Origin of the sequence: Pseudoalteromonas rubra (assembly GCF_005887095.1) — a bacterium.
In the GTDB taxonomy this organism is placed as follows: Bacteria; Pseudomonadota; Gammaproteobacteria; order Enterobacterales; family Alteromonadaceae; genus Pseudoalteromonas; species Pseudoalteromonas rubra_E.
Window position 1 is genome coordinate 1 of the sequence record NZ_PNCI01000031.1, and the last position, 57,671, is coordinate 57,671.

Sequence of the window (57,671 nt, forward strand, 5' to 3'; positions counted from 1 at the left end):
GATTTGATCAACAAGGCCGTGTGAATGGCCTAAAAGGCTTCACTGAAAACGAGCTACTCATGCCCGTTTTCAGCTTAGGCTTCAATACGGCCACACATCACATTGAAGATCTAAACAGCGCACGCAGCTCAGACTAAAACTCGATGGCAACCAACTTACACCAATTTCTAATTTTGGCCATATTGGAGTCAATAGTCAGGGTGATTGGCTTGGCCTGAGCTTTACTGGCTAGCAAAGCAGAAAAAATCGCAGGGTCTTTTGCTGGGTGTAAATAAGCCATGTTCTTAACACACCCCTCTGCCGAATCCGAGACATTCTTATTAAATTTCACTAATGCCATATCTGCATATGTTGCATCGGAATATTCGACAGTCCTCATCGAAATGCTGAGAATTTCTGCATTACTCACAGCAAAGTGCTGAGCGTTGGTATTAAATGCAAATGCCAGAGTAAATATAAATAGAAGTCGCTTCATTATTGTTCCTTATAGAGGGTTGAAGTATGCACATAATTAATCGCGATGTCCTTACTGTCAATACTTAGGCAAAATGAAAATCCAACATGCAAAGTCAATCATTAGAAAAAAGCCGAGCTTTTCAGCCCGGCTTTCTCCAAAGTCCGTCAAAACCATACATACGCGAACCAAAGCACAGGTAGACCCAACTTTAAACTAGCTCCACTCCTAAACTATCGAGCAAGCTTAGCGCTTGATATCGGGAAACTTTCGCTTTTTTAAGGTTATTTTCAATTGCATCTATGGCATATTCTTAGGAATCGCAGAAGTTAACTCCTTGCAAGTTAGTTCTTATAAATTAACTATATAAAGCTATATTTTTAATATTGTTCACGAGAACGCATCAACTTCTCAAACTCAACGTCGAAATAATCGTGGCCACTACTAAACACTTGGAGAGCTCCTCACTTAGAAACTGTATATATAAAAAGCATAATAAATACGTGTTATTCGCAACAGGAACCGAATTGGTTACAAAAAGCTTTTTCAGAAAACTCCTCTTGTAGAGATAGAGTCAAAAAAACCGAGCAATACATTGCTCGGTTTTTTCGGTATGCCTCACATCCATGAAGCAAATCACTTTTCTTAATGTCGCTTAGTTCTTCACAATCGCGTTGTGATACACGTTTTGTACGTCGTCGCAATCTTCCAGCATGTTAATAAACTTCTCAAAGTTTGCCAGATCGTCTTCACCCGTGATTTCAACGTGTGTTTGCGGTACCCAAGTGATTTCGTCTACGTCGAAGTTGATGCCTTCAAACGCTTCAATCAGCGCTGTTTTCGCTTTGAAGTACTCAGTGTGCGGTGCAAACACAGAGACCTGACCATCTTCTACTTCTACGTCTGTGACATCAACATCTGCCATCATCAGCGCTTCCAGTACTGCTTCATCGTCATCACCGGCAAAGCCAAGAATAGCAAAGTGATCAAACATGTGTGCAACACAGCCCGGGCTACCAATTTTAGAGTCTGTCTTGGTGAATGGCAGACGTACATCCTTGATAGTACGGTTTGGATTGTCAGTTAAACAGTCCACAATCACCATACAGTTACCAGGACCGTACCCTTCATAACGCGCCGGAGAGTAATCTTCACCTGCACCACCAGCTGCTTTTTCAATCGCCTTTTCAATAACGTGCGCCGGAACCTGGTCTTTCTTAGCTTTATCGATCAAACGACGAAGGGAGAGGTTGGTATCCGGATCTGCACCACCGTTTTTCGCAACTACATAGATCTCTTTACCATATTTTGAGTTTACTTTGGTCTTTGCCGCTGCCGTTTTTGCCATGGCGTTTTTGCGGACTTCAAATGCTCTACCCATCTTAATTCTCGTTTGTGCAAATTAAATTGGACAAGATTCTAACAAGACATTGCATTTTGGGCTATACCCAGACGAGAATTGCTCTGTATCGTGCGCATTCCAATAGAATTAATCAGGCCAGCTGACCAGAACGAGCCTGATAGTGCAAGCCCAGTGCACCAGGCAGGTCGCAAAAGCGTTCAATGATGATATCGGCCTGATCAGCATAATCAGGCATACCCAGTGGTGCGAACAAACATGCATGCATACTGGCGCGTTGCGCAGCCTCGATGTCGTACTTGTAATCGCCTACATATACACACTGCTGATAAGGCAGCGACCAGGTATCTGCAACCATATGAAGTGCCTGCGGGTCAGGTTTTGGTAGCGCATCTTCCCGTGTCAGTAAAAAATCCAGGCCCAGCTGGCAGCGCGACAGCTTTAATTTGGCCGCTTTTGAATAGTTACGTGTAACAATGGCCATCGGCATGCCCATCGCTTTTAATACAGACAGCGTTTCTATCACACCGGGGATGGGCTCGGCATGCTGTGCATCCTGCATTTCATGTTGATGGATCAGTGCCATGGCTTCCTCGCGCATGTAAGGCGAGGGCAAAGACTCGACATAATCAAGTAAATCCGCGTCACGGTCGCAGCCAACTTGCGCCTTAATTAAAGCAAAATCGAGGGTAGAGGTTACTAAGGTGCCGTCTAAATCAAAAATCACACCTTTTACCGTTAAATCAGCCATTCATATTTCCTTATCATCAAGGCCTCACCAGCCCTAAACATAGGGTAAGCTGTGATACCTTGCAAAGATATTGAGACAAAATTATTCAGGCCCAACCTGCTGGTCATATCACAGCAAAGGGACGCTACAAAGGTACGTGTAAGCAAGCAGAGTGGATCAATTGAAACCATCGCTAAAACATGACATCTTTGGGCACAAAACTCTGTTGCAGCCATAGCAAATGTAAAGCCCCTTGCCAGTTCAGTGATTAAGAAAAAGGGTCAGCCGCTTGAGCACAAATGACATCTGTCATGTCATTGTCATGACAGATCACACACGCAATGCCCCACTCCATTTTGTAAAGTTATCCCATCAACAAAATGATTCAGCAAAGGATAACTAACATGACTAAACATCTGACTCGTACTACCGCCATCGCCTGTATGCTTGGTGCACTTTCGGCCAGTGCAATGGCACAAGATTTGACTATTACATTCAGCGGCCTGGCGCACCAGTCAGGCACCCTAAAGCTGGTAGCCTATGACTCGGCAGCGGGATTTTTACAACAACGAGCCTGGCGGGTTGCACAGCAACAGGTGTCAGACACTCAGCCTGAGCTCACGCTGCATAATGTAGAACCCGGACAATACAGCTTTATGGTCTATCAGGATCTCAATGGCGACGGCCGGCTAAACCGCAATCGTTTTGGCTTGCCAACAGAGCCTTATGGTTTTAGCAATAATGAGCTGCTTGCCGGCATCCCACAGTTTCCGCAGCTGGCAGTACAGATCACGCAGCATAATCAAAACTTAGAAATAAGGTTACGTTGACAGAAAAAGTGTCACAGTCGTTCTTTATTCTGTGGCACTTTTCTCATCCACCATCAAAACAGCTTAATTTTTTAATGCACTCGGCTACGGCATTCATCGTCCCCACAAAAGACACATAGTATTTTTTTCTTATTAAATGTTAGCAAGTTACTAGCTTTAGAGCATTAATTTGTGCAATAGTGTGGCTGCAAAGTGATCCAATTTTGGCTCTTCGCACTATAAATTTGAACAGCTATTACTGCCTTAATCCCCAGAAGTGAGTCGTGCATGCTGAGAACAATAGCTAAAACCATTTCCAGCCATTTAACCCTTGTCGTATTACTTCCCTGTTTGTTGCTTGGTGGCGTCATTTTCTATGATGTATCGACCGCAGCCAAACGGATGAACGACGCTTATGACGCCGAATACAATGCCTTTTTGAGCCATGCCGTGCTTGCGCTGGTTCATGAAACACAAAAAGAACGTGGTGCCTCTGCCGGATTTATCGGCTCAGCAGGCAGCAAGTTTCAAAGCAACTTAACGCAGCAAAGGCGGCTGACCGACAATCAACTGTCTAGTCTGAGAAAAAAGGCTAAAGGGTGGGCGCTGTCACAACCCATGCAGCGGGAGCTTGAAACATTTTTAAGTAAATTTAACCAACTGGATAGTGTTCGCCAACGCGTAAGCTCGCTCTCCATGAGCCTGTCTGACGCACTGAAATATTACACCGACATCAATAACCAGGGCTTACATATAGTTATAACCGCAGCAAGGCTGAGCAAAGATCATGTTATCTCGACCGAGTTGATGGCCATTTACAATTTTTCCAGCGCCAAAGAGTCAGCCGGTATTGAGCGTGCAGTGTTGTCGAACACCTTTGCAAAAGACCAATTTACACCTGCACTGCGGACTCGATACACCCAATTACTGACCAAGCAAGAGGTGTATCTGGCGGAAGCAGTGGAAGCCTCGCCTCCGATTATGAAAGCCATGTTTGAAAGTGCCCTGAATTCAAGTGCCATGCGCGACGTTGCGCGCTTCAGAGCCATTGTCGCCGACAGCGATTCCGGGTTTGGGCAAGATCCAGAAGCCTGGTTTGAAGCGGCCACGCGGCGCATTAACGCTCTGAAAGAGGCCGAGGAAAAAGCCTTAACACTTGTTGATAAAACAGCCATAGACATTCAGGAAACGGCGGTGACCATCCTGGTGGTTGAGTTGATTATTCTGATGATAGGTTTGCTGATCACAGCGGCCCTGTTTATATCAATTCGTCTTCGCCATCAGCAGTCAGTGAAAATTGCTGAGGGAATTGCCATTGCGATTAACAACCGAAATCTGGCACATGAAATCGATATTTTAAGTTCTGACGATTTGGGGAATTCAGCAAAAGACATTAACCGACTGACCCAACAATTTGAAGAAGATTTGATTGAGTTCGGACGTGCATCGCGCAAAATTGCAACCTCTACACATGAAACTGCCTGCGCCATCAGCCAGAGTCAAACCAACTTGGTTGAGCAACAATCCGGCGTACAAACCATCGCCTCTGCCGCGGAGCAAATGAGCGCTAATATCCAGGTAATAGCGAATTCAATGCTGGAAAATGCAGCGGCTGCGAAGTCAGTCTCCCAGGAGTCGGTTAATGGCCAAAAAGTCGTCACCGATGCGGTCTCGGTGATCCAGCAAGCCTCATACGACATGGAAAAATCAGCGTCTTCCGTAGATGCACTGAACGAGCGTGTTGGTAGTATTTCAAGTATGGTCGATATGATCCAGAGCATCGCAGAGCAGACCAATTTGCTTGCGTTGAATGCTGCTATTGAAGCGGCCCGGGCAGGTGAACAAGGGCGTGGTTTTGCCGTGGTTGCCGATGAAGTACGTAGTCTGGCCAGCAGAACTCAGCAATCCACCGAAGAAATCTCGGCTTTGGTCAACGAACTGCAAAGCAGCGCACAATCAGCATCGGACGTGATCACACAGGGTAAGGATAACGCCATGCAGGCTGCCCATCGTGCAGAGCAGATTAAAGAAGCTCTGGGTAAAATTGTTGAACAAGCCAAGCAAGTTGAGTCCGTCACTGACTCCGTATCGGTAAATACGCAGCAGCAGAGCAATGCCATAGATGAAGTAAGCAGGCATATTGTCGAAATTTTTGCCAAGGCGACTGAAAATGTGACCGGCGCCGAACAAATTGCCGTAGCGGCCTCAAATATCGCAGAAGCCGCAATGGATATGGATGAATTAATTGACCGCTATAAAGTACAGGAGCAGACCAGGTAAATGACTTTACATCCTTTTGATACGCTGCGACCAAAAGCCTTAACCCACCCGGCTCAGCTCGCTTTTTTCAACCAATTCTCTCGTGTCGAGTAGCAATCAGGTGCCGCTGTCATTTCACAGCGGCAAACCCACTAAGCAAACCCATGATGCTGGCGAAAGGCCTCCAGAACTCGGATCAATTCGGCTACTTTTTGCTCGTCATATGCTTCATCATGAGCCCGCGCAAAGCAACCTAAGTCATTGTCAAAATACTGGCCAGATGCCTGAGCAAACTCCTCAGACAAAGCGGCTCGAACCAATACATCAGCGCCTTCCTGAATATTCCCCCCTGCCACACCATAGGCCTGCTCAACCATTTTTGAGCCCAGAAAAGACTTAGGGTTCACCGCTATAATCGCAGGCAGGGCACGACCAGAGGCAGCGCCCAGTTGCATCGACCACATGGTCAGCGCCAGTTTGCTTTTGGCATATGCCGCATTATCCGACAGACTGCTGGCTCCGGTTATTTCATGTGGCATCAGAGATGATTGCGCAGCAGATGATAAGTTGATCACTCTGGCACCTTGCTTCATGTCAGGTAGCAACGCTTGGGTAAGCAGATAAGGAGCAATGGTATTCACCATAAAGCGCACATCAATCCCCTCTGGCGTGGTTTGCTCTGGCACCACAAAGACGCCCGCATTGTTGATCAGTACATCCAGCTCAGTGCCAGCCTGCTTAAGCTCGTTGATAAAGCAGTGAATATCATGAATAACACTCAGGTCAGCTGTGTACGTCGTCAGCTGTTGTGATGGTGACTGGGTTGCAAATTCCGCTTTCAACGCAGTTAGCTTATCAGTATTTCTGCCGTGCAAGATCACTCGGTGGCCAAGCTCCTGCAGGGTTCTTGCCGTCGCCAGTCCAATCCCATCCGTTGCACCGGTAATTAAAATGGTTTTTGTCATCACTATATCGCTCACTAAAGTTAACAATGGCTATTGAGGTGATCCGGAGCACGTAAACTCACGGTACTGATATAGTTTAGATTATTTAATAAAGGTTTATTATTGCCAGAATTATACAATCAGTATTGGCTTTTTATTGATAATAGAAGGTGCGATACAACGAGCGGCCCTGAAAAAACGTCTGCTCTGCACACTACAGAGCAGACGATAGTGAAGTGATTTAGCCCTGTTTTCTGGCGACCTGATAAGCCTCACGACTTTGTACTTTGCTAAGGTATTGTTGTATATGAGGTTTACCATCCAGCAGGTTGAGGTTGGCAGCAAATTCCAGGGTAATGGTCATCATTATGTCTGCCGCACTAAACTGCGGACCTGCAAAAAACGCCTGCTTTGCCAGCGTAGCTTCGATGTACCCCAAGTCCAGTGCCAGCTCTTTGGCAATATACCCATCCATTGGCGCTGTGCCTTCGCGCTGTTCCATCTGCATCAGCAGGGTGGTGATCACAGGTAGCGCCAGTGACCCTTCCGCAAAATGAGACCATTCCAGATATTGATAGTAATGGGCGTCGCCTTTTTCAGGGCGTAAACTCGTTGAGTCGGCCTGATCGAGCAGATACTCCATCACCGCGCCCGATTCGCACAATACCAGACCATTGTGTTCAATAACCGGAGCTTTATTCAACGGATGAACCTCACCCAGACTCGCCGGCGCCAGCCTGGTTTGCGCGTCCCTTTCATGGTGTACGACTTCATAGGGTAACTTAAGTTCTTCGAGCAGCCACAATACCCGGGTTGATCGTGATTGGTTGAGATGATGTACCTTAATCATGGATACATGGATTCCTTATCAGAAGAGGCCTGCCAGATGCTGTCAGGTACTGACAGTGCCTGTTAATAATCGCAATTACTGTGCAAGATGTTTTGCCAGTGCCATACCCACGGCATGTGCACTGGCAGGGTTTTGACCTGTGATCAGGCGTGCGTCTTCAATCACCAATTCCTGCCAAGGCTGAACTTTACGATACTGCGCCGCTTTTCGAGCTATTGCTTCTTCAAGCAGGAAAGGAATGTCATTGATGGTGCCAAAATCGATTTCTTCTTCACGGGTAAAACAGGTCACCGATTTATCAGCGATGAGCGCGTCACCATTACTTAATGTAATAGGCAGCAAAGCGGCTGGTCCGTGACACACTGCAGCAATGACTCCGCCGGCTTCATAATGTGTTGCTGCCAGTTCAGCAAACTGGCTGTCTGTCGCTAAGTCGCTAAGCAGCCCAAAACCACCAGGGTAAAAAATGGCGTCATAGTCACTGATATCAAGCTCAGATACGCTTAGCGTATTCGCAACCTTAGCCTGAAGCTCAGTATCTGCGAGCATCTGCTGATTGACCTCATCTCCTTCTGTGTCTGTACCATACAGAGGGGCCTGACCACCACTAGGAGAAGCCAAATCAAAGGCGATCCCCTGCGCTTTGAGTACATGCACTACATGTGTCAACTCAGGGGCATAGGTCCCATTGGCCTGATCTGTTTCACCTAAGGTTGCATGGTTGGTGACCGGTATTAGTACTTTTTTCATCGAGCTTTACCCTCCAGAATTAAGTGGTAGCTTAGACAACGACTGTGTATGCAGTAGCAACACGCTCTGAGAACACACTGTAGATTATTTCTCAGGAAATGATAATAGAACATGTAGATAAACACTTTTGCAGCTGTGCAATAGTAAAATCAGAGTGGATGTACCATATGCCTAACCATTGTCAGAGCTTGCCTGTCACGGTATTACAGAGTCTGTACGCCTCCGTTGAAGGCCAAATATAAAAAACACAGCGAAAGTCGATGTCGCTTACACAAAGATGTACCTGACCTGAAGTTTTACAGCAGCTTACAACTTTCCACACTGCTTAACACTCATCGGGGAAATCCTTCTATATGGTAGACACCTGATGATATTTGATTGTACCAACTCGTTATGTACTCAAGAGTATCGCATGCGTTGGTATCAGTTTATAAAAGGAGTGATCATGATACCCAGATGGAATACTGCTGTTTTTATTACCTTTTTGTGCTGTTTACTTGGTGGATGCCACAACAATAACAAGGAACACGTTGAAGAGCGCTACGTTGCATTCAGCGCCAACACAAACACCTTAGATGCCAGGCTGGTCGTGCCTCATGTACATCAAAGTCACGATGCAATCATCCTGCTTGTCCACGGCGATGGTGCGATGGACCATAGTGCCAGCGGATACTTTGACCCTGTTATCAACACTTTAAGCCGTAAACGATATGCCACCATGTCGTGGAGTAAACCCGGAATTGGCGAGTCAAGCGGAAACTGGCTGGCTCAAACCATGCCTCAACGCGCAGAGGAAGTGCGTAGCGCAATTCGCTACTTGCGAGACAATGGCTATCCGGATAATCCAATTGGCGTTGTTGGCTTTAGCCAGGCAAGCTGGGTGCTGGCCGAACTGCACAATGAACCTGAGATTGAATTTGCAGCTTTGGTGGGAGGCGCGGCAAACTGGCGAGAGCAGAGCAAATATACGATGTGGTTGCGCCTGATAGACGAACAAAAGATCCATGCCGATGACCATTCGGTGTGGCCGGAAATTTCAGAATTACATGAGATTGAGTACCAGCTGATAAAATCCGGGTATAACACTTATCAAGGCAGTGATCTGCATTTACATCCTTTTATGGGTACTCCTTTGGAAGACGAAGCCCGCTTCAACTTTGTCCGAACCAATATAGACTCAGATGTCAGTTTGGGTTTTTCTCAAATCCATTTCCCACTGCTCGCCCTGTTTGGCGATTCAGACACCCGGGTTGATGTTGATCACAGCCAACAGATATTTGCCAGCACCATAGGTGCACCAGACAAGCTCTCACAAAAGGTCATCAGCAATGCCTCTCATAGCCTGTTAAAAACGGACCTGCCAGTACGGGCCGCTTTGTACCTCACCGAAGACGACTTTGCGCCGGGCGCATTGGACGCTTTAATAGCGTGGCTTGATGCGCAGGCACATAAACCCGCGCCATAGTCGCTGAAGCACAACGATTTGGGTGAAGAAATGACTCAATACACACAAACTTCACCCTCTTTTCGCTCTTTAGTTGCACTGCTCTTATAAAATCAATATCTTACCTATATAACAAAAATAATTATTACCACTATGCTGTATATCATACTGACCTGCGCACTTCTGGCGCTCAGCGCTTTACTGTTCACGTCCTCATTCAAGGCGTTCACCCGCCACCATGAAGTAGCCTGCAATTTTATTCTGACTCTGGTTGCGACTCTGGTCGGTGTATTGTTGGCGATTGCAATTAGCAATTACGACTCAGATCAAAAAGAAATCAGAGACTTAATAAAGGTACTCACCGCAGCTGAGGCTGTTGTAGAAGAGAGTCTGGACTATAGCATCCGCCTTAATGAGGCCTATCAGCAAAACATTGAAGAGTTTGGCGATCAAGCTGACTTTTTTACTAAAAACCCGCTCGTTTACCCTCATTACCTGGATACCATGTTAAGCCAGAACCTGAGCAGTAAAAATCTCTCTCTGGAAGCACTCAGTGAACTCAATGAGCATCTTATTGCATTGCAGCGTTCACAGCGGGTTGCACCCAAAATATTCATTGCCAGTATGCGTTATATAAAACAGGTGCTGATTCTGGAGCGCAGCTATCAGCGCGGAGAATTGTCAGCTGAAGACTATGAACAACAGCTTGATACCCTGGAAGAGCAACTTGTTTACCAACAACAATAAGGATAGTCATGCGCTCATTACTTTTTGCAACTTTTCTGGCGGGTGGTTACGTCAGCAACGCAGCCGCCAGCCCCCAATCCACAAGTCAACCCGTTCTTCTGAGCTCAGAGCAAATACAGCAGGACATAGAGCATTTTATTGAGTATGTCCGGCTCGGCTATGCCTACCGTGATGACAAGCCGACCGATTTTGCCACTTTTGATCAGTGTATTCGTCATCAAAGTGTTGAACTCAAAACTAAGCTGCAACTGTCAGGCCGGCTCAATCATTGTCTGGAACATTGGTTTGATCATCACGCTGACGTGACACCACGGCCAAAAGACTATTATCTGCCAATGCCCACGGCCACAGGCTTGTGGGCACAGTGGCGCAATGGACAAGCAACTATCACTGCGGTCCCCTTTGCCGAATCAGCTTATCAGCAAGGCTTTCGCGCAGGTATGCAAATCCTGCGTATTGATGGCACTGCCGTCGAACAAGCCATTGAACAGGCCAATGTTTCGGGGTTTGACACTGCAAAAAGCTGGACACTCAACCGGCTGTTGACGGGTAAACGTAAACAACGCCTCTCACTGGAAGTTCGCTGGCTTGGTAAAACCGAAATAAAGCTGCTGGATATTGAAGCCGTTGTAAAAGATGTGATCGCAGAAAAACCCCTGCTGACGCAAAAGCGCATTGGCACAGTGGGCTATATTCGCCCGGAAAACAGCTTGGGTAATAACGCGCTAATAAATGCTTTTGACGAGGCAATGGATCAATTAAAAGATACCCAGGCCATGATCCTCGATTTACGCCACACCCCCAGTGGTGGCAATACAGAAGTGGCAAGAGGCATTATGAGTCGCTTTATCAAGGCACCTCAGCCTTATCAGATACATGAGTTAGTCTCTATCGAGCGAGAGTTTGGCGTGAAACGCGCCTGGCAGGAATTCGTGTATCCACGTGGAGACTTCCAGTATGACAAGCCGTTAATTGTACTTTGCAACAAATGGACAGGCAGCATGGGAGAAGGCCTGACCATAGGCCTGCATGGCATGAAGCGGGCAACGGTCATAGGCACACAAATGTCGCAACTGCTTGGGGCCATTTACGGTGAGACCCTGCCACACAGCCAGCTCAATTATATGTTACCCAGAGAAAAGCTCTACCACATTGACGGTACACCCAGAGAAGCATTTGTCCCTGATATCGTGATTGAACAGCGACAATACAATCAGAAGCAGGACGCCACGCTACAGGCGGCACTGGACTGGCTCAACAAGCCTCAGCCAGACTAATGCGTAAAAAATGTTACAAATAGGCAATTGCTGGTTTGTTCTTTACCCGCTAAGTTGAAGATGTTGCTGAAAAAAGCAACACAATTCAACTAAGGAAAAGACCATGAAATTACAATTAAACAAAAACATGTAATACCAATTTGCTTAATTAAGTGTTCTATTTTGAGGCGAGAAAATATCGTCGATAACAAGGCAAAAATTTCGCTATTTAGTTGTTCTAAATGAGAAGTTTTTAACACCGTTAGCGGCATATTTGCTCCTTCAAATTGAACAGGTATTAAGTGAAATTGGTATCAATCAGCTGTCGAGCGAGGCAAAAGGACTGGACGCAGCATTGACGCCCCGGGTGGGTGGTGCGGCACCACCGCCAAGCCATTTTTGTGTCACCGATGGTCAGTGTAACACTCACACATTTGTGACTTTTTATTGCCACTGACAGGCGCTGCCTGACCCCGCCTGTCGGGGTCATTTACACCAGCTCACAACTGATGTTATTGGCATATCTCTGGCGCCTGATAGCTTAGTCCCATTAAGTTAAAATAATTCTGACCCAGTGCAATATGGCGAAACGCCTTATCGCTGAGGTACTGATTGATACGACTGTTGATCTCGACTTCACGCACATAATCCCGGTACTTGTAACCTTTTGCTGCAACAAAATCACTGCCCGGCAGAATGCGTGTGGCATAACGATTAAAAAACGCCACATACTGCGCTCGAATTGCCGCATGACGAAAATAAGCCTCATATAAAACGCGCCAGGAAATGTCCAGCATCAGGTTTGGATATGCGTCCAGCAAGCGGGACAGGATCTCAATGTGTTGTTGCGGATCCATCCTGGTTTGCTCCCTCGACAATCCCATATGAACCCAAACAATCGGGTTATCCGGATACTGGGCCAGTACAGATTCCATTAGATGTAAGTATTTGGTTGGCTCAGTATCAGAGCCAATGTCAGCATGTATTGACAAAGGCATGGGCGGGCGACCCTGATCAGGGGCACGTAGCCTGGCCATGAAAGGTGCCCAGTCTTTAATACGTTCTACAGGGGTTGCCTGATGAGAATGATCAAACAATGCCTGTTTCACTAAGTTGACTTCTCCCATCCAGCCAAATGCGGGCCCAAACTCCTCATCAAGCAATGCCATTTGCTGCACTATGTGGCGCGGTTTACTCAGATCAGGAAAACTCATAGACAAAGTCAGATGAGTCTCTGTGGTCGGGTGGAGCAGCGCGTTCGACGCGTTAATCACGTCATTTCTAATCGTTGGCTTAATTTCACCGGTTGGGCAGCTCGAAAAGCGCTGACAACCACTTTGGGCGCTAAACATTTGTCCGATGCCAAACGCATTGACGAATAACACGCCAGCGCTTTGAAAGTAACCAACAAGCTCTGTATAGGGCACGGCCTCCCCCCCAAACGGGCGGAAGTGCACATGGGCGTCGACCACAAATGTGTAAGGCTGGGTTGTTCTGTCATAGCATGCTTGTGCAGAGCTGGTTTCAAACTGCTCCAGCTTGCGTCCAGCGCCCGGGGACTGACAGGCTGCTGTTAATAATGACGCCATAGCCACCAAGCACACTGCGCACGACCTCTTTATCCTCACTGTAATTCTCCTTTGGGAGTCTGAGAGTGGTAATTCCGGACTGACCGTCCGGTTTTGCAATAGTATCCAGCGTTAAATATATAACCTTTTGTTATTATTATACAATTTTTATGGACCAATCTTTGCTGTAGACTAGGCCCTGATCACTGACCGTTCAATGGATATCCGCTATGCCACAGTGCTACCGTGACTTTATCTGGTATACCTGTTTACAACCGGCACTCATGCAACTGCGCCAGCAACCTCGCTGGGCTTTAAGTATGCTCGTCTTACTGACGCTGACACTCAGCGCCGTGTTGTGTGTTGCAGCGCTGCTTTACCACATCTGGTTTAAGCCCCTGCCCTACCCACAACCCAACGCGATTTACCAGCTTGAGCATCAACGCCAGGGCTCAGCCGCCGAACTCCACGATAATGGCTGGCCTTACCCAGCAGCATCTCAGTTACTCACCACAAGGCGTCTTTCACAAGAGAACGCATTACAAGCAGATCCGCTTTTGGCTTTTCACTATGGTGAAGAAGTACCACTGGCGTCAGTATATACAGAAAAAATAAAAACAGCGTATCTCAGTGGTGACTGGCAAGCCATGCTGGGTGTTGAGTTTATACACGGCCAGGGGGAGCACTTTATGGTGTCACCTGACGAGCAACCAGCAGGGGCAGTGATAAGCTTTGCGTTGTGGCAGGAGGTCTTTGGTGGCACACCTGATATCTTACAGCAACACCTCAATATTAATGGGATTATTCACCCCATTCGCGGCGTGGTCAGTCAAAATTATCAACCACCCGAGTTATTCAAGGCAGGCTGGCAACCACAGCTGTGGCTCCCATGGCGCTACAATAATTCCGAGTACAAAGGGTACTGGCAAAGCCCTGATCCAAATATCCGGGTGCTGATGCGCACAGGTACCACACAAAACATGCTCACGCACCTGCAAAGTGTAGTGAATGAAACCGCTTCCCGTCATGCTCCCCCGCAAATAGCAGATTGGCAAACGCAACTCACGGTGCAGACCTTAACCCGGGCACTGCGCGGTGACCACCCCATCATACTGATTGTATTTGCCTGTACCCTCGCCTTGCTGCTACTGGCCAGCCTGAATCTGGCTCAGTTATTTTTGCTCCAGTTACTACAAAGCCGCCATCAGTTAGCTGTACGCAGCGCGGTTGGCGCAAAATACGGCACTATTCGCAATACCTTGCTGTGCCAGCTAATTTTGTTGATCGCACCTGCGATTCTACTCTCTCTTTGGCTAACGACTCTGGTACTTACACTCAGTGCCGCCTGGCTATCACAGTTTATTTATCAGAGTGAACACCTGACACTTACTTTGCCTGTTGTGCTACTAGCCTGTGTATTGGGCGGCGCAATTCTGGGCTTGTTCATGCTACTGAGTCGGGCCCATTGCCAACCCGCGAATCTGTTAAACAGCCTGAAACGCAGCGGTAAAGGCCAGGCTCAGCAACTGTCACAGGTGACCATCAGGCGCTTTGTTGCCTCACAAGTATTGCTGGTGTCATTGACCTTATTAGCCTGCTCTCAGCTTGTCTGGGACAGACTCAAACAGCTAACTCATCCCCTGGGCTTCGACGCAAGTCAGGTTTATGAACTGGAATTTAGTGTCGCCACACTGGACTGGCAAGGCTGGTCAGCCTACGCCCCCATGGCCAAAGCCTTTAAGCAGACACTGCTGCAAGAGCCGGGCGTGTTATCAGTCAGCTTCGCCCGTTCGCCACTTAAAGATGACTTTCAGTTTAAAATCACCGCGTCGTGGCAAGATGCCAGCTACCTGCCCTTTCACCGCAACGTCGACCAGGATTACTTTGAGGTTCTGGATCAGCACCTTGTCGCCGGGCGTACATTCACCCGGGAGGACATTGAGGATGAGAACCCAGTGGTGATCATCAATCAAACATTCGCTCACCAGCTAGGTGACGAAGCCATTGGCAAAACCGTTAATATTGATGGGGCGAATGCCCTGCGGATCATCGCAGTTATCGACGATTTGCAGCTACCTGGTAAGCCTATCTCGCCACCACGTTTTTACCTGCCCAATCACGGCAGCGCCACATATATGCTGGTCAAAGTGACGCCCGGACTCTCATTAAGCAAAACGCAACTCAATACGCTGTTGCAACGACAACACCCACAGTTTGTGCTGACACAATGGCGTGCGCTGGAAGATGAAATAACACACGCGCATCAGTACCGGCGCATCACATCGCTGTTACTGATGTTTATCAATGCGCTGATCCTAATCATCACAGCCTATGGTATTTATAGTTTGCAAAGTTACGCCGCATACCTGCAGCAGGGCGTTGTCAAAGTGCATCTAATGCTGGGTGCCAAACGTCGTCAGGTACTTGTCGCGCGGCTTTACGCTTTTTTGCAACCGGCACTGCTCAGCGTTGCGCTTGCGGGGATTATCCTTGCATTTGCATGGCCCTGGCTGAACACCTTGATGGCGTTTTCACCTGACCTCATGCTGGTTGCGATAAGCTTCTGTAGCGTAATTGCTACCTTAGTCGCTATCAGCCTGGTCACAGCCAGACAATATGTGCCTGTAAAGCGATTAACTTAAAGGTGTAAAGGGGGTTGCCACCCCCTTTTTTAATGCAGGCTTTGGCTGAGAGCCCTGCCATGTCGCAACCGTGATACATCGCGCCACAGCATAGGTGCAACGATCAAAGTCAGAACCAGATTAGACACAGGTACGGACAGCCACACCCCGTCAACACCCAAATACTCAGGCAAAAAGAACAAAAAAGGCACCTGAATGGCCATGTTACCCAGCGAGATCAATAAAGACTTCGCCCCCTGATCCAACGCCACATAATACATCGCCGCGAGGAATATGAACCCGTCCAGAAAAACCATAGAAAGGTGCAGGCGGGCGCCTTTTTGCGCCTCATTAAGTAATGCACTCTCCTGAGAAAAAAGCGACACAATGAATTCCGGGAACAAATTCAGACACAACACGATAACAAGCCCAACCGACAGACTAACCTGACAAGCCAGTTTCAATGTTGCACTGATCTTCTCTATCTGTTTTGCCCCATAATAGTAACTGATCGGCGGTTGCATCCCACTGGCAACTCCCTCTGCAAAAAAGTAATAAATCACACCAATGTAGCCAATCAGCGCGAATGCCGCGACGTGCAGAGGCTCACCATACATCAGTAACTGCTTATTGTGCAGCGCGGTGATAAAGGCAAAGTAAAGGAACATCACAAGCCCGGAGGCCCCCTGCACCAGAGTCCGCCCCGCCAGGTTAAGAGAAAACCTCAGACTGGCTGCCGTCAACTTAATACCCGCTTTTGCTGAACAGAAATAACTCAGAGCCAGCACAGCAACCAGAGACTGTGATACCACACTTGCCCAGGCGGCACCGGCAAGCTGCCACTGCAACAGCACGATAAAAACGTAGTCCAGAACAATATTAGTGAGTGCGCCGAAGATCAGTAGGCGCGTGGCGACCCCGGGACTGCCATCATTGCGAATGAGCATAGGCAGAGCGCCCGCTGCCATGGTTGCCAAAGCCCCCCAGCCAAATACCGACAGATAACTGTGCCCAAACCTGAGCACATCACCACTGGCGCCCTGTAAATCCAACAATAAGGTACCGCTGGCATACAGCGCCAGACTCGTGGTTGCAGCCAGTATCAGCAGTAACCAAACACTGGTCGTCAGCACAGCTTGCGCCTGTACAGCGTCTTTCGCACCGCGAAACAACGACAACAAGCTCCCCGCACCAATCCCGACCAGTGTGCCCAGTCCCGCAATCAGCCCCACCACAGGCCAGGCGATATTAACGGCTGCAAGTCCATCAGACCCGATAAAATGGCCCACAAAAACGCCATCCACAACCTGATATAAGCCATTTACCATCATGGCCGCCACGGCTGGGATCGTGTAACGCCAGAATGTTTTGGCAACCGACTCATTATGTGGTTCAGTGGACCCTTTTTGATCTTGATCGAGCACTGACAGCTCAGCATCGTGTGTTTGCATAAAATTCCCCACTTACTGCGAATACCCGCTATTATGCTTGCTTACCGGATGATTTAAAGTTAGTAACTATCCGCTTTTCGGATACTTTGGAGCCCCTTATGCACTGGACCCTCGACCAGCTGGAAGCCTTTGTCACTGCCGTCAGAACCGGCTCTTTTTCTGCTGCGGCCCGGAAACTGGGCAAAGCACAATCACGCATCAGCACCGCCATTGCCAATCTCGAAACCGACCTGGGCTTTGAGTTGTTCGACCGCTCTTCGAGACTACCGGTATTAAACGCCGCCGGACATGACTTGTTTGCAGAAGCGGAAGCCGTACTGATGCAATGTCAAAGGTTGCAGTCCAGGGCATTGTCAATGAGCTGCGGAGAAGAAGTCTCTCTGACCGTCGCCATGGATGAAGCCGTACCTGTCAATGCATTTGAAACCATGTTTGAGCGGTTGTCACATCAGTTTCCTCTGCTAAAACTCTCGATATTAAACGGCTCTCAGGATGATATTGCCGGATGGGTCGAAGAACAAAAAGCCGATCTGGGGATTTTATTTCATCAAAAGCCCCTCTCACAAAACCTGGACTTTACTCCGTTAGGAAGCTTTGAGCAGAAATTGATCGTGGCACCCACTCACCCTCTGGCCTCCTGCCCATGCCCATGCCCGACAGTAGAACAACTTAATCAGCACCGACAGTTGGTGATCCGCGACCGCATTGGCAACAACCAGTCTCAGGCAATCTCCTCGCATCACTGGCACATCGACAGTTATTACTACATAGTAGGCTTGGTGCTAAGAGGCGTTGGCTGGGCGATGGTGCCTGAGCATGTGGTTAAATCACACTGGTTTAATGAAGCCGTCATCACTTTGTCAACGCGCAATATTCCCGGCTCCTTGACAGTAGATATGGGCCTGGTCAGGCGCAGAGACAAAGCCAAAGGCCCGGTTATTCACTGGCTTTACGACACAACGCTGTCAATGATGTCCTAAAGCCAGTTGTAATCCATCTGACGGGCGGTGTTCTCCGCCAGTTTCTTGCCAAAATGCAGCTTGACCAGCTCAAGGCTCATATCTATCCCGGCCGAGATCCCAGCTGAGCTGGTAAAATTCTGATCCATAACAAACCGCGTATCCTTCAGCACTTTCAGGTGTGGGTACTGTGTTTGCAACAGCTCCACATCATCCCAATGCGTGGTCACAGACTTACCATCAATCAGCCCAGCTTCGGCAAACAAGAACACCCCGGTACAAATCGACGCACATCGTCGTGTATGAGTCGCAGTTTCAGCCAGCCAGGCCAATACAGACGTGTTGTTGATAACATGCTGATGTTGCCCACCGGCAACAATCAATAAATCAAATCGAGGGTGACCATGAATACTGTAATGCGGGTTTACAGACAGACCACCACGGCAGCTGACCGGCGCATGACTCGGTGCAATAAGGCTAATGTTTACGGGTTCGTCGATAAAACGCGCAGCCGTACTGAACACTTCAAATGGGCCGCTAAAGTCTAGCACTTCAACGCCATCGTAAATAAAAATACCGATTTCCATTGAATGATCCAGAATAAGGAAGTTTTTGAGCCCTCATAGTGTAGCGCAGATCTTAGCCATTCATATCTTTTTACACTTTGATTTTGGCGATTAATCGAATCCTGATTGCACTTTCATGAAAGAGTCTTTTAGTATGCTGACACTAAAATACCAACAAGCGAAATCCAACTATGTTGAAAATGAAACTAACACTACTCAGCGCAGCCGTAATTATCGGACTGGCAGGATGCAGCAGCACACAACCAAGCAGCTCAGCAGCACCTACAATCGCTGAAAAACAATATCAAAACCCACTACTACAACCTTTTTCGGGTCCTTATCAGGGTGTACCTCAGTTTGATAAAGTCCAGCTGAAAGACCTGGAACCGGCACTGGATATCGCGCTGGCGGATCACCTGAGTGAAATTGCTCAGATCGCAAACAACACTGCCCCCGCAACATTTGAGAACACCATTGTTGCGATGGAGCGTTCAGGTGCTGCATTGGATCGCCTTTTTACCTACTTCGGTATCTGGAGCGCAAATAACTCGTCGCCAGAGTTTCGTCAGATGCAGGGCGGCCTGATGGCAAAATATGCCAAATACCGTTCTCAAATCACCCAAAACAAAGCCCTGTTTGAGCGCGTAAAAACAGTGTACGAAAGTGCAGAGTTCAAAAAGCTCACTGCTGAAGAGCAGCGTATTACCTGGCTTCAGTACAACAATTTTGCCCGCAATGGTGCAACGCTCGAAGGGGAAGCGGCAAAACGTTACGCCGAGATTAACCTGACATTGTCAAAGCTGCATGCAGACTTCGCTAACAATGTATTGGCCGATGAAGAAGGCTATGTGGTTTACCTGACAAAAGATCAACTTTCGGGCCTGCCTGAGTCGTATATTACCTCTGCGGCTGCAGCGGCTGAAGAACGCGGTAAGCCGGGCATGTACGCCGTCACCAACACGCGTTCCTCTATGGACCCTTTCCTGATGTACTCCACAGAACGTGAGTTACGCAAACAGGTATGGCAGAACTATTATAGTCGCGGTAATAATGCAGGTGAGCACAATAACAAAGCCATCATCAATGAGATCCTGACTTTACGTCATGAGCGCGTGCAGCTACTCGGTTACGAGAATTACGCACAATGGCGCCTGGAAGATCGCATGGCTAAAGACCCCAAAAACGCCATGGAGCTGATGAATAATGTCTGGCCAGCAGCCATTGCCCGCGTCAAAGAAGAAGTTGCCGATATGCAGGCACTGGCGGACAAAGAAGGCGCAAACATCAAGATTGAGCCATGGGACTATCGTTTCTACTCAGAGAAAGTACGTAAGGCCAAGTACGATCTGGACTCCAATGAAGTAAAACAATACCTGCAACTGGACAAGCTTCGTGAAGCCATGTTCTATGTTGCCGGGCGCCTGTTCAACTTCGAGTTTACCGAAGTGCCAGAGGGCTCAGTCCCTGTCTTCCATGAAGACGTACGTGTATGGGAAGTAACCGACAAGACCAGCGGCGAACATATCGGCTTATGGTATCTCGACCCGTTTGCACGTCAGGGTAAGCGCTCTGGCGCATGGGCAACGTCCTACCGCGGCCACACCACCTTTGATGGTAAAACCAATGTACTTAGCTCAAACAACTCTAACTTTGTGAAAGCACCTGAGGGCCAGGCCAGCCTGATCTCCTGGAATGATGCTGAAACCTACTTCCACGAATTTGGTCATGCGCTACACTCTTTGTCTTCTAAAGTGAAATATCCTGGTTCAAACTCTGGCGTGCGTGATTACACTGAATTCCAGTCTCAGCTGTTAGAGCGCTGGTTGGTGACCGATGAGGTCATTGACCGCTTCCTGGTTCACCATGAGACAGGCAAACCAATGCCAAAATCTTTGGTAAACAAAATCAAACAGGCAGCTAACTTCAACCAGGGCTTCGCCACCACTGAATACCTGGCATCAGCCATTATGGATATGAAGTTCCACACCACAGATCCTGCTAAAATTGGCGATCCGGTTGAATTCGAAAAAACTCAGCTGGCGGCGATTGGCATGCCATCCGAAATTGTGATGCGCCACCGTACCACCCATTTTGGCCACGTTTTCTCCGGTGAAGGTTATTCAGCCGGTTATTATGGTTACCTGTGGGCAGAAGTACTGACATCAGATGCAGCACAAGCATTTGCCAGTGCGCCTGGTGGATTTTACGATGAAGAGGTTGCACAGCGCCTGGTGAACTACCTGTTCTCTGTTCGTAACGCTATGGACCCGGCAGAAGCCTATCGCAAGTTCCGCGGTCGCGATGCTGCGGTAGAAGCCCTGATGCTGGACCGAGGCTTCCCGGTTACTTCACAGCAGTAATTTTCAAAGCCAAAAAGCCCCGAAATAACGGGGCTTTTTCTGATATTTTCCGCTACCTATTCAATGGTGTCCAACAGCTTCATCTTTTTAAATTGCTTTTCCAGCGTTGCCAGGCTGAATGGCTTAATGACAAACCCATCGACTTTCTGCAGCAACACCTGTTGCACCCGGTCCCGACCATTTTCGCAGGTTACCATGAGCAGCTTAAGGTCTTTGAGTGCCGGCCTGGAGCGGATCTCATGTAACAGTGCCAACCCGTCGACATGGGGCATATTTAGATCAGAGATAACCAGTTGGTAGGATTTTATCCCGAGCAATTCCAGTGCACGCTTTCCATCAGTGGCTTCATCTATGTCTGTAAAACCAAGTCGACGCAGCATACCTATCATCACGTGGCGCATTGAGGTCATGTCATCGACAACCAGAATTTTCACCCGCTCCTCCTTAACTTCGCGATAGTCAGATTAAAATTAGACTAAGATAGCAGCAAAGTCGACTTCAGGGCCCGGGATTTCAACACTACTCGTTTGATTCTTTGTTTAGCGACAGGGACATAAACACACTGAGCGGGTTATCACGGTACAAACCAAAGCGTTCGCATCGCTCAAACCCCAAGGTTTCATAAAGGTTAATGGCTTTTTCTTGTTTAACCCCGGTTTCAAGGCGGATCAGAGGAATTTGCGCATCGCCGGCATAGTGCAGCAGAATTTGCATGATACGTTTGGACAATCCCTTACCGCGATACTGAGGTTTAACATACAGACGCTTAATTTCACCGTACAAGGTTTTGTCGAATTGCTTCACGATGGCGCCACACGCCACAATCCCTTCCTCGTTGCGAAGACCGACAGCACGAACATTGGGCTGATTGAGTTCTTCCAGCGCCAGAGATTGGTCACTGGCAATGGGATAGAGGGTATTCATAAGTCGGTCAATTTCTGCAAATAGTTCTCTCACACTGGGATCATCGTTTTTTAAATCAACTAGTTGCATAATTTTCCTTTGAACAGAGCGGTTACATTCCGAGCACAGTTCTGCGCCCTTTTTCATTATGGCATGCCAGACTAAGGGACAGGACCTGCACAACATCGTAAAGGAGTATTTTAACGTATTTTGCGGGAAATATAACTAAATATATTCAGATATTGTAGTGATGAAACAAGTTGCAGCATATGATTAACGAGCACAATGCTTTATATGTTTGAGTCGTTAAGCCAAGCCGTGTTGGCCATCCATGGATGTCGACCAGCTAGGCGAGTAACAGGGTAATAGCTAACAGAATGACAGTGGCGATCGTGATGAAAAATAAAGAACACTGATTATGACTTGTGCGACCTGACTGAGAAAACAACATGATTAACTCCCCCGCTTCTTTCTCTGACTCTTAAAAACCACAAAAGTATTAATAAGAGAATAAGCAATACAACCAAAAGTAGTATCATTGATAGCAAAAAATTACCCAAAAGACCAGAAAATAGTGCAATTATTATCCTACAAATGTCACTAAATCTCGTAATAGTAAAAGATGTTATTACAAACCAAACACTTACAAATCACCTGCTGAGAGCATTAAAAGACACACAAATGGCTTGGATTTAGCCAGCACGGACCTATATAAGGAAAAAAGGAGTCACCATGATCACACTAAAATCAGTCACTAAAGACAACTACAGTGACGTATTTGCACTATGAGATACGTGCAATCAATTATCGGGGTGAACAGATCGGCCTCATCATGTGGGTGTTTGAAAAGCCCCACAGGGTCTCAATCTGGCGATTAATGGTGGACAAAACATATCAGCAGCAGAGCATCGGCAGACAAGCACTTAGTGCAGCACTGGAGGAGATCCGTAGCCTCCCGGAAGTCACAGAAATCGCAATCTGTTACGTACCAGATAACCCGGTCGCAAAGAACTTTTATGCCAGTTTTGGGTTTGTTGAAACCGGCTTTGATGAGGAGGAAGAGGAAATGCTGGCTGAGATCCGTATCAGTCGAACTGACCTGGGTGCGCACTGTAAAGGGGCTTAACAAAAAGGAATAATCTGCTGTGGTTTGGCATACCCAATACCAGCCTCTTCAAACGCTCGTATGTCGTCCTCCCCGTGATAGTGGTAAGCGCATATCCTGGCCAGTATGGCTGGCGGGTATTCTCTTAGTAGTTCATCCAAACCAGCATGGCTGGGGTTACCCGACGCCACACAGTCGTGAAAAATGATCTCTCCCTGACCTATCTGGTGGATCAATAGTTCAGGGATGGGCCGGGTATCGCCGCTGTAGAAAAACCGCCCGGGCAGATGCAGAGAAAAAGCACTACCTGGCGCCTGATGGCGAACCGGATAACAGTTTAGCCGAACCTGCTGATGAAAAAAATGCTCACCAACCGGGTGTAATTCAAAGGTGTGCCAGATATCTGCACGTTGCTCTGCCAACCCTGTATAAGCCAGCATAGCGCACAGCGACTGGATAAGCTGCACAGGCACATACAGCCGCACTTTCTGACCACTCAATGCCGCTTTGAAGTAGAGCTGTTCCAGCCCGCCAATATGATCGTAATGCAGGTGAGTAATAAATACTGCCTGAGGCAGAGACTGACCACCAAACGCCCGCTTAAATCGCAACAGGGTATCGTGACCGCAGTCGATCAGTAACCAGGGTGAGTCGTTACTGCAGATAACACACGCTGAATTCCCAAGTTCCGCTGCACTGGCCGCCCCGACTCCGAGAAACATAGCGCAATCCGGAGTTCTTGCCAGCGCCTGTGTATCACTCGTATTGTCCTGTGATGGCCGGGTTACTATCGAATGTAACATCTGTCTGCTCGTCAAAGTAAGCCACTCGGTACACGTCCAATGCTAGATGCAATAATTGACAATTCAGTGACATACTCACGTCATACACATAATTAGTTACACTAATATTTGGTTAAATTCACTAAATTCAGTCACTATGCGTTCAGCATCAAGGCTTAAAAATATGTTATCTAATTGATATTATTATAAATATATTTTTGGCACTTGTTTTGCAAATTCCAGTACATATCAAAAAAGAACAAAATGGAAACTCACCATGATAAAAACACTCTCTCCCTTATTCGCAGCATTAGCACTCAGTGGTTGTGTGATCCATATTGATGGCCACAGCAAAACAGAAGCGGATGTAGAGCTGCAAAAAAGCCTGACACTGGACGCCACACATCTCTCCAGCCTGGTCGCAGATACCAGTGCCGGTTCACTGGATATCATTGGTGACGCTAACCTCACACACATTGAAGTCGATGCCAAAATTCTGACCGACAAAGAGCATAGCTATCAGCTTAGTCTTGAGCAGGACGGGAGTAACGCACGACTTGTCGCAAAACAACACGCGCGGGTTGGCATAGTCTGGTACAGCGGCAATAGCCCCAGAATCGATCTCACTGTGCGCGTGCCTAAACACCTGGCGTTGGATATTGATGATAGCTCTGGTGACATTGCCATTGCAGGGATGACAGGTGATATCAAGCTGGAAGACGGTTCCGGGGACATCAACATAAATGGCGCTGCCAATGTCAAAATTGATGATGGTTCAGGACAAATGCTTATCCGGGGTGTCAGCGGCATGCTGGATATTGAAGATGGCTCTGGAGACATCAGTATTCAGGGTGGCAGTCAGCTTAAGCTCGACGATGCGTCAGGGCAGGTTTACATCACAGATATTAGTGGCGATATGGACATCGAAGATGGCTCCGGCGACCTGCAAATCATTGGTGGGCGCTCACTTAATCTGGACGATGAATCAGGCAACATCAGCCTGACTGACCTGAGTGGCGACCTGACCATAGTCGATGGTTCCGGTAATCTCGAGATCCGTGGCGGCAACTCGCTGGACTTACGCGATGACTCCGGCTTTATCAGAGTTCAGAACTTACAGGGTAGTGCCAACATAAACGACGGCAGTGGTAACCTGGTAGTGCAAAACATCAAAGGCCACGTAACCATAGATGATGACTCTGGTGACATCGAAGTCATTGAGGCCGGTGGTCTCACCATCACAGGTGATACTTCAGGTGGCCAGCGCATTGAAAAAGTCCGGGGCGAGGTCAACATTCGCGACTAGTTCGATATAATACCAGTCCACATTATTAGAAAAAGAACGACACCTTTTGCAAGTAAAGCGTCACCTTTTGCCAGTGCACTTCTTGATGTCAGCTTCTACAATGGCATCATCAACTCAGGTAACAAGGTGACATCATGACTTACACAAACACAGCACTCATTACAGGCGCGTCTTCAGGTATTGGTTTAGAACTCGCTCGCTTACATGCTCAGCAAGGAGGCGATCTGGTTCTGGTTGCCCGCTCAGAAGGTAAACTTAATATGCTGAAAAATGAACTGGAGCAAGCTTATGGTGTCAACGCCTGTGTTATTACTGCCGACCTGACTGATCCTGACTCAGCACAACAGATTTACACAGCAACCAGGCAGCAGGGGATTGAAGTCGATATCCTGATCAACAATGCCGGCTTCGGTGGCCATGGCTTTTTTCATGAACGTGAACTGCAAACGGACCTCGAAATGATCCAGGTGAACATCAGTAGCCTGATTGCGCTAACTCACTTGTTTGTTCAGGACATGACGGCGCGTAAAAGCGGCAAAATCCTTAACGTGTCTTCCACCGCATCGTTTATCCCGGGCCCGCTACAAGCCACTTATTATGCAACCAAAGCTTTTGTTACCTCGTTTTCTCAAGCCCTGGCAGAAGAGCTGAAAGAGCAGGGGATCAGCGTCACAGCGCTGTGTCCGGGTGCCGTAGCCACGGAGTTTGCCAAGACAGGCAACCTGGAAGAGCTGGCAGTATTCAAGCAAGGTAAAAGCGCTACCTCCGTGGCCAAATGTGGGTATCAGGCCATGCAAAAAGGCAAACTATTGGCGTTTAATGAGCCTGTGTTAAACTTCTTGCTAAACTGGATAGTACCTCTGTTACCTCGCTCTCTGGTATTGTCTATGTCTCGCCGCACAATGGAAAAGTAATGAAGCGTACCTCCAAATTTACCCTGTCGCCCCATTGCCTGATCTTGTTTAAAGATCTTGGTCTGGATCAGGAGCAACTGTTAAAACAGGCACAATTACCAGCCGACTTGTGGCAGAGCTTGCCCACGTCATTGAGCGCCGCGCAGTATTTTGACCTGTGGCACGCCATGGAAGGGCAAATTGGTGAAACACTGCCACTTAAACTGGCACAACATCTCAACGTTGAGGCCTTCGACCCGGCCATTTTCGCTTGTCTTTGTAGTGCCAACCTGAGTGCAGCGATGCGTCGTCTCAGCAGTTACAAACCGCTTATCGGACCACTTACCCTGGATGTTCACGAAGACGCTCAGGGCTTATTACTCAGCCTCGATTGTTATGGCTATGATAAGCCTTTACCTAAATCGGTTGAACTGTGTGAGCTGGCATTTTTCACCCAGCTCGCTCGCCTTGCAACCCGCACTCAAATCATACCCAGTGCGTTATACGTTACACAGCTTCCCGACAACGCCACAGAATTTAATGAGTATTTTGGCATCAAACTTACACTCAGCCACCAGGTTGCACTGCGCTTCAGCGCGGAGGATGCACAGCGTCCATTTCTGACCGAAAACGCCGCCATGTGGTCGTTCTTTGAAAATGATCTTGCTCGTCGACTGGCTGAGCTCGATGCCTCTGCCAGTATGACGCAGAAAGTCAAAGCCCTGCTGATGGAGCTATTGCCATCAGGGCAGGTGAGTGCCGAGCAGGTAGCCGGAAAACTGGCGATTAGTAAGCGTACTTTACAGCGCAAACTGGATGGTGAGTCTGCCAACTTTCAGTCTTTGTTAAGCACATTGCGCTCTGATCTGGCCCGCCAATATCTGCGCCGCTCCAGTATGTCGTTGCAAGAGATCGCCTTTTTACTCGGCTTTAGTGACGCCAATACGTTTATTCGGGCATTTGGTCAGTGGCATGGCATGCCCCCAGGTCAGTTTAGGCATCAGAATGAAGCAGGTGCTAAGAAGGATTATTCAATTTAATAGAAAAGTTGGATAGGCGTTTATTCCGATAACACATAAAATTTAACGTCACACTATCGGACGTTAACTTTGAAGAACTTATTCGCCTTAACCTTTGCTGCTCAACTTTGTGCACTCTGGCCCTCGGTCTCACACAGCGCGGATTTTGCATCCTATGCGCAACAGTTTCCATTAAAAGGGAAAAAAGACTTCCGCACAGCACTTGAAGAAGGCGAAGCGCTCCTCGCAGAATCCACTCTGACCCCAGAGCAACGCACCTTTGTCCTGCACAGAACCGCTTTGCATCTGGTGCGGCTCGACGATTATGACCGCGCTCAGATCAGGTTGGATGCATTAGAGTCGCATTTAAACGCCCACCCTGATGACTCTATGCTGGGGAAATATCATTGGGTACGTGGTGACCTGGCATATCGCCTGAGCGACAGCCAAACTGCTCAAACGCACTTTCTGAAAGCCAGCGAGTTCTTTTCGCGCACTCAAGACTGGCGCATGCTCAGTCATGCCCATCGCATGGTTGCCAATGCCGTAGCAAAAGGCAGCCCGGACCTAAATGCAATTGAACATATCACACTCGCCAAGCACTATGCAGAATTAGACAACAACATTCCACTGCACAATGCTGCATTTGATACCGAAGCCCGCATATATAAGCTCTTTGGCCAGTTAGACAGAGCGCTGGAGAGTCGTCAGGACCAGCTCACCTGGCTTAAGAAGCAAGCAACCCCAGACCCGGCCATGTTGTCAGCCACGTATTATGGCCTTGCTGATATATTCGTTGATTTTGGCGATCATCAGGCGGCACTGGATGGATTTTCGCAATCCTATCGCTTTGATGCACAAGTTAACGATCGCCTCTATATGGGGCAGAATCAGATCCGGATCGCAGAACAATATTTGCAACTGAATGACCTGGATGCCGCGGAAAAAGCGTTTGAGCGAGCCAAAGCACTTAACGAGGAAATTAACCATAAGCGCAACCTCGGCTGGGCCATTGCCGGCTTAGGTCGTGTGCAATTAGCCAAAGCAGATTATCCACAGGCGGCCAATTTCATTGGCCAAGGACTGGCATTAATCAACCCAGACACTAGCCGAGCCCTGTACCTGAACAATCTCGTCTGGTATGCCAGCGCCTTGAGCCATCAAAACCCTGACCAGGCCATTGAACAACTGACACCTTATTTCACCGCTAGTGCAACTGATACTATGATTGAGGCAGCCAAAGTGCTGGCGTTTGCACATCAACAACAGCAGAATTTTAAAGCCGCCCTGACCTATCAGACACATGCCACTGCACTGCTCAAGCAACAAACTGAACAATCCAGACTGACCCGGCTGGCAGCGAAAAAACGCGATGCTGAGCTCAATTTAGAAACGCTCAAAGTCAACCAGCTGCAAAGTGGACTGGATGAACAAAAGCGTCAGAGCAGAATGCAGAGTGTTGTGCTCGCAGCAGCCATCATCGTATTGCTGAACTTTTTCCTGATGTTTTACCTGTATCACCTGAAAAAGCGCAAAGTGATGGAGAAAGAAGCCACTGTACTGAATCAGGCATTGACGCTCAAACAGCAGCTGCTTGCGGATGTATCACATGAGCTGCGAACGCCCCTGACCGTGCTTAAGCTCAATATTGAGGCGCTGCAACACAATTTGATTACCGATCCGGACGCCACCTATCAGTTGATGCAAAGTCGCCTCTCAATGCTCAACACACTTATCGCCGATATTTATGAGCTGGCGCAGGCAGATACCCATAGTTTACAACTCGACTTGCAGACCAGGCCGGCGCGCGTGCTATTTGATGAATTACTCAGCGGTATCAAACCCTTAATAGAACAAGATGACTTAACTCTGACAACAGACAACCGTCTGGCAGACACCGACCTCATTGTCTGCGACAGCAACCGGATGCATCAGATTTTCAATAATCTGGCACGCAACAGCTGTCATTACAGCAACAAGCCGGGACGCGTCAGCGTGACAATAGCCCGACAAGAGAGCCTGTTGGTGTGCCACTTTGACGACTCCAGTCCCGGTGTCAGTGATGAGGACCTGCCTCGCCTTACCGAGCGCCTTTATCGGTGCGATAAATCTCGCAGTCGTGATCTTGGAGGGTCAGGACTCGGACTCTCCATCTGTCAGAAACTCACCGAATTACATCAGGGCACACTGTCCTTATCGCACAGTGAACTGGGCGGACTTAGGGTAACACTCACCCTTCCCCTGAATACTTAATTAAGTTGATTGGTACAACGCCTCGCTCATCAGCAGCTGGTCAACTTCCCTTTCGTACAGTTTTACTTTTGAGTAATTCATACTACCTTGAAAAACATCATCGTCAGAGTGCAATACGCACCTGACAAGGTATTCGTTCCATTTTTTCAATCGAACCAATTAATTTAACCCATTATACAAATGAATCGGTGTGGCTGATAATGGCTCCATCGAAATCAAAGGAGACACACATTATGCTAAACAATATCGAAGGTCAGACAGTTCCTCAGGTTACTTTTCCGGTACGTGAAAATGACGAATGGAAGAACATCAGCACAGACGACCTGTTCAAAGGTAAAACTGTTGTAGTTTTCTCATTACCTGGTGCGTTTACACCGACCTGTTCTTCAACTCACTTACCACGTTACAACGAGCTGGCTGGCGTGTTTAAACAAAACGGGGTTGATGAGGTCGTCTGTATCTCGGTTAACGATACCTTTGTGATGAACGCCTGGGCCAAAGATCAGGAAGCCGAAAACGTCACCCTTATCCCTGACGGAAACGGCGAGTTTTCTGAAGGTATGGGCATGCTGGTTGACAAAAAAGAGTTAGGCTTTGGCAAACGTAGCTGGCGTTATTCTATGCTGGTCAAAGACGGTGTGATTGCAAAAATGTTCATCGAGCCAGACGTACCGGGCGACCCGTTTGAAGTATCAGATGCGGATACTATGCTTGAATACATAAACCCTGAGCAAGTAAAACCTGAGCCTGTCTCTATTATCACAAAGCCTGGATGTCCTTTCTGTGCCAAAGCAAAAGCACTGCTGGATGAAAAAGGCTTGGTGTATGAAGAGCTGGTATTAGGTCAGCAAGCGACATTGACTAGCCTGAAAGCGCTGTCTGGCCGCGAAACTGTCCCTCAGGTATTTATTGGCGGCAAGCACATTGGTGGCTCTGACGACCTGGCGGCGCACTTCGCTTAATGTCTGTGCAGGCTTAATTACAAGCCAAACAACACATCTGTAAAGGGGCGTTACAGCCCCTCAATACTCCCCCTTGCTCAGAGGTAAAACATGAAACAACTTGAAACTGACGTCGTCGTCATTGGTGCGGGTACAGCTGGGCTCAGCGCCTATCGTAATGCCAAACAATCTACTGATAATGTGTTAATGATCGAAGCCGGTGCATATGGCACTACTTGCGCACGTGTCGGCTGTATGCCCAGCAAGTTGTTGATTGCAGCAGCAGAAGCAGCGCACAGCGTCACTGAAGCACCAAAATTCGGGGTCAATACCACGCCCCCCGACATCGATGGTAAATCCGTGATGGCAAGGGTACGCAGCGAACGAGATCGGTTTGTTGGCTTTGTACTGGAAGCTGTGGATGAACTCCCCGAGCAAGACAGAATCAAAGGGTACGCACGCTTTTTGGATGCGAATCGAGTTCAGATCGACGACCATACCGTTATAACAGCAAAGCGATTTGTGATTGCAACAGGCTCAAGGCCGAATGTGCCAGGGTTTTTTCAAGCATTTGGCGATCGCCTTATCATTAACGACGATGTGTTCGACTGGCAGGACTTACCTGAATCAGTTGCGGTATTCGGCCCAGGCGTCATTGGTCTTGAGCTGGGTCAGGCATTACATCGCCTGGGCGTTAATGTGAAACTCTTTGGAGTAGGGGGTAACATTGGACCACTCACAGATCCGCAAATTCAGGATTATGCCAATACCGTCTTTGCAGAAGAGTTTTATGTCGACAGCGACGCCAAAGTGTCTGATATGAAGCAGGTCGGCGACAAAGCTCAGCTCACCTATATTGACCGTGATGGCAAACCGCAGACAGAGCAGTTTGATTATGTGCTGGCAGCAACGGGCAGGGTACCGAATGTCGACAAACTGGGCCTTGAGAATACCGGGATAGAATTGGATGAGCGCGGTGTGCCGCTGGCAGATTCTCATACAATGCAATGCGGTGAAAGCCATATCTTCATTGCCGGTGATGCCAGTAACCAGATCCCATTACTGCATGAGGCCGCCGATCAGGGCACCATTGCCGGTCAAAATGCCGGACGTTTTCCGGATGTGCGCAATGGCCTGCGACGTGCACCGATTGCAGCCGTATTTAGTGATCCGCAAATCGCCATGGTCGGAGAGAGCTTTAAACAACTGAACGAACGCTATGGTAAATGTGGCTGCTTCGCAATCGGTGAAGTGAGTTTTGAAAACCAGGGTCGTAGCCGGGTTATGCTCAAGAATAAAGGCTACATGCATCTGTATGCAGAGCAGGGCAGCGGTCTGTTTTTGGGCGCCGAGTTCATCGGTCCTGCCGCCGAGCACATGGCGCACCTGCTCGCCTGGGCTGTACAAAACAAGATGACGGTACCTCAAATGCTGGACATGCCTTTTTACCACCCTGTCATAGAGGAAGGCTTGCGCACAGCATTGCGCAACCTTAACGCCAAACTTAAGTTTGGTCCGGATATTGTCCAACACTGTATGGAGTGTGGCCCGGGCGCATAATACATACCCGGCAGTCCAGTCTTAACCTGACTGTAAGTTGCTCACAAGTCGGCCGGTAAGGTTTATTTCCAATCACCTTATCGGCTTGGCTGTTATCAACAAATCCGCAAGTTGCAGCCAGGGCCAAAATGGTTACTCTGTGAATTAAGCAGTGGTACTATGTGCACCTCTTTTGTTCCACTATTCATTCAACAAGGGGCCACCCGTGATACAGAGAATTGATACCAAACAACGCATGAGTCGCATCGTAAAACACAACGGCACTATTTATTTATGTGGCCAGGTGTGCAAAGACGCAGAGCAGGGCATTAAAGAGCAAACCGCCACCATGCTTGAGAAAGTTGATGAGCTGTTGCAACAGGCTGGCAGTGATCGTCAGCATATTCTTTCGGCAACAATTTACATTAAAGATATGAAATACTTTAGTGATATGAACGAAGTGTGGGACGCCTGGGTTCCTGAAGGCCACGCACCTGCACGCGCCTGTGTGGAAGCCGCAATGGCGCGGGACGCTCTGTTAGTAGAAATTTCGGTGATTGCGGCCGAGATCAACCCCAGCTAACGCAGCGTTGGTTTACTGGCCACTAAAAAGCTTAGTCTGGCTAAGCTTTTTAACCGACCATCAGGCATAGCTCCGAAACGTAAGTGTATAATACCGCTACAGGTGTGTTTACCCTGAAAATGCATTAGGCGGGCATGACTCAACTTGCTTTTGTGAGCCTATTCCTATTCTGCCATGGCCTTAAACGCAGCGTTGGTACGTACATATAACAACACTTGCTGGTCCGCTGAAAAAGACATGTCTACAGGCTGGTGAGCTGTCACAAAACTGCCAGCGTGCAGCATCTGCCGAGCATTTTCCCGCTCGAAATTAAGCTGCCCCTGGATCATCACCGCCTTAAACTCAGTGCCTTCGCTCGACAACGTCATTTTTATATTGGCAGGTAAGCGCAACAGCACACCTGACAAGCTGTCTTTTTGCCACAGATTAGCCATTTCTATTCCGTTACCGACCAGCTGAGTCGAGGTGCTCTGATCCAGCCAGGTCAGGTTGCTATAGTGAAGGTTAACGGGGCGCTCACCATTGTCGAACTGTTGAGCAGATGGCTTCACCAGATAGGGACCGCTGTCTATCTCCAGATAAATCATATTCGCTGGCGCATTGGCTGACGTAATGTGGTCTTCACCCGCGGGCTGGGTCCAGAAAGAGCCCGATGGCATCCACATGGCTTTGGCAGTGGGGTCGTCGTTATGTAGTGAACCTTCTATCACAATCCCACGGTAAGACACATTATGAATATGTGGTGGCGATGAGAAGCCGGGCTCAAATCTGACCAGCATTCCGGTAGCACCAGAGCCAGTTCTGTCGCCCCACAGGTTTGCCGCTCTTGGGCTTTTGTCACCCCGTGCAGGATTCAGGTAACCCCACTCTATTTGCTCTGTGCTGACCACCTTAATCTTGTTTGCAGTAGTGTGTGCATCAGTAGCCAACACAGCAACTGGAATAAACAGGGTCCCAGCCAACAGGCTGTTGAGTGTATTGAGTTTTACCACGGTTATCGGCCTCCCAAAGCAAGCAAAGATTGAATAAGCAACGCGTGTCATGGTAGCCCCTATTGACCTGACGATAAATTGGCTAAAGATTGAAAGATTATCAATAAAAAAATGATAATCTTGCTAAAAAATGTGCTTTTAACCCCTTTATCTACTGGTCAACGTTATAAATTTGCTAAAGTCACCAGATACACCATTACAAGGACTCAATATGTTACTCAGAGGCGTGCTGTTACTGCTCACCTGCTTAACCTGGGCTACTCAGGCTTTAGAGGTCGAGGATATTCGCTTTCATACTCAAAAAAACACCCTCAAACAAATTCTGATCCAGTTTGACCAGGATATTGCTCAGCCGGGACAAGTACCGAGCCACGCACAACTGACGCATATCACACTCACTGATCAATACAAGCAGCAGTGCCGCTGGCGCTATGTGGCATTCAATAAGCTCAGTTGTGATATACACACAAAAACAAGTGCCTATAAACCAGTAAGAGTACGTGTTGATGCCGGATTTCCTGGCCTGCACTCTCAGTTACAAAATGACCGTGCAGCAAAGTGGCACAGTGCCAACTGGCCCATTTACATAGAAGAGCGTGAAGAAAAGCAGCTTCAGCTGGTTTACTCTGCTGACACAGAAACAGACAAACGCGTTGTATGGGATATCACGCACTCGCTGACCTTTAAACTCAATGGTCAGTCTATTGTTCCAACAGCGCAACATTATGAGATACCCGATTCAAGACAAAGCTATCAGCTCACATTTGACTTTGCTGAATCGATAGAAAACGGCAAGCTGGAGGTTGCATTGCCTGCCGGTTTTCAGCCAACAGAAACGCACATTGCATTACCGGGCTCGCAACCTATTCTCTCACCGGAGCAACGCCCAGAGCCAGAGGTTGAGGCCGAGTTTAAGGGGCTCTTTTGTGTAAAGCCTTTCCCGCGAGCGTCATTCTGGCAAAACGCTTTTAAAGCGCTCCCTACTGAAGAGGCAGGCACCTGCGCCCCAGAAGCACTGGCACTGGGCTTTACCCACAGGGTAGAGAAGTTTTGGTTAATGGAGTCTGTCCTGTCAGCATCGGTTGCCACGCAACCTGTGATAATCAAAGGCAACGCACGTGAAAGCCACGAAAGTGACCTGTACTATTATCCCATCGCACTCAAAGGGGAAACGGACTACCAACTGGATCTCAGCGCACTGCGTTCAGACTCAACAGGGCATCCATTTAAAAAAGCAGGTATGCTGACACTGAGTACAGGGCCCAGTAGCCCTTACTGGCATATCAGCGAGCAATCAGGCAGTGCTTATCGGGCACGTACCCCCGCGACACTGTCTCTGAACACACGCAATACAGCAGATCTCTCAATTCAATTTTATCCCGTATTCGAGCTGGCGCAGCTGCATCACTGGCTAAAGACAAAAGATAAATCAGAACTCCTTATGCCATTGCCGGATATGCCGCACCATATGGATAACCAAATACATCAAACTAACTTACCTGTCAGTGGCCATCTGAAAGACCGAAGTGGCATACTGTTTTACGATCTCCAAGGCCCGGGTTCGTCCTCTGTTTATGATAGTCAGATAGCAGTACGTAAGCAGCAGCAAACACTGACTGCGTCAGACTTTAGCCTGTCTGTCCATCATGGCTCCGGTATTACCCTGTACAACACCGAATTTGATACTGGTAAGGCCATTGCTGATGCCGATATTTACCTTGCCTGTGCGTCTTTTAGCGCGCCCAAATATCTTGGGCAAAGTGATCAGCAGGGGCTGCTTACGCTGCCTCCTGAACAGTGGCAGTCTTTACAGCCACAAAACAATGCTGACTGCTGGTTATGGGCCAGCAAAGACACCACACACGCCATGATGGCGCTCACACCCCAATCTACTGTGGCAATCAGTGGCGAGCTGCTAAAAAGCCAGCCCATTTACCAGCCCAATTCAGCCATCGACTTAAGTGTCGTTTTGTATCGTCACACCAGCGACGGCCTGCAACCTGTGCTCGACAATATCGAGCTCACACTGCAAAGAAGAGGCTCCGAACACAAAGCTCGCCTGGCACAACAGTCAGTGTCTGAGTTTGGGCTAAGACAATTTCACCTCCCCGAAGGCGTTGATAAGCAGGGCAGATACCATGTGCACGCCAAGGTAGCGGATACATCTCACTTTTTGGGTTCAATTTATGTCTCTGAGTTTATTCCACCTGAGATAGAATTTACCTGGCAACACCCTGACACAGCATATAAAGATCGGCCACTGAACGTCTCTGTGAGTGGCAAAACCATGAATGGATTTGATGCTGGCAACCTCAGTGGTGAGCTGAAATACCAGTTTATTCGCTTTGGTTATTCAGATCTGCCCAGTGGCTGGCCACAAGAGTATGACTTTAGCAGCAGAAGAGAAAAGCCTGCGAATCAGCGCAATAACGCCATTCCTCTGAACACAAACGGCAAGCTGTCTTCAGCTACTTTCACGCCAACTGAGACTTTGCCACTGGTGAAACTGGCTTTGTCTGGCAGAGTGGCCTCGGAGCAAGGCGAAGTGCAATTTTTCAATCAGCAACTGACCTACTTATCCCGTGAGCACTATATTGGTGTCCGGGAACAAGACGGACAAGTACATATCATAGCCGTCGACCACTCTGGTAATCCGGTGTCTGTGCCGGCCTCTGTTCATATGGAAGTTTCAACCAAGGAACAGGGCCAACAACGCAAAGAACAGGTGTTACTTTGTGAGATCCAGACACCCTCAACGTGTGCTCTGCCCGACAACGAGTCAAGCTTTTTTTATCTGGATATTCACAGCGGGAAGCAGGGTTACTTGTGGAGACGCAGCGTTTCTCGCAGTGACTCTTCACCAGATGAAAGCGAATCGGTTGCACAATTCGGCTTAACGGGTAAAAAACACATAACGGCCCAAGCGGAATATACTTTCTCTGTAAACGCCCTCAGAAACGGCGAAATACTGGCATTTATCACTGCCGGTGAGCATCAGTCACTACGCACCTTTACAGTAAAAAAGGGAAGCAACGACTTAACTTTGCAGGTGCCTCTCAGCTGGCTACCCGGCTTTCGGATAACAGCCGTGATGCCTTACTCGGACCAACACAGAGAAGCGCTACATCAACAGTGGCTGAGTGACGCCAGCGCTGCACAGCTCGAATGGCAAGCCCTGCCTCGTTTTACACGGGCGGTTTCTGCACCGACTTTACCAACCAAACCCGACATGCGCGGCCAGTTTGCCATCCTTTCCGTCGAGGTGCGCCCCGCTAACGCTTTGTCAATCAGGGTAGAGCACCCAGAAACAGTGTCAGCCAGTGATCAGCTGGATATCAAGGTATCCAGCGATCAGGACGCGGATATTCAGCTCTGGCTGGTCAATGATGCATTGTTTAATATTGCCAATGCACAGGCAGGCGAGACGCATCTCAATCGATTGTTTAACCGTGAAGAGTATCAGCAAAGCCTTATCAGTGACTATAACCTGAGTGACAGACTGGTCGCATCGCAATTTATCCAACAGTTGGATGAGCAATCTTTTAAAGCTCAATTTGAAGCAATGATGGTAACCAGATCAAGACTCGCCCCACCCGATACATTGTCTCAGGCTCTGGCAAATACCATCTGGCAACCGGTCATCTCCCTTAAAGCTAACCAGACAAAAACAGTCTCACTGCAACTGCCCCAGTTACTTGGGCGCTGGCGTGTGTTTGTCGTGGCCCTGAATACACAGAGCACACAGACTTATACAAACACCATCACCAGTCATGCGGGGCTGGAATATCACCTCTCTCATGCAGCACATTTTATCCAGGGTGACAAAGCCATAGTCACCATTCGGGCAGAAAACCGACTGGGTAAACCATTAGAGGATAAAGTGCGGCTCACACTCAACGGTAAGACGCTCGCAGAGCACGCCATTGAGGTGCAAGAACAGGAGCCACAGTTGCTTGATGTCACACTCCCTGAGCTGCCACCGGGTGAATACATATTGCAGCTGCACAGCGAACGAATGGCATTCCCGCGACTTTCAGAGTTTAGGATCAGCGATAGTAGCCGTGTTGTGCAGCAGTCATGGCTGTTAGACCCAGCCCGCCAAAACACAGTGACACTGGCGGAGGGTGTACAGGTCGAATCAGCTGAAGCGCACTCCATTGAGCAGCTCGCCCCCAATTGGTCTGCACTACAGCAACACCATCAGCATTATCCTCATCAATGTTGGGAGCAAACGCTTTCCAGAGCATTGAGCTACAGTGTAAACCCCCTTGCCAGTGAACTTTGGCCAGAGGGAAAGCAGGCCCTGCAACAAATGCTTACCAAGGGCGCAACTGAGAACTCAAGCTGGCAATTTGGTACGGGATACGCTTACTACCCGCACGCCTACCCAGACCCAATGTTGAGCGCCTATACGCTGCTCGTCAGTCATTGGCTCAATAACAGTCCCCTGAATCTGACTATCGATAAAACAATACCAGAAGCCATAAGCCAGGACTTGCTTGAGGCATTACATATAGCAGAGCACCAGCGGCGAGCATTTGACGATGACAGTGCCGACTGGCAGTGGTGGGCGCTAGCGCAAAGCCGACAGGTGACACTTGAGCAGGTACTCTCCTGGCGACACACCTTCGGTGTAACGGGCACTCGCAGTAATCTGTTACAACTATTGGCAATGAAAGCGCTCGGACACGAGCAGCCTGAACTGGAGCGTGCACTCACCAGGGTTCTCGACACCGGCTTTGAGGATCAAACCCTCAGTGCGCTGTCAGGTCCGTTGGAGCAATGTCTTGCTCTGCTGCTCACTGAGCGCGAAGCATTGAAAGCACAACTCAGCAAACTGGCCATCAGTCGTCAACACCGCCAGGGACATTTTGGCAATACGCTGAATGATGGGATCTGTGCGCTAGCCCTGCAAGACCACCAGCATAATGCAGCGGCCCCCGTATCATTGACAGCATCACCTGATGCTCGGAGCAACGAATATAAAATAAAGACACCTTTGGCAGAGCCCTACTGGTTAACAGTACAAACCCGTCAGCCTCTTTCATTGTCCAAGACGCAGAGTAATGGCCTGGATGTGACTCGACGTTATCATATATACAGCAATGACAAATGGCGGCCCTTTACAGGTCAGGCAATTAAGCCTGGCGATCTGATCAAAGTCACATTAGAGGTCTTTTCGGCTGATACACGAGCGCATGTGCTGTTAACCGATACACTGCCGGGCGGGCTGCGATTGCTCAACCCGCAACACAGCCATACTCAGTATAAAAACGGGTTAAAGGCGGACTCCCCGGATACCAGTCTGCTTATGCAACAGACATCACAAGGGGCACAACAAGTGCTCTGGCATCAGGCATATCTCAGCGCCGGGACGACAACGTTTGAATATCTGGCACAGGCACAGGCCGGTGGCAACTATCTGGCGCCGCCCGCCAGCGTTGAAATGATGTATCAGCCAGAGATAGCCGGAGACAGCAATGCACAGGAAGTGCATATAAGCACGCAACCCTGAGCATAACTCCATCAAACAGGCCAGATTGAAAAAGGTGACAGACCTGAAATTCACTGGCTTGCTTTGCCTCAGTTATATATTTCCAGTACTATGGAATTATATAACTGAGGAGTACAACACTATGGATCTGGCATCAGCGGCAGATAAACTTGCCGAACTGGGGCACACAACCCGATTGAGCATTTTCCGATATTTGGTGAAAGGTGGCATGCAGGGCGTCCCTGTTGGAGAAATACAGGCAGCATTGAATGTACCTGGCTCTACCTTGTCGCACCATATAAATCGCCTGGTTAAAGTAGGGCTGGTTAAACAACGCCGAGAAAGCCGGACACTTTATTGCGTGCCTCAATATGACGCTCTGATTGGGTTAATCGGATTTTTACAGGAGGAGTGCTGTGTCAATCAAGCCGATGAACCCGGCTGTGATGATGTGTTATCGCACGACTGTGATACTGCCTGCGATAACACACAAATCAACGTCAATTAGGAGCAACAAGCGCCTGATTGAGCTGCGGGTGCGCCGGGAAATCTCACCTGAACGCGTCTGGCCGCGGCTTCATTACCAGCCAAAGATTCAACAATCGAGCGGACCTGCTCATAACCGGTCAGCATCAGGAAGGTAGGAGCACGTCCGTAAGACTTCATACCTGCAATGTAAAAGTGCGCATCATTATGGGACAGTTCATCGACACCATGGGCACGCACCGATCCGCAGCTGTGCAGGTTTGGGTCAATCAAAGGCGCAAGCTGTGACGGCGCTTCGACAACCTGATCCAGATCCAGCCTTAACTCTCGCAACATATCCAGATCAGGCCTGAAGCCAGTGGCAACGATGATGTGATCTGCCTGTATCTCAGCCTGGGTGCCAGCCACCAAATAATCGATGTCCAGCCCATGGTCAGAACGCGTGATTTGTCTGATCTCTAACTGAGGAAGCAGTTTTAGTGCACCGCGCTCAATCGCTTGTTTTGCTGCCAGCCCCAGCTGCTTACGAGCCGGCACTTTATCGTTAATACCTCTGCCCAGTAGTTTATCTATGTTGTTTTTTCGCATTCCCCAGATCACCTCAGTGTCCGGTTCAGCGGTTTGCAGTTTCAGTAAGTCCAGCGCAATATTCATTGCAGAGTGACCCGCACCTACGACCAATGTTCGCTTATTCATAAAATCGCCTCGTTGCGCACCCAGAATATCCGGAATGCCATAATGCACTCTGTCCAGATTTGCCAGCTCACCCGGCACAGGCAGGCCATCTAACCCCAATGGATTAGGTGTTGACCAGGTGCCGGAAGCATCAATCACAGCGTCGCTATACAACACCTGAATTCGCTGTTCATTGCGACTATGCACCGCGAAACGAGCACGGTCGCGACCTTGCGTTGTGTGCTTACTGCTCCCCTCTTTCGACACTCCGAATACCTCTGTGTTATAGAGGATCCCTTCAGCAAGCTCAGGCAGCTGCGACGCAGGTTGCAAGTACTGCTCAACCACCTCCTGACCAGTTGGGATGGCATTAAGATCGACGCCTGGCCAGCCATGTCGATTAAGCAAGCTTACAACGGCGTCGTCAATCATATAGGACCAGGGCGTAAACAAACTCACATGACCCCACTGGCGTATTGCCGCTCCGGCAGAGTTACCTTTTTCAATGATGGTGGGGCGTATGCCTTTTTCTACCAGTCTCGCTGCAGCGGCCAACCCGACAGGTCCGGCACCAATAATAATGACGTCTTTGATTGGTTTCATATCAGATTACCTCTTGATTGAATGTGTCCAAGTCTCGCTGTCGTTCAGGCTCACAGCGCAAAAAGGACGTGCCATAATTTAAAAAATAAGCGTGTACAGATATCCCGCAGTGATCGCCATCCCAAGCACGACACTCAGAAAAGCCAGGATCATCTGTGTTCTGAAGATGGATTTAAGCAAAATGACTTCGGTCAGGCTGGCACCCGCACTGCCAATGATCAGTGCCATAACCGAGCCCAGTGCCATGCCTTTTTGCACTAAACCGGCACTCAGGGGGATCACTGCCGAAGCACGAATGTAAAGGGGGATACCAATCACGGCCGCAAGGGGGATTGCGTACCATTTATTCTCACCGGCATACTCAACGATGAGCTCCGTCGGCACAAAACCGTAAATGAATGACCCTATGGTGATACCAAGCAACAGATAAGGCAGGGTAGTGCGAAAGTCTTTCCAGGTGGCGTGCCAGATCCGCAACCAGCGATTTTCTGCAGGCATAGCTGCCTCATTCGAGTTTTGCACTGCACAACCGCGCTTCTGGTTAACGGACGTTTGTGAGTCAGCAGGGACGTCTGCACAGCCCGGTTTGTCTGCCTGATTAGCACTACAAGCAGATTGGCTGACCGCAGCCTGATAGGCTTCGTCCCGCACATAACGTTCAAACCCCAGCCGCTCCAGTGCATAGCCAGACACCACAGACGTGACAAGTGCAACGACAAAATAAAATAGCGCCACATCGAGGCCGAATGTCACTATCAATAACCCGATAACAATGGGGTTTAACAACGGGCTGGAAAATAAGAACACGGTAACCGGCCCAAACCCGGCGCGTGCCTGCAACAGGCCTTTGAGAAAGGGTATCGTTGAACAGGAACAAAACGGCGTGATGGCGCCCAGCAGCGCAGCAATCATATAACCCTTGCCTTTACGTGCACTCAGGTTTTCCCGGACCTTTTCTGGTGTGATGTATTCCTGCAGCACACCCACTAAATAACTCACTACAAGAAACAATACAGTTAATTCCGCAGCGAGGAACACAAACATATCGGCCGCTTCTTCAAGCATGACCTGCATTTCTGGTGACATACGTCTCTCCCGATCTAAAACTACATTTCTAGTATTATAGAAATATAGGTTTAGATCAATAGTTATTTCCATAAGTATAGAAATATGGGATTTAAAACCAGTCTTGCCCTATGCGCGTCATATCTCCAGCGCTTTTAACCAGGCCATAAATACCTTCAGGCGGGTTATCCGAGCCGAGTTGGGATCATAAACCAGATAACGTTTTACCGAGTTGGGGTGGGGCAGTTTAAATGGGATCACCAGCTCGCCACTATCGAGTTGACGCTGAAACAGATAAGGCACTGCCAGCGTGACACCGTGGCCATTAGCGACGGCACTGAGTGCCATATCTGTAGAGTTCACATAGGTCCAGTGCGAGTGTTTAGCATAGCCAGGTACTCTATGTGCCTCAAACCACTGGGGCCAGTCATAAGCACCAGATTGCTCTAAGGCGACCAGCCAGGTCGACAGCAAATCGGCAGGCGCCGCTAGTGGCAATGATTCAGCAAGCTGAGCGGAGCACACAGGCAAAACAGGCGATGTGCCAAAGTATTCACACGCTAACGTCGTCGGCGTGTGCTTTTCTACTTCAGTGCCAAACCGGATCGCCAGATCAATGCGGGCGTGTTGTAAATCTTCAAAGCTGGCGGATGAGTGCAGACGAATGCGGATCTGCGGATACAAACTCGCGAATTCCTGCAATCTGGGCATCAGCCACAGGGTATTAAATGCCTGGGTAGAACTGATGCAAAGCTCGCCCGCCAGCTCTTCCTGACGTAAACGATTTATACCCTGACCGATCATCGTTAAGGCAGGTGCAATATGTTCGTGCAAAGTTTCACCCGCCTGAGTGAGCTGCATGTGTCGGCCGGTCCTGACAAATAGCCGCTGCGCCAACTGCTGCTCCAGCAGACGCATTTGCTGGCTGACCGCCGCCTGAGAGATGCACAATTCAGCGGCTGCCAGACTGTAGCTTTGATGTCTTGCCGCACACTCAAAGGTCACAAGCAAATTCATATTTTTAAACACGATAGGGATGCTTCCGAGCTTCTGGAAAGCCGTATTATAAGCTCTGCTTATAATACATGTCGATTTTTATCGTTGGTCTTTTATTTCTCGCAAACGCACTATGTCGCCAACAAAAACAAACATCTGGAAAAGCGAGACGATATGCAACACTTCACACAACTACATCAACAAACAACCCCTCTTTTACTGGCGAACGTCTGGGATGCTGCCAGTGCCAAAGCGGCACAACAAGCCGGATATCAGGCCATAGGTACCTCCAGTGCCGCCGTCGCCAGTGTGTTGGGCTACGAGGACGGTGAACAGCTCCCTTTCGACGAGCTTCACTTTATGGTCAGCCGTATCGCCAGTGTCACCAGCTTACCACTGAGTGTTGATATTGAAGCGGGCTACAGCCGTGACCCACTACAAATTGCAAAACATATTCAGCAACTTGCACAACTGGGGGTAGTCGGGGTTAACCTTGAAGATAGCCTGGTTGGCTCAACACGTACGTTAACCCATGCTGGTGAGTTTGCTGAGTGTTTGGCGTCTGTACGCAGCCATTTAATCACACAGCAGACAGACATTTTTATCAATGTGCGCTGTGATGCCTTTTTGCTGGGTCTGGAAAACGCGCGCGAGGAAGCATTACATAGGGCTCAACAATACCAGCAGGCTGGGGCTGATGGTTTGTTCTTGCCCTGCATTGTCAAGCCCGCGGATATTCAGGCCATCACACATGCGTGTGCACTGCCGCTAAATGTGATGGCGATGCCTGATTTACCCGACATCAATACCCTAGCCGGGTTAGGCGTTAAACGGATCAGTATGGGCAACTTCGCCTTTGAGGGCATGCACACTCACCTTAACACAGCGCTTGAACAGATCCGCTTACAGGGCAACTGTGCGCCCTTGTTCAGCTGATCTGTCAAAGCGGATACGCGCCGGCCAATGCTCGGCCCAGGTATGGGTTGGCGTTTCTTGTTGCACTGCTAAAGCCGCAACCAAAAAATCCAGAAAAACCCGTACTCTGGCAGGCAGGTATTCACGTTTGGGGTAAATCGCAAATACCCCGCCCTCTGGCAAAGGCGCTCTGAACGCAGGGTAGAGTGACACCAATGCCCCAGTTTCCAAACCTGCTTTAGCCAAAAAGTGCGGTAACTGAGCAAATCCCAGACCATCGGCACATAATTGTGCCATGGCCTCACCATCATCGGTAATATGGGTACGATGCAGGTCGCAAAGCTGATAATTTCCCTGCTCATCTGGCAGAAAAATCGGTTGTAGCTGCTGTGTTTCTTTGATCTTAAAGCCTATCCAGGCATGATTGTCAAAGTCGCCCCGACTGCCTGGCGTGCCATGCTGTTCAAGATAATCCGGTGAAGCACATACTAAAAAATCCATCGGACTCAGACAGCGAGCCACCAGACGACTGTCTTTGATAAACCCTGTACGCAACGCCACATCAATGTCTTGCTCGATAATATCCACATGCATATCGTCTAGAGATAACTCCAGTGTGATCTCGGGATAACGCTGACAAAACGCTTTAAGTAACGGGCGCACGTAAAGATGGCCATAGCACACAGCGGAATTCACCCGTAGCCTTCCTCTGGGTGCGTCATTGAGTTGTCTGAGTTCATCTTCACAGCTGGACAGAGCCTGAATGCTCGAACGTACGGTGTGTGCATAATGCCGCCCGGCAGCGGTGATCTTCAATTGCCGGGTGGAGCGCTGAAATAAAGTTACCCCCAGCTCCGCTTCGAGGCGACTCACGGCTTTGCTGATGGTAGAAGGGTCTGTATTACAGACACGCGCCGCAGCCGCAAAGCTTTGTTCCTCACAGGTTGCCAGAAACAGTGTCAGTGATCTCAGTTTATCCATGATAGTCAGTCCTGTGAATTGGGTAAACATCGTCGATATTTGCACTATATCAGCAATTATTCATGAATAGTATTCACGACTCAATGGCAAAATCGCTGGTTTTTCTGTCTCTCGGAACCTCTTAGAGTGATGACAAAGTGACTCAGGAGACGACACACTATGTTACAGCACACTGCAAACCATGCAGAAAACTCAGGGATCCGTTATTTTTGCCTGGCATTCGTTGCCATGGCCGGACTGGCCTATCTCAACTTTTTACCCGCCGTTATGGATGCGCTGGCAGGGGGGATTGGTTTTTCCGCACAGCAGGCCGGTACTTTGGTGGCCAGCAATGGGTATGGCGCATTACTGGGCAGCATCTGCGCTATCTTTGTGGTTCGACATATTGCCTGGAAACCCGCTTTACTGTTCATCTTCATCGCATTAGGCGCTATGGAGCTCAGTACTTCAGCATGGAGCACTTACACAGGTTTGCTGGCTTGGAGATTTATCGCCGGGATACTGGGTGGCTTTAGTGTTGGTATATCATTTGCCATCCTCGCGCGTTTAACGAACCCGGACAGAGCCTTCGGCACCTTGCTGTTTATTCAGTTCAGTATCGGCTCTGTGGTGATCTATGCCTTACCGGCACTTGAGCGCCTGCTCGGTGGCTACGCCGTGTTTTATGTCATGGCAGCACTGATTTTTATTGCTTTGTTCTTTTTACCCTTGCTGCCAGCCTTGCCGGCAGTGCATAACCCCAAACAGCATTCAAAACGTCTGCGCTTAACCGCCAAAAGCGCCCGGTTGCTGCTGGCGATGCAGCTCTATCTGGTTGCAGCCAGCGGGATTTGGGCGTTTGCGGGCCAAATGGGCCTAAGTGCAGGCCGCTCTCAAGTCCAGATCAGCCAGATCATTGCACTGACCGGTTTACTGGGACTGGCAGGCGCAGTACTCCCCATTCTGAAATCAGGTCAGACACACCGCACACTGTGTTTATGTAGCAGCATTTTACTCTCTGTTATGGCTGCCTTACTGCTCATTTATGCGCATTTTAACCTTGTCTACATGCTGGCGTTGGCGCTGTTATTTTTTACCTGGCCCGCCGTACATGCCTACCTGCTCGCCCTCATCGCAGAGCAGGATAGTTCAGGACAGCTTTCATCCGTCGTAGCCGTGGTATCCAGCATAGGCGTGGCATCTGGCCCACTCCTCGGTGCGGCGCTACTAAGTAACGATATCTACACCACTATGCTGTGCACCTTTGCAGCTCTGTTTACCCTTTGTCTGCTCTTGCTACAACGCCCGTTAAAAAGCCCCGCGCAGCGTCACTCACAGCTAAGTGCACCCTCTGACCAGGCTTACCAAACAACCAGGAGTATCCGATGATCAAATACCTACTGAACAAAATGCTCATATCGATGCAAAAAAAGTATGACTACGACGTCGCGTATATGCAGGACATCCTGTGCGCGGATCTGAGCGCCTTTTTTAAATACCTAAAATTTCAGTCCATGGCGGGTTATCGCGGGGGCCTGCCTCCGGCACCTTTATATGCCGCCAGGTTACGCGCCATCTTATGGGACGACTGTGGTCCCTGCACTCAGCTGCTGGTCAATATGGCACTGGAAGCGGCAGTGCCTGCGGCGCAGGTCAGTGCAATCGTCAACAAAGAACTGGCTGCATTACCTGATGAACTCGCTCAGATAGTGGAATTTACTGATCTGGTGTTAGCCCATGATCCCAGTGCCGATGACATTCGCCCGCATATCCGTGCCATGTGGGGAGATCAGGGACTGATTGCGATCGCGTTTAGTATCAGCTCTTGTCGTGTCTATCCGGCCCTTAAATATACCTTAGGGTACGGCAAAGCATGCAGCCGTGTGGTCGTGAATGAGCAAACGCTGACGCCGTCTGACAAAAGCCGTTCAGTAACAGGGTAATGTTATGCGCAATCAAGTCATCACATCCGTCGCCGTTTTGCTTGGACTAGCGGCGCTGGCCAATGGCGTGTTGATGCTGCTTTATCCGCAACAGTGGTACTGGAGTGTGCCCGGTGTACCTGACAGGGGGTTTTACAACCAGCACTTTATACGTGATATCGGTATGTTATATATGCTGATTGGCGGCGCGTTTAGCTATGGCGCTTTTTATGTCCGCTACCGTTTTCAGCTATGGCTGTTTCCCGCTTTATGGTTGAGCAGCCATGCGCTATTTCATTTTTGGGAGGTGCTGGTCGGGATCTGCGGGCCAATTTTTCTGTTAATTGATTTCGCTGGCGTTACCTTACCTGCATTATTGGCGCAGGGGTTGTGCTGGCAAGTAAAGAAGGCTGAAAAAGGTGCATAACAAATACGCACTATTACTCACCCTGCTTATCGGTTGCGGGCTCGGTGTACTGCTCCCGATTACGCAACCAGTGCAACCAGTGCAACCAGTGCAACCAGTGCAACCAGACACCGTACAGGCCATGATACAAAAAGCCGAACGCCCCCTGGCACCATTTGAGCTGCAAAGTGCATACGGCCAGTTTGATCAACACCTGCTGCAAGGGCAGTGGACAATCGTGATGTTTGGATTCACACATTGTCCGGATATTTGCCCAACCGCATTGTCCCGCTTAGCCGCGCTGGAAACACAGTTAACAGCGCTTTCCATCCGCCGGCAGCCCATATATGTGTTTGTGTCCGTCGACCCGGGAAGAGACTCCATCACAGCACTCGAGACGTATGTACGCCATTTCAGCCCTTCATTTATTGGCATTACCGGTCACCCCGACCAACTTAAGTCACTCGCTCAAAGCACTGGTGCACAATTTCAGGTAATTACAGCCCCCGACAACTATCAGGTTGCGCACTCTACCATGATCTTTTTACTTGATCCGACCGCAACACTGAGGGGTCGATTCGATATAAACCAGAACCTGAGTGGGCTCGCTCATCAACTAAACAGCTTCATCAATTCATATCAGTAACTGGTTGATAGGGTGCTTCTCTCTGGCAGTATCATGGTAACTTTATTCAAAAATACTTAAGATATTGACTAGGAATCAAAAAAGCTGACATGTGGGTCCCCCTCATTTTCAATACTTGTGAAGTAACGCTAAATGAGTAAAATTGGCCTCTTTTGTTTGATAAACCCAACAAGCACTGTATACTTAAACAGTGCTTCACTTCAGGGCTGGATTATATGAACAACTCCTACACATCAATAGAGATCTGTGCTGGTGCCGGTGGACAGGCTTTGGGGCTACACCAAGCAGGATTCAAGCATAAGCTATTGATTGAAATAGATAAGCCAGCTTGTAAAACCTTGGAATTAAATAACGATAAGCTCAAGTTAGGGTGGGAAAAAATTCTAGAGGGATGCGTAGAAGAATTCGCTCGTAGTGAATCCCATAATTACAAAGGAACAGATTTAGTAGCTGGAGGTGTACCTTGCCCACCATTTTCTAAAGCAGGAAAACAACTAGGAAAAGACGATGAGCGAGATCTATTTCCAGCAGCATTGGAAATAGTTGAGAAAGTGAACCCCAAAGCAGTATTAATTGAGAATGTAGCTGGCTTACTGGAGCCCAAGTTTGAAGCTTACAGAGCAGAAATAAATTCACATTTGAAGCAGCTAGGCTACTCTACTTTTTGGAAATTACACAATGCATGCGACTTCGGAGTTCCTCAGCTTAGGCCTAGAGTCACATTGGTGGCTCTCAAACCTGAATTTGCGAAGTTTTTTTCTTGGCCAACTGAAGTTATCAAGCCACCAACAGTAGGCGAAGCTCTTTACGATTTAATGGCTTCAAACGGCTGGGAAGGTGCAAACGAATGGAAATTAAAAGCAAATAAAATTGCCCCCACATTGGTAGGTGGATCAAAAAAACATGGGGGTCCAGATTTAGGACCATCTCGGGCTAGAAAAGCATGGAAGGAACTTCATGTAAATGGTTGCCTTATTGGGAATGAACCTCCTGAAAAAGGGTTCACTGGCTACAAAGACAAAGTAGAATACCAAGGCATGCCATTAATTACGGTTAGAATGGCAGCAAGAATACAGGGCTTTCCAGACTGGTGGGAGTTTTATGGGAAAAAAACTCCCGCTTATAGGCAGGTTGGGAATGCGTTTCCTCCCCCTGTAGCTAAGTCTATTGGTTTAGCTATTCTAGATGCGTTAAATAAAGCATCTTGCCAAAAAGTTGCATAACTAGCTATCTGATACGCAAACAAAATGCTCTGTCGTTACACCTGTGAAACCCAAATTTTCAAGCTTAGCTTTATCCTCTCGATTACCTCCCCATAATACGGTTAGCCCTTCAAGGGCTAATATATCCCTTGCCCCACCATTTCCTCGAATTCTTTTCATATAATCTTTTTGCTGTGCAACACATTCAACGAGCCTGCGCCCAATCAATTCGTTCTGAAAACGCCTGAATAAGTTTGCTAATCGAGTACTTCCACCCCTTGGTTCTAAAATTTCTCGCCGGGCACTGTCACTCAAATGTAAAAAGAAGTTTCTAGGCAGTTGTCCATCTTTTACAAGCCACAAGATTTCATTCTTACCTTCTTTCGAAATAGTGCGTTTTCCATCTCTGTTTTTCCCTTTATTCAGAACTCTATCTCTGCATATTATCAGGCCAAACTGAAAAAACGATTTACTATCGTTTGACAGTAACAAAATACAAATTTCATCCACTGCCTCGCTTGGTATTGTCCAGTTAGATCCAATAGTATTTTTTACATCAACCTCTTTCTCGCCAATTAACAGATCTAGTTTTCTACCTTTACCTAACCCAAAGGTGTCACGAAAAACTATCTCAACCTTAGTCCCAATATAAGTTTTCTCCGTTTTTTCTAGCTCATCAATGCTGTACCGGTTTGTTCTTGGCATATCAATCACTTCATCAAGCGCATTTCTTAATATCCCTCCAACAATTGCTTCTAAATCTGAATCACTATCCGAGTATTCAGCAAAAAAGTTGAAAACGCTTATCAAGCGTTCGTTCTCAGGGTGAGCTTTCAAGTAAGCCTCTAAATAAGAATTCCTTTTTAAATTCAATTATTATGTCTCCGTAAAATAAGTTGGAATTTATGTAGTAGCAGTAAATATTGTCCAGTAGAGTGCTTAATTTAGTGAAGTGTGTAAAGGGGCTTTACGCTCTTTGTAATTGAGATAAAGTCTTAGAGATTAAGAAAAAGGCAGCCATTGGCTGCCTTTTTTCGCGATTAATTCGCTTTCTTGATCGCTTTTTTCAGCTTTTTGATTTTCGCTTCATGTTTTGCGATCTTACCAGTACGTTTCTGTACTTCTTTCTTTAGCTTTTTAACATCAACTTTCTTAGCCATCCTGATCTCCTTTGACCGGTTTCTCTTGCTCTGGCTTGTGCTTTTTCACAAACCGCTTAATAAACTTTCTAATCTCGCGGGAAGAGGAGGTATCGAGTTCGTTGCACAAGGCGACAAACTCATCTCTTTGCGCTTTATTTATGCGCACAATTAATTGTGCATCTTTGTTGTTAGCCATGCTCTGCTTCCTGCATCGGAGGTGTATCTCTCACCCCTGTGTATATACAACGTATATACATTATGAATGCGTGTCAACCCGCTTAAGCACATTTTGTCATTACACCTCCGCAGAGCAACTAACATTAACGGCCATATACATCCTCTATATGTCTCAAACCGGCCTCTTTCAGTGCCATAAAAATCACTACACTGCACACTGCACACAGAACACACCTCAATAACCAAACAAACAGGACAGTAAACCATGAATAAAGCACTACTTGTAATAGATACCCAGGACTCGTTCTACCACACTCCTTATTGGTCCGTTCGCGATGTCGCAGACTTCCAGCACAACCTGACTCAGCTGATAGCTGCATTTCAGCGTAATCAACACAAAGTGATCAAAATTCTTCATAGTCGTGACGACGTGCCAGACAGTCCTTTCAATCCAGCCTCTGGGTTTGTGAAGCCTATGGCATTTTTGGATACGCCATTTGATAAAACTTTCCATAAATCAGTACACAACGCCTTTACCGATACAGGGCTTGCTATGTGGTTGAAAAGAAATAACATAGACTGTGTCGCTATCTCGGGCATTCGCACTGAACAGTGCTGCGAGACCACTGCCCGTGTTGCCAGCGATCTGGGCTTCCAGGTCGAATTTGTCACCGATGCGACCCTAACGTTTGATATGCAACATCAGCCGAGTGGTCAACGCTTTAAGGCCGACGAAATCAAGGTCCGTACCGAACTGGTATTGGCTGAGCGTTTTGCCAAGATCTGTACGCTACAAGATTTTGTGCTCTAACTCAGGAAAAGGGAAAATGTCAGCACCGCAACAGTTTTACTTTGTTCTGCTAAAAAACACCTTACCACTCGATTTGGCAGGGCCATTGCAGGTGCTACTGGAAGCCAGGCGTGCAGGGCAATTTATTGATATACATTATGTCAGTGCCGAACGCGAACAGATAATAGATGGCGGGCTGATGCTACATCAGCTCGACCCTTTACCCAGCCAACTGGATGCCAACGATGTGGTGATCTTACCCGGCTGTAATGACGCTTTTGCCACCTATGACAGCTCGGCAGGTCGGGTTACTCAGCAATGGTTGAATGAGCAGGCCAGATATGACCCCTACATTTTGACTATCTGCTCAGGCGCAGTACTCGCAGCAAAAGCAGGGCTAATCAATAATAAAGCCTGCACTACACACTTTGCGCTGATTGAACGCTTCCGCCGGACGTTCCGAGCCAGTAAGGTGGCCGACAATCGTATCTTTGTGCAAGACGGTAAGCTATTTAGTAGTGCAGGTATTAGTTCAGGCATAGACATGACACTGCACTTTGTCTCATTGCAGTTTGGTGAATACATTGCCGCCCGGGTTGCCAGAGAAATGTTAGTGTACTTTCGTCGTAATGGGCAGGATCCCCAGCTCAGCCCCTGGCTGCGACATCGCAACCATATGCATCGAGCTTTACACCAGGTCCAGGACTTGATCTGCAGTCAGGTGGGGTGCTCACATAGCCTACAAACTCTGGCAAGTTCGGTCCATCTCTCAGTTCGCCAGCTTAGTCGGCTTTTTAAACAAACCCTCGGGATCACGCCGGGTGAGTATGTCAGCAGTATTAAAGTAGCACACGCCAAAGCGTTATTATCCGGAAGCAGTATTCAGATAGAAGCCATTGCTGAGGCCTGCGGTTACAGCAGTGCTCGTCACTTTCGGCGGATCTGGAATCAATATGAACCCCAGTCTCCTTCGCAATACCGTCAGGCTCACCAACAGTGAGAATTACACTGGCCTAAGTGCCCTTTACACTTTAAACTCCGAGTTTTCAGATAACTAAAAATAACAACATGCCCGTTTTAGACATCCTAACCGCACCTGATCCAAGATTGCAGGTGAAAGCAAAACCAGTCAGTGATATCACATCAGTACAACCGCTCATCGACGACATGCTCGATACCTTATATGCAACCAGAGATGGAATTGGCCTGGCAGCAACTCAGGTTGGCCGGGATGAAGCGATTGTGATCATCGACTTATCGGAAGCACGTAATGATCCATTGATCCTAATAAATCCGGAGGTGGTCAGTGGCAGTAATAAAGCCATGGGTGAAGAAGGGTGTCTGTCAGTGCCGGACTACTTTGCCAAAGTGGAGCGCTACACAGAGGTTACTGTCAAGGGACTGGACCGTACAGGACAGCCCATCACAGTGCAAAGCGATGAATTTCTGGCCATTGTTATGCAACATGAAATAGATCATTTGTCAGGCAACCTGTTCATTGATTACCTGTCTCCGCTAAAACGTCAAATGGCCATGAAAAAGGTAAAGAAATACGTTAAGGCTCAAAGTAAGCAAAACGCCTAAACAGACAGGGGCTCTTGTCCAGATATTAGCCAGTAATGTTTAATTTAACATAAATGCTGGCTAAGACCGGTTCAGGCGGCGCTACCCAGCCATTGATCAACCTGTGCTTTTGCCCGCTCAGTCGCTAATTCACCGCCAATATGCGGCATACTGATCCCATATGCGGTGATCACCTTAATATTGGCGATGCCAATAAAGCCCAGCACCTGCTTAAGATAAGGTACCTGAAAGTCGACAGCTTGCATCTCAGGCGTTGCCATATCCGCACCCGCACTGGCGATTATCACGGCTTGTTTTCCTTGCAACAGCCCCGATGGTCCCTGCTCTGAATAAGAAAATGTCAGACCAAAACGACAGATCTGATCAATATAGTTTTTCATCAGACTAGTGACACTAAAGTTATGCATCGGAGACGCAAAGACAATGATGTCTGCCTGTTTCAGCTCTTCAATATAGAGTAATGACGGCTGTGGCACTGCGGCTTGTTCAGCTGTTAACGCATCCTGATCACCATAAAAGCTATTGAGGATCTGATTGTCATAAACCGGCAGTGGAAATCAACTTAGTGTACCAGCTCCCTAATATAAAGCTCAGTGTCGACTTTTTTTGCGAGTATATGCACGCACACAAGGCCGATATGGTAAAAACCTGATCCAAACTAACAAATTGATTTATATAGATTGGTTTCGTCTTTTAGAAAAATAAGGTGGTGTATATCAGCGATATCAACAGATCAATATTTTACTAACTATACCTAAGTGTGCGCCAAATCATGGAAGTCGCAAAACTGCGACACAAACCATTCAATTTTTGGGTCGCTTTTACGAGTGCGATGCCAATATAACTTAAGTTGATAGTTAGGTACCGACAATGGTGGAGGTTCTAGTTAGAGCTGCAACCTGTCACATACCTGCAAAGCATAACGCTGTGGCATCGTCAGCAGCACTTTATTCATTTGAAATTTGAGCTTACACTGGGCACCAATCATGTCAACTTTGGAAATCATTTACCAATGAGTATCACCATTCGCCACGCACAGAAAAGCGACGCCGCAACCATTTTACACTTTATCAATGAACTAGCCGTCTACGAAAAGGAGCCTGATGCTGTGCTCAATACTGTCGCTGATATTGAACAAAAACTGTTTGGTGACGATGTACGTGCCCATGCGCTGATCTGTGAGCAAGATGGCGAGGCGATTGGCTTTGCGGTATATTTTTTCAATTATTCGACCTGGCTGGGTAAGTATGGCCTTTACCTGGAAGACCTCTATGTATCTCAGGATCAGCGTGGGCAGGGCGCGGGCAAAGCCCTGATGAAGTTTTTGGCCCAGCTGGCTCTGGAAAAAGACTGTGGCCGCTTTGAATGGGTCGTACTCGACTGGAACAAACCCGCCATCGACTTTTATAACAGTATTGGCGCAAAACCACAGGACGAATGGATCATCTATCGCCTGACAGGTGATGAACTCAGAGCGTTTGCCGAGCAGGAGTGATTTACTGAACGGAAAAAGAAACCAGTTCTCGGTTTAGCTGCATCATATAAGTCAACAGCGCCTGTTCGCCATTGACGTCACTGACACAACGGGCGCGAACAGGAAGCTGTGCGATATAGTGCAGCACATCATCATCCAAATTGTATCGCCACAGCTTTCTGTCAGGGGAAATACCATATAGATCGCGTTCGTACAATGAAAAATAGGGTCGTTCCAGCTTATTAGCCAAGCGACTCACCTCTTTATCCCCAATCCATACCCTGTACGCTTTATCAAGTACAGCCACAGAGAAGTTATCGCTTTAAACATACTTGGCTTGCATTTCCTGAAGTTCAGGAGGCAACTCTACGCCTTCACGCTCGGCGATGGCAAACATCGCCCGCTGCGTGAAGCCGCCGTAGATGTTGCCGTCTTTGTCTGTGATCTGCCAGTCTTCAATGTCATCAAAGTGACAGGTGTAGTTGTGCGCGACCTTCCCCTGGTGTGTTACTGGTGGTGTAACCAAAAACACGCTGAGTTCATCGCCTTTTATGCCTTCAACATGCGCGCCAAGATGCTCCGAAACGCCACAGTCGCTTTCAAAATCTAATTTGACAAAGGCATCCTTAGGAAACTGACGGTACAGTTTTTTAAAGTCTTCCAATGACGCTTTAGCATCTGCCACAGCCTGAAGTAACAAGGGATCGTTCGGATCTGTTTCCAGCGCTGGATAATCCTCTGAGCTAGAGCTATAGCGGTTATGCAGCCAAAAAGCCAGCACAATAAAAACAACAATCAAACCCCAGTACATAAGCCCGGCTCCTTGTAATTGCGACATCTGTTAATTTGAGCTTAGCAAAACAATACGCAGGACAAAAGCCGGTATTGGGAATATACCGGCCAGGTTTTATGCCCGATCCACCAGGAAAGGAGAGTCGTATCATTTAGCTCGATTTAGGAGAGGCGCTGCTACCAGCCAGGATCCCGCCATCTACGTTCAGTTCAATCCCGGCCACATAAGCGGATTCATCTGATGCGAGATACAACACGGCATAAGCAACATCAATGGCACGCCCCATATGACCAAGCGGGATATCGGCAGCAATGCCTGCAATAGCCGCATCGCGGGCTGCTCCTTCTCCCAACATAGCATCCCACATAGGTGTTAAAATGGCGCCCGGATGCACCGAATTACAGCGAATAGGGTAATTTTGCTGAGCACAGTACAACGCAACCGATTTACTATGATTGCGCACCGCGGCTTTGCTTGCAGCATAGGCTGCGGCGGCTGGGATCCCCACAAGTCCAGAACGCGAAGAAATATTCACGATACTGGCCGCACCGGACGCTTTCATCAAACGAATACCATACTTACAACCTAATGCAACACCATCGCTGTTGGTTTGCTGTACGGTATGCCAACTGTTCAAATCCAGATGTTCGGGATCATGTGGCCCATGCGTTTCTAAAAAGCCCGTGATCCCAGCGTTGTTGACCAGAATATCGAGTCGACCAAACTGGTCTTGCACAAAGCGCTCAACACTTTGCCACTGTGCTTCTTCGGACACATCCAGCGGCTGGAAATACGCATTTTCACCCAACTTCTCACAAAGTTTTATTGCCTCATCGGCGTTTCTATCTGTAACAATGACGATTGCTCCTTGTTCAATAAAGCATGTTGCGATCGCCGCACCAATCCCCCGGGCAGCACCTGTTACAAGGGCTATTTTATTGTCTAGTCTGGCCATAATATTCTCCGTTAGTTGATTCCTTGTGAACTAATACCAATTTGCTTAATTAAGTGTTCTATTTTGAGGCGAGAAAATAGGGTCGATAACAAGGCAAAAATTTTGCTATTTAGTTGTTCTAAATGAGAAATTTTTAACGCCGTTAGCGTCCTATTTGCTCCTTCAAATTGAACAGGTATTAAGTGAAATTGGTATAAAAAGGTAAGGCAGAGTAACCAACGCACAGTCGTAGTCAGCCGGACAGAGAAAGCCGCAGCAGGGATATCGTGCAACGCACAAAAGTGGGGTAACTTGAAATGATATCGAAGTACCAAAACTGGCGTGTGGACACCCTGCTAATACACCACGTATTGCGCTCACATCTTGAACGTCATTCATAGTGCTCTGTTCAGCTTTGTATATTATTTGCTGATTTATAGCGTTAGCAGTTGTGATAAACCACTGGCAGTCTTGCTTACTTCAATTTCTGTGATCTCGTAATTCGCCAGCCCGGCGAGGTAAAAAAGGGTCGTTATATAGAATTGCTTCTAACTCAGTTTAGTTCTTTGCCTTAGCGAAAATCATGCCCCCGGTTCTGGGCACTTTTCTGCCAGACGCTAAAAACACACCTTGCTGATAATACTGTTGTAAAAACTGAATATGTGCGGGTAAATGCGCATCAATTTGTTCTAATTCAACCGTGTACGTAATATTGACGATAAACACTCAACACCGCTCCTTGCGTACATTATCAGTTTGGTTGTGTTAAAAACCACCACAAGTGTATAAGTACACAAGCATTTTGTAAACGCTCTTGTTCGATGTTTACCCTGAGCGAAAGGCTATCGGGCGCGCTTAACTTTAGGCGCAATATTAAGTAAAAAGCTGTCTTTGTTGACCAAAAAGCCACAAATGCTGCTGATTACAATAAAAATTCCATACATAGAGCCTATGTAAACCCAATCATTATTTTCAGCCAATAACATCACACAAGTGCCGTCATTTACAAAGAAAACATTCAGCACAGAAAATACAAATACGCTGCGATAATAGATTAGGTTGCCAGTGTGGCTTGCGAAAGAAGAAAGGAGCAGAGCAAATAAGCCCAGGTAAAATCCAATGACCGACAGTGCACCAGTTTGGTAACTAGGGTACAACGCCAACAGGGAGAGAACGATGGCTGACCAACCCGAAATTCGATATAACATGTTCAAATCCTTTGAATATAATTTGTTAAAATTTGTAATCCTAACTCACCCCAAATTATGAGCTATACAGTACCAAATAGCAACCCATATGAGTTAATTCATTTTCTAAAAGTTTACATTATAGTGCCAAATTTCTTTTATACCTGGGCTTAAAACGTTTAAAAATCACCCAAAACCTCCTGGATACGACCTCTCAATGCCGGTATCACATCAGCCTCAAACCAGGGCCGTTTTCGCAACCATAATTGATTACGAGGGCTTGGATGAGGTAATGCAATCAGCTTAGGTAAACTCGATTGCCAGCCAGCAACAGCCTGTGACACATTAACAAAATCTGTTAAATGATAGCCTTGTGCATATTGGCCAATTAATACAGTAAATTCAATTTGCTCGAATACCTCAAGCAAAGGGGCGCGCCAAGTTTGTGCACAAATTTTAGGAGGAGGTAAATCACCAGATTTTCCCTTGCCAGGGTAGCAAAATGCCATGGGCACAATCGCAAATAAAGCGGGGTCATAAAACTGAGTTTCAGTGACACCCAGCCAGTCTCTGAGGCGTTTTCCGCTGGCATCGTTAAAAGGCTTACCCGTTTTGTGCACAGTCATACTCGGAGCCTGACCAGCAATCATTATTTTGGCAGTGGGCAGTCCCTGGATCACAGGTCTTGGCTCAAAGGGCAACTCACCCCGACATAAAGTACACTGCCGGACACGCTCAATGATATTCAAATCTGGTTCCCCTTATCGCATCTTATT

At 48.0% G+C, this 57,671-nt stretch carries 54 protein-coding genes; 28 read left to right on the top strand and 26 right to left on the bottom strand.

What is annotated here, in order from left to right:
• Window positions 1–133 precede the first annotated feature (133 nt).
• From CWB99_RS13915 to CWB99_RS13930, 3 genes are all read right to left on the bottom strand, one after another.
• On the bottom strand, window positions 134–475 hold the full coding sequence (locus CWB99_RS13915; protein WP_138553026.1) for a hypothetical protein: 342 nt from the start codon (window positions 473–475) through the stop codon (window positions 134–136).
• Between the two features lie 634 nt (window positions 476–1,109).
• Window positions 1,110–1,835 carry a YebC/PmpR family DNA-binding transcriptional regulator gene (locus CWB99_RS13925; protein WP_046007129.1) on the bottom strand — a complete coding sequence of 242 codons (726 nt, stop codon included), beginning with the start codon at window positions 1,833–1,835 and terminating at the stop codon, window positions 1,110–1,112.
• A gap of 112 nt (window positions 1,836–1,947) precedes the next feature.
• Window positions 1,948–2,565: an HAD family hydrolase gene (locus CWB99_RS13930; RefSeq protein WP_138553025.1), complete on the bottom strand. Its 618-nt coding sequence runs from the start codon at window positions 2,563–2,565 to the stop codon at window positions 1,948–1,950.
• A 383-nt stretch (window positions 2,566–2,948) separates the two neighbouring features.
• Here CWB99_RS13930 and CWB99_RS13935 point away from each other — a divergent pair, with 383 nt between their 5' ends.
• Together CWB99_RS13935 and CWB99_RS13940 are read left to right on the top strand one after the other, a co-directional pair.
• On the top strand, window positions 2,949–3,374 hold the full coding sequence (locus CWB99_RS13935) for a DUF2141 domain-containing protein (RefSeq protein WP_171045345.1): 426 nt from the start codon (window positions 2,949–2,951) through the stop codon (window positions 3,372–3,374).
• A gap of 267 nt (window positions 3,375–3,641) precedes the next feature.
• The gene (locus tag CWB99_RS13940; protein ID WP_138553023.1) at window positions 3,642–5,633 is read left to right on the top strand and encodes a methyl-accepting chemotaxis protein; all 1,992 of its coding nucleotides are present in this window, start codon (window positions 3,642–3,644) and stop codon (window positions 5,631–5,633) included.
• A gap of 131 nt (window positions 5,634–5,764) precedes the next feature.
• Here CWB99_RS13940 and CWB99_RS13945 read toward each other — a convergent pair whose 3' ends face one another.
• The 3 genes from CWB99_RS13945 to CWB99_RS13955 form a co-directional block, all read right to left on the bottom strand.
• The gene (locus CWB99_RS13945; RefSeq protein WP_138553022.1) at window positions 5,765–6,577 is read right to left on the bottom strand and encodes an SDR family NAD(P)-dependent oxidoreductase; all 813 of its coding nucleotides are present in this window, start codon (window positions 6,575–6,577) and stop codon (window positions 5,765–5,767) included.
• 220 nt (window positions 6,578–6,797) lie between these two features.
• Window positions 6,798–7,406 carry a glutathione S-transferase family protein gene (locus tag CWB99_RS13950; RefSeq protein WP_138553021.1) on the bottom strand — a complete coding sequence of 203 codons (609 nt, stop codon included), beginning with the start codon at window positions 7,404–7,406 and terminating at the stop codon, window positions 6,798–6,800.
• Window positions 7,407–7,481: 75 nt separating this feature from the next.
• The gene (locus CWB99_RS13955; RefSeq protein WP_138553020.1) at window positions 7,482–8,156 is read right to left on the bottom strand and encodes a type 1 glutamine amidotransferase domain-containing protein; all 675 of its coding nucleotides are present in this window, start codon (window positions 8,154–8,156) and stop codon (window positions 7,482–7,484) included.
• A 445-nt stretch (window positions 8,157–8,601) separates the two neighbouring features.
• Between CWB99_RS13955 and CWB99_RS13960 the strand changes: the two genes are divergently transcribed.
• From CWB99_RS13960 to CWB99_RS13970, 3 genes are all read left to right on the top strand, one after another.
• Window positions 8,602–9,621: an alpha/beta hydrolase family protein gene (locus CWB99_RS13960; protein WP_138553019.1), complete on the top strand. Its 1,020-nt coding sequence runs from the start codon at window positions 8,602–8,604 to the stop codon at window positions 9,619–9,621.
• 132 nt (window positions 9,622–9,753) lie between these two features.
• Entirely contained in the window at window positions 9,754–10,347 is a 594-nt protein-coding gene (locus tag CWB99_RS13965) for a hypothetical protein (RefSeq protein ID WP_138553018.1), read from the top strand.
• 8 nt (window positions 10,348–10,355) lie between these two features.
• A complete protein-coding gene (locus CWB99_RS13970) occupies window positions 10,356–11,624 on the top strand; it encodes a S41 family peptidase (RefSeq protein ID WP_138553017.1) in 1,269 nt (422 codons plus the stop codon).
• Window positions 11,625–12,115: 491 nt separating this feature from the next.
• On the opposite strand, the gene CWB99_RS13980 is transcribed toward CWB99_RS13970, so the two are convergent.
• Window positions 12,116–13,192, bottom strand: a complete 1,077-nt coding sequence (locus CWB99_RS13980; protein ID WP_249331915.1) for an amidohydrolase family protein — start codon at window positions 13,190–13,192, stop codon at window positions 12,116–12,118.
• A 209-nt stretch (window positions 13,193–13,401) separates the two neighbouring features.
• Here CWB99_RS13980 and CWB99_RS13985 point away from each other — a divergent pair, with 209 nt between their 5' ends.
• Entirely contained in the window at window positions 13,402–15,813 is a 2,412-nt protein-coding gene (locus tag CWB99_RS13985) for an ABC transporter permease (RefSeq protein WP_138553015.1), read from the top strand.
• Window positions 15,814–15,842: 29 nt separating this feature from the next.
• Here CWB99_RS13985 and CWB99_RS13990 read toward each other — a convergent pair whose 3' ends face one another.
• Entirely contained in the window at window positions 15,843–17,243 is a 1,401-nt protein-coding gene (locus CWB99_RS13990) for an MATE family efflux transporter (protein ID WP_138553014.1), read from the bottom strand.
• Window positions 17,244–17,341: 98 nt separating this feature from the next.
• Between CWB99_RS13990 and CWB99_RS13995 the strand changes: the two genes are divergently transcribed.
• Window positions 17,342–18,223 (top strand): LysR family transcriptional regulator, encoded by an 882-nt coding sequence (locus CWB99_RS13995; RefSeq protein WP_138553013.1) that lies wholly within the window; start codon window positions 17,342–17,344, stop codon window positions 18,221–18,223.
• Here CWB99_RS13995 and CWB99_RS14000 read toward each other — a convergent pair.
• The gene (locus tag CWB99_RS14000; RefSeq protein ID WP_138553012.1) at window positions 18,220–18,789 is read right to left on the bottom strand and encodes a DJ-1/PfpI family protein; all 570 of its coding nucleotides are present in this window, start codon (window positions 18,787–18,789) and stop codon (window positions 18,220–18,222) included. The genes CWB99_RS13995 and CWB99_RS14000 overlap by 4 nt on opposite strands.
• A 170-nt stretch (window positions 18,790–18,959) precedes the next feature.
• On the opposite strand from CWB99_RS14000, the gene CWB99_RS14005 reads away from it, so the two are divergent.
• The gene (locus CWB99_RS14005) at window positions 18,960–21,128 is read left to right on the top strand and encodes a M3 family metallopeptidase (RefSeq protein ID WP_138553011.1); all 2,169 of its coding nucleotides are present in this window, start codon (window positions 18,960–18,962) and stop codon (window positions 21,126–21,128) included.
• Between the two features lie 56 nt (window positions 21,129–21,184).
• Here the strand turns inward: CWB99_RS14005 and CWB99_RS14010 are convergent, their stop codons facing one another.
• A complete protein-coding gene (locus CWB99_RS14010; RefSeq protein WP_138553010.1) occupies window positions 21,185–21,562 on the bottom strand; it encodes a response regulator in 378 nt (125 codons plus the stop codon).
• Window positions 21,563–21,647: 85 nt separating this feature from the next.
• Window positions 21,648–22,121 carry a GNAT family N-acetyltransferase gene (locus CWB99_RS14015; protein ID WP_138553009.1) on the bottom strand — a complete coding sequence of 158 codons (474 nt, stop codon included), beginning with the start codon at window positions 22,119–22,121 and terminating at the stop codon, window positions 21,648–21,650.
• A 679-nt stretch (window positions 22,122–22,800) separates the two neighbouring features.
• Between CWB99_RS14015 and CWB99_RS14020 the strand changes: the two genes are divergently transcribed.
• The gene (locus CWB99_RS14020; protein WP_249331917.1) at window positions 22,801–23,157 is read left to right on the top strand and encodes a GNAT family N-acetyltransferase; all 357 of its coding nucleotides are present in this window, start codon (window positions 22,801–22,803) and stop codon (window positions 23,155–23,157) included.
• Here the strand turns inward: CWB99_RS14020 and CWB99_RS14025 are convergent.
• On the bottom strand, window positions 23,154–23,939 hold the full coding sequence (locus CWB99_RS14025; protein WP_138553008.1) for an MBL fold metallo-hydrolase: 786 nt from the start codon (window positions 23,937–23,939) through the stop codon (window positions 23,154–23,156). The two genes, CWB99_RS14020 and CWB99_RS14025, sit on opposite strands and share 4 nt — an antisense overlap.
• Before the next feature lie 256 nt (window positions 23,940–24,195).
• On the opposite strand from CWB99_RS14025, the gene CWB99_RS14030 reads away from it, so the two are divergent.
• The 7 genes from CWB99_RS14030 (at window position 24,196) to CWB99_RS14060 (ending at window position 32,452) form a co-directional block, all read left to right on the top strand.
• Window positions 24,196–25,224, top strand: a complete 1,029-nt coding sequence (locus tag CWB99_RS14030) for a DUF4097 family beta strand repeat-containing protein (RefSeq protein ID WP_138553007.1) — start codon at window positions 24,196–24,198, stop codon at window positions 25,222–25,224.
• Window positions 25,225–25,358: 134 nt separating this feature from the next.
• Window positions 25,359–26,138, top strand: a complete 780-nt coding sequence (locus CWB99_RS14035; RefSeq protein ID WP_138553006.1) for an SDR family NAD(P)-dependent oxidoreductase — start codon at window positions 25,359–25,361, stop codon at window positions 26,136–26,138.
• Window positions 26,138–27,157 (top strand): AraC family transcriptional regulator, encoded by a 1,020-nt coding sequence (locus CWB99_RS14040; protein WP_138553005.1) that lies wholly within the window; start codon window positions 26,138–26,140, stop codon window positions 27,155–27,157. Before CWB99_RS14035 ends, CWB99_RS14040 begins: the two co-directional genes overlap by 1 nt.
• Window positions 27,158–27,226: 69 nt before the next feature.
• Entirely contained in the window at window positions 27,227–29,389 is a 2,163-nt protein-coding gene (locus tag CWB99_RS14045) for an ATP-binding protein (RefSeq protein WP_138553004.1), read from the top strand.
• A 233-nt stretch (window positions 29,390–29,622) separates the two neighbouring features.
• Window positions 29,623–30,351 (top strand): glutathione peroxidase, encoded by a 729-nt coding sequence (locus tag CWB99_RS14050; protein WP_138553003.1) that lies wholly within the window; start codon window positions 29,623–29,625, stop codon window positions 30,349–30,351.
• A 90-nt stretch (window positions 30,352–30,441) separates the two neighbouring features.
• Window positions 30,442–31,890 (top strand): dihydrolipoyl dehydrogenase, encoded by a 1,449-nt coding sequence (locus tag CWB99_RS14055; protein ID WP_138553002.1) that lies wholly within the window; start codon window positions 30,442–30,444, stop codon window positions 31,888–31,890.
• A 205-nt stretch (window positions 31,891–32,095) separates the two neighbouring features.
• Window positions 32,096–32,452, top strand: a complete 357-nt coding sequence (locus CWB99_RS14060; RefSeq protein ID WP_138543184.1) for a RidA family protein — start codon at window positions 32,096–32,098, stop codon at window positions 32,450–32,452.
• A gap of 164 nt (window positions 32,453–32,616) precedes the next feature.
• On the opposite strand, the gene CWB99_RS14065 is transcribed toward CWB99_RS14060, so the two are convergent.
• A complete protein-coding gene (locus CWB99_RS14065; protein ID WP_249331918.1) occupies window positions 32,617–33,444 on the bottom strand; it encodes a DUF4437 domain-containing protein in 828 nt (275 codons plus the stop codon).
• Between the two features lie 211 nt (window positions 33,445–33,655).
• Between CWB99_RS14065 and CWB99_RS14070 the strand changes: the two genes are divergently transcribed.
• Both CWB99_RS14070 and CWB99_RS14075 read left to right on the top strand, forming a co-directional pair.
• Window positions 33,656–38,959: a hypothetical protein gene (locus tag CWB99_RS14070; RefSeq protein ID WP_138553000.1), complete on the top strand. Its 5,304-nt coding sequence runs from the start codon at window positions 33,656–33,658 to the stop codon at window positions 38,957–38,959.
• Between the two features lie 121 nt (window positions 38,960–39,080).
• Window positions 39,081–39,446 (top strand): ArsR/SmtB family transcription factor, encoded by a 366-nt coding sequence (locus CWB99_RS14075; protein ID WP_138552999.1) that lies wholly within the window; start codon window positions 39,081–39,083, stop codon window positions 39,444–39,446.
• On the opposite strand, the gene CWB99_RS14080 is transcribed toward CWB99_RS14075, so the two are convergent.
• From CWB99_RS14080 to CWB99_RS14090, 3 genes are all read right to left on the bottom strand, one after another.
• Entirely contained in the window at window positions 39,443–40,702 is a 1,260-nt protein-coding gene (locus CWB99_RS14080; RefSeq protein ID WP_138552998.1) for an FAD-dependent oxidoreductase, read from the bottom strand. The two genes, CWB99_RS14075 and CWB99_RS14080, sit on opposite strands and share 4 nt — an antisense overlap.
• Window positions 40,703–40,780: 78 nt before the next feature.
• Window positions 40,781–41,788 (bottom strand): permease, encoded by a 1,008-nt coding sequence (locus CWB99_RS14085; protein WP_138552997.1) that lies wholly within the window; start codon window positions 41,786–41,788, stop codon window positions 40,781–40,783.
• Between the two features lie 117 nt (window positions 41,789–41,905).
• The gene (locus CWB99_RS14090) at window positions 41,906–42,784 is read right to left on the bottom strand and encodes a LysR substrate-binding domain-containing protein (protein ID WP_249331919.1); all 879 of its coding nucleotides are present in this window, start codon (window positions 42,782–42,784) and stop codon (window positions 41,906–41,908) included.
• 153 nt (window positions 42,785–42,937) lie between these two features.
• On the opposite strand from CWB99_RS14090, the gene CWB99_RS14095 reads away from it, so the two are divergent.
• Window positions 42,938–43,699 carry an isocitrate lyase/PEP mutase family protein gene (locus CWB99_RS14095; RefSeq protein ID WP_138552995.1) on the top strand — a complete coding sequence of 254 codons (762 nt, stop codon included), beginning with the start codon at window positions 42,938–42,940 and terminating at the stop codon, window positions 43,697–43,699.
• Here CWB99_RS14095 and CWB99_RS14100 read toward each other — a convergent pair.
• Window positions 43,667–44,659 (bottom strand): LysR family transcriptional regulator, encoded by a 993-nt coding sequence (locus tag CWB99_RS14100; RefSeq protein WP_138552994.1) that lies wholly within the window; start codon window positions 44,657–44,659, stop codon window positions 43,667–43,669. The genes CWB99_RS14095 and CWB99_RS14100 overlap by 33 nt on opposite strands.
• A gap of 159 nt (window positions 44,660–44,818) precedes the next feature.
• On the opposite strand from CWB99_RS14100, the gene CWB99_RS14105 reads away from it, so the two are divergent.
• The 5 genes from CWB99_RS14105 to CWB99_RS14125 all read left to right on the top strand — a co-directional run bounded on the left by CWB99_RS14105 (window position 44,819) and on the right by CWB99_RS14125 (window position 48,835).
• Window positions 44,819–46,027, top strand: coding sequence for an MFS transporter (locus tag CWB99_RS14105; protein ID WP_138552993.1), 1,209 nt, complete (start codon window positions 44,819–44,821; stop codon window positions 46,025–46,027).
• Entirely contained in the window at window positions 46,024–46,581 is a 558-nt protein-coding gene (locus CWB99_RS14110) for a hypothetical protein (RefSeq protein WP_138552992.1), read from the top strand. Before CWB99_RS14105 ends, CWB99_RS14110 begins: the two co-directional genes overlap by 4 nt.
• 4 nt (window positions 46,582–46,585) lie before the next feature.
• Complete coding sequence (locus CWB99_RS14115) at window positions 46,586–46,987, top strand: hypothetical protein (protein ID WP_138552991.1); 402 nt, start codon at window positions 46,586–46,588, stop codon at window positions 46,985–46,987.
• Window positions 46,980–47,612 carry an SCO family protein gene (locus CWB99_RS14120; RefSeq protein ID WP_138552990.1) on the top strand — a complete coding sequence of 211 codons (633 nt, stop codon included), beginning with the start codon at window positions 46,980–46,982 and terminating at the stop codon, window positions 47,610–47,612. The genes CWB99_RS14115 and CWB99_RS14120 overlap by 8 nt, the downstream gene beginning before the upstream one ends.
• A 215-nt stretch (window positions 47,613–47,827) precedes the next feature.
• A complete protein-coding gene (locus CWB99_RS14125; protein WP_138552989.1) occupies window positions 47,828–48,835 on the top strand; it encodes a DNA cytosine methyltransferase in 1,008 nt (335 codons plus the stop codon).
• On the opposite strand, the gene CWB99_RS14130 is transcribed toward CWB99_RS14125, so the two are convergent.
• Window positions 48,836–49,687, bottom strand: a complete 852-nt coding sequence (locus CWB99_RS14130; RefSeq protein ID WP_138552988.1) for a NaeI family type II restriction endonuclease — start codon at window positions 49,685–49,687, stop codon at window positions 48,836–48,838.
• Between the two features lie 279 nt (window positions 49,688–49,966).
• Window positions 49,967–50,152, bottom strand: a complete 186-nt coding sequence (locus CWB99_RS14135; RefSeq protein WP_010384442.1) for a hypothetical protein — start codon at window positions 50,150–50,152, stop codon at window positions 49,967–49,969.
• 246 nt (window positions 50,153–50,398) lie between these two features.
• Between CWB99_RS14135 and CWB99_RS14140 the strand changes: the two genes are divergently transcribed.
• From CWB99_RS14140 to def, 3 genes are all read left to right on the top strand, one after another.
• On the top strand, window positions 50,399–50,944 hold the full coding sequence (locus tag CWB99_RS14140) for an isochorismatase family protein (protein WP_138552987.1): 546 nt from the start codon (window positions 50,399–50,401) through the stop codon (window positions 50,942–50,944).
• A 16-nt stretch (window positions 50,945–50,960) separates the two neighbouring features.
• Window positions 50,961–51,923, top strand: a complete 963-nt coding sequence (locus tag CWB99_RS14145; RefSeq protein ID WP_138552986.1) for a GlxA family transcriptional regulator — start codon at window positions 50,961–50,963, stop codon at window positions 51,921–51,923.
• 68 nt (window positions 51,924–51,991) lie between these two features.
• Window positions 51,992–52,507 (top strand): peptide deformylase, encoded by a 516-nt coding sequence (def, locus tag CWB99_RS14150; RefSeq protein WP_138552985.1) that lies wholly within the window; start codon window positions 51,992–51,994, stop codon window positions 52,505–52,507.
• Between the two features lie 71 nt (window positions 52,508–52,578).
• Here the strand turns inward: def and CWB99_RS14155 are convergent, their stop codons facing one another.
• On the bottom strand, window positions 52,579–53,058 hold the full coding sequence (locus tag CWB99_RS14155; protein ID WP_138552984.1) for an FMN-dependent NADH-azoreductase: 480 nt from the start codon (window positions 53,056–53,058) through the stop codon (window positions 52,579–52,581).
• Window positions 53,059–53,519: 461 nt separating this feature from the next.
• Between CWB99_RS14155 and CWB99_RS14160 the strand changes: the two genes are divergently transcribed.
• Complete coding sequence (locus tag CWB99_RS14160; RefSeq protein WP_138552983.1) at window positions 53,520–54,002, top strand: GNAT family N-acetyltransferase; 483 nt, start codon at window positions 53,520–53,522, stop codon at window positions 54,000–54,002.
• A 1-nt stretch (window position 54,003) separates the two neighbouring features.
• Here CWB99_RS14160 and CWB99_RS14165 read toward each other — a convergent pair whose 3' ends face one another.
• The 6 genes from CWB99_RS14165 to CWB99_RS14195 all read right to left on the bottom strand — a co-directional run bounded on the left by CWB99_RS14165 (window position 54,004) and on the right by CWB99_RS14195 (window position 57,644).
• Complete coding sequence (locus tag CWB99_RS14165; RefSeq protein ID WP_138552982.1) at window positions 54,004–54,231, bottom strand: hypothetical protein; 228 nt, start codon at window positions 54,229–54,231, stop codon at window positions 54,004–54,006.
• Between the two features lie 72 nt (window positions 54,232–54,303).
• A complete protein-coding gene (locus CWB99_RS14170; RefSeq protein ID WP_171045346.1) occupies window positions 54,304–54,792 on the bottom strand; it encodes a DUF2314 domain-containing protein in 489 nt (162 codons plus the stop codon).
• Window positions 54,793–54,925: 133 nt separating this feature from the next.
• A complete protein-coding gene (locus tag CWB99_RS14175) occupies window positions 54,926–55,729 on the bottom strand; it encodes an SDR family oxidoreductase (protein ID WP_138552980.1) in 804 nt (267 codons plus the stop codon).
• Window positions 55,730–56,266: 537 nt separating this feature from the next.
• Complete coding sequence (locus CWB99_RS24610) at window positions 56,267–56,434, bottom strand: YciI family protein (RefSeq protein ID WP_249331922.1); 168 nt, start codon at window positions 56,432–56,434, stop codon at window positions 56,267–56,269.
• Between the two features lie 116 nt (window positions 56,435–56,550).
• On the bottom strand, window positions 56,551–56,916 hold the full coding sequence (locus CWB99_RS14190) for a hypothetical protein (protein WP_138543209.1): 366 nt from the start codon (window positions 56,914–56,916) through the stop codon (window positions 56,551–56,553).
• A gap of 158 nt (window positions 56,917–57,074) precedes the next feature.
• Entirely contained in the window at window positions 57,075–57,644 is a 570-nt protein-coding gene (locus CWB99_RS14195) for a uracil-DNA glycosylase family protein (protein WP_138552978.1), read from the bottom strand.
• Window positions 57,645–57,671 lie beyond the last annotated feature (27 nt).

Coding starts and splice junctions, on each gene's coding strand:
- CWB99_RS13915 (WP_138553026.1), bottom strand. CDS start 475: ATGAAGCGACTTCTATTTATATTTACTCTGGCATTTGCATTTAATACC.
- CWB99_RS13925 (WP_046007129.1), bottom strand. CDS start 1,835: ATGGGTAGAGCATTTGAAGTCCGCAAAAACGCCATGGCAAAAACGGCA.
- CWB99_RS13930 (WP_138553025.1), bottom strand. CDS start 2,565: ATGGCTGATTTAACGGTAAAAGGTGTGATTTTTGATTTAGACGGCACC.
- CWB99_RS13935 (WP_171045345.1), top strand. CDS start 2,949: ATGACTAAACATCTGACTCGTACTACCGCCATCGCCTGTATGCTTGGT.
- CWB99_RS13940 (WP_138553023.1), top strand. CDS start 3,642: ATGCTGAGAACAATAGCTAAAACCATTTCCAGCCATTTAACCCTTGTC.
- CWB99_RS13945 (WP_138553022.1), bottom strand. CDS start 6,577: ATGACAAAAACCATTTTAATTACCGGTGCAACGGATGGGATTGGACTG.
- CWB99_RS13950 (WP_138553021.1), bottom strand. CDS start 7,406: ATGATTAAGGTACATCATCTCAACCAATCACGATCAACCCGGGTATTG.
- CWB99_RS13955 (WP_138553020.1), bottom strand. CDS start 8,156: ATGAAAAAAGTACTAATACCGGTCACCAACCATGCAACCTTAGGTGAA.
- CWB99_RS13960 (WP_138553019.1), top strand. CDS start 8,602: ATGATACCCAGATGGAATACTGCTGTTTTTATTACCTTTTTGTGCTGT.
- CWB99_RS13965 (WP_138553018.1), top strand. CDS start 9,754: ATGCTGTATATCATACTGACCTGCGCACTTCTGGCGCTCAGCGCTTTA.
- CWB99_RS13970 (WP_138553017.1), top strand. CDS start 10,356: ATGCGCTCATTACTTTTTGCAACTTTTCTGGCGGGTGGTTACGTCAGC.
- CWB99_RS13980 (WP_249331915.1), bottom strand. CDS start 13,192: ATGGCGTCATTATTAACAGCAGCCTGTCAGTCCCCGGGCGCTGGACGC.
- CWB99_RS13985 (WP_138553015.1), top strand. CDS start 13,402: ATGCCACAGTGCTACCGTGACTTTATCTGGTATACCTGTTTACAACCG.
- CWB99_RS13990 (WP_138553014.1), bottom strand. CDS start 17,243: ATGCAAACACACGATGCTGAGCTGTCAGTGCTCGATCAAGATCAAAAA.
- CWB99_RS13995 (WP_138553013.1), top strand. CDS start 17,342: ATGCACTGGACCCTCGACCAGCTGGAAGCCTTTGTCACTGCCGTCAGA.
- CWB99_RS14000 (WP_138553012.1), bottom strand. CDS start 18,789: ATGGAAATCGGTATTTTTATTTACGATGGCGTTGAAGTGCTAGACTTT.
- CWB99_RS14005 (WP_138553011.1), top strand. CDS start 18,960: ATGTTGAAAATGAAACTAACACTACTCAGCGCAGCCGTAATTATCGGA.
- CWB99_RS14015 (WP_138553009.1), bottom strand. CDS start 22,121: ATGCAACTAGTTGATTTAAAAAACGATGATCCCAGTGTGAGAGAACTA.
- CWB99_RS14025 (WP_138553008.1), bottom strand. CDS start 23,939: ATGTTACATTCGATAGTAACCCGGCCATCACAGGACAATACGAGTGAT.
- CWB99_RS14030 (WP_138553007.1), top strand. CDS start 24,196: ATGATAAAAACACTCTCTCCCTTATTCGCAGCATTAGCACTCAGTGGT.
- CWB99_RS14035 (WP_138553006.1), top strand. CDS start 25,359: ATGACTTACACAAACACAGCACTCATTACAGGCGCGTCTTCAGGTATT.
- CWB99_RS14040 (WP_138553005.1), top strand. CDS start 26,138: ATGAAGCGTACCTCCAAATTTACCCTGTCGCCCCATTGCCTGATCTTG.
- CWB99_RS14050 (WP_138553003.1), top strand. CDS start 29,623: ATGCTAAACAATATCGAAGGTCAGACAGTTCCTCAGGTTACTTTTCCG.
- CWB99_RS14055 (WP_138553002.1), top strand. CDS start 30,442: ATGAAACAACTTGAAACTGACGTCGTCGTCATTGGTGCGGGTACAGCT.
- CWB99_RS14070 (WP_138553000.1), top strand. CDS start 33,656: ATGTTACTCAGAGGCGTGCTGTTACTGCTCACCTGCTTAACCTGGGCT.
- CWB99_RS14075 (WP_138552999.1), top strand. CDS start 39,081: ATGGATCTGGCATCAGCGGCAGATAAACTTGCCGAACTGGGGCACACA.
- CWB99_RS14080 (WP_138552998.1), bottom strand. CDS start 40,702: ATGAAACCAATCAAAGACGTCATTATTATTGGTGCCGGACCTGTCGGG.
- CWB99_RS14085 (WP_138552997.1), bottom strand. CDS start 41,788: ATGTCACCAGAAATGCAGGTCATGCTTGAAGAAGCGGCCGATATGTTT.
- CWB99_RS14090 (WP_249331919.1), bottom strand. CDS start 42,784: ATGAATTTGCTTGTGACCTTTGAGTGTGCGGCAAGACATCAAAGCTAC.
- CWB99_RS14095 (WP_138552995.1), top strand. CDS start 42,938: ATGCAACACTTCACACAACTACATCAACAAACAACCCCTCTTTTACTG.
- CWB99_RS14100 (WP_138552994.1), bottom strand. CDS start 44,659: ATGGATAAACTGAGATCACTGACACTGTTTCTGGCAACCTGTGAGGAA.
- CWB99_RS14105 (WP_138552993.1), top strand. CDS start 44,819: ATGTTACAGCACACTGCAAACCATGCAGAAAACTCAGGGATCCGTTAT.
- CWB99_RS14110 (WP_138552992.1), top strand. CDS start 46,024: ATGATCAAATACCTACTGAACAAAATGCTCATATCGATGCAAAAAAAG.
- CWB99_RS14115 (WP_138552991.1), top strand. CDS start 46,586: ATGCGCAATCAAGTCATCACATCCGTCGCCGTTTTGCTTGGACTAGCG.
- CWB99_RS14125 (WP_138552989.1), top strand. CDS start 47,828: ATGAACAACTCCTACACATCAATAGAGATCTGTGCTGGTGCCGGTGGA.
- CWB99_RS14135 (WP_010384442.1), bottom strand. CDS start 50,152: ATGGCTAACAACAAAGATGCACAATTAATTGTGCGCATAAATAAAGCG.
- CWB99_RS14140 (WP_138552987.1), top strand. CDS start 50,399: ATGAATAAAGCACTACTTGTAATAGATACCCAGGACTCGTTCTACCAC.
- CWB99_RS14145 (WP_138552986.1), top strand. CDS start 50,961: ATGTCAGCACCGCAACAGTTTTACTTTGTTCTGCTAAAAAACACCTTA.
- def (WP_138552985.1), top strand. CDS start 51,992: ATGCCCGTTTTAGACATCCTAACCGCACCTGATCCAAGATTGCAGGTG.
- CWB99_RS14160 (WP_138552983.1), top strand. CDS start 53,520: ATGAGTATCACCATTCGCCACGCACAGAAAAGCGACGCCGCAACCATT.
- CWB99_RS14170 (WP_171045346.1), bottom strand. CDS start 54,792: ATGTACTGGGGTTTGATTGTTGTTTTTATTGTGCTGGCTTTTTGGCTG.
- CWB99_RS14175 (WP_138552980.1), bottom strand. CDS start 55,729: ATGGCCAGACTAGACAATAAAATAGCCCTTGTAACAGGTGCTGCCCGG.
- CWB99_RS14190 (WP_138543209.1), bottom strand. CDS start 56,916: ATGTTATATCGAATTTCGGGTTGGTCAGCCATCGTTCTCTCCCTGTTG.